The sequence below is a fragment of the Pseudoxanthomonas spadix genome, from assembly GCF_003703395.1.
Lineage (GTDB): Bacteria > Pseudomonadota > Gammaproteobacteria > Xanthomonadales > Xanthomonadaceae > Pseudoxanthomonas_A > Pseudoxanthomonas_A spadix.
The window spans coordinates 55064-111617 of sequence record NZ_RDQN01000008.1; the positions used below are offsets into that span (position 1 = coordinate 55064).

At 68.7% G+C, this 56554-nt stretch carries 52 protein-coding genes and 1 other annotated feature (2 of these 53 cut by a window edge); of the genes, 32 read left to right on the forward strand and 20 right to left on the reverse strand.

What is annotated here, in order from left to right:
* Positions 1-158, reverse strand: partial view of a porphobilinogen synthase gene (hemB, locus tag D9R12_RS12575; protein ID WP_122230965.1) — the 5' end (the start) only. The gene continues 841 nt to the left of window position 1, outside the view; 158 of the gene's 999 nt are visible here — the first part of the coding sequence; it begins with the start codon at positions 156-158; the stop codon falls past the left edge of the window.
* 187 nt (positions 159-345) lie between these two features.
* Between hemB and D9R12_RS12580 the strand changes: the two genes are divergently transcribed.
* Positions 346-816: a hypothetical protein gene (locus D9R12_RS12580; protein ID WP_014159196.1), complete on the forward strand. Its 471-nt coding sequence runs from the start codon at positions 346-348 to the stop codon at positions 814-816.
* A gap of 41 nt (positions 817-857) precedes the next feature.
* Here D9R12_RS12580 and D9R12_RS12585 read toward each other — a convergent pair whose 3' ends face one another.
* Genes D9R12_RS12585 through D9R12_RS12605 form a run of 5 tightly spaced genes read right to left on the reverse strand, consistent with a single transcriptional unit; the run spans position 858 to position 6907 of the window.
* On the reverse strand, positions 858-3068 hold the full coding sequence (locus D9R12_RS12585) for a S9 family peptidase (RefSeq protein ID WP_122230967.1): 2211 nt from the start codon (positions 3066-3068) through the stop codon (positions 858-860).
* Between the two features lie 6 nt (positions 3069-3074).
* On the reverse strand, positions 3075-3767 hold the full coding sequence (locus D9R12_RS12590; RefSeq protein ID WP_014159198.1) for a glutathione binding-like protein: 693 nt from the start codon (positions 3765-3767) through the stop codon (positions 3075-3077).
* Positions 3768-3804: 37 nt separating this feature from the next.
* Positions 3805-4839, reverse strand: coding sequence for a putative bifunctional lysylphosphatidylglycerol flippase/synthetase (locus D9R12_RS12595; RefSeq protein ID WP_014159199.1), 1035 nt, complete (start codon positions 4837-4839; stop codon positions 3805-3807).
* Complete coding sequence (gene clsB, locus D9R12_RS12600) at positions 4836-6098, reverse strand: cardiolipin synthase ClsB (protein WP_014159200.1); 1263 nt, start codon at positions 6096-6098, stop codon at positions 4836-4838. Before clsB ends, D9R12_RS12595 begins: the two co-directional genes overlap by 4 nt.
* Positions 6095-6907, reverse strand: coding sequence for an endonuclease/exonuclease/phosphatase family protein (locus D9R12_RS12605; RefSeq protein ID WP_052299832.1), 813 nt, complete (start codon positions 6905-6907; stop codon positions 6095-6097). The genes clsB and D9R12_RS12605 overlap by 4 nt, the downstream gene beginning before the upstream one ends.
* Positions 6908-7234: 327 nt before the next feature.
* Between D9R12_RS12605 and uvrD the strand changes: the two genes are divergently transcribed.
* Together uvrD and D9R12_RS12615 are read left to right on the forward strand one after the other, a co-directional pair.
* On the forward strand, positions 7235-9442 hold the full coding sequence (gene uvrD, locus D9R12_RS12610; protein ID WP_122230969.1) for a DNA helicase II: 2208 nt from the start codon (positions 7235-7237) through the stop codon (positions 9440-9442).
* Positions 9443-9623: 181 nt separating this feature from the next.
* Positions 9624-10070: a universal stress protein gene (locus tag D9R12_RS12615; protein ID WP_122230971.1), complete on the forward strand. Its 447-nt coding sequence runs from the start codon at positions 9624-9626 to the stop codon at positions 10068-10070.
* A 68-nt stretch (positions 10071-10138) separates the two neighbouring features.
* Here D9R12_RS12615 and mgtA read toward each other — a convergent pair whose 3' ends face one another.
* The 7 genes from mgtA to D9R12_RS12650 form a co-directional block, all read right to left on the reverse strand.
* Positions 10139-12748, reverse strand: coding sequence for a magnesium-translocating P-type ATPase (gene mgtA, locus D9R12_RS12620; protein ID WP_122230973.1), 2610 nt, complete (start codon positions 12746-12748; stop codon positions 10139-10141).
* A 249-nt stretch (positions 12749-12997) separates the two neighbouring features.
* Positions 12998-14302 carry an NAD(P)H-dependent oxidoreductase gene (locus D9R12_RS12625; RefSeq protein WP_122230975.1) on the reverse strand — a complete coding sequence of 435 codons (1305 nt, stop codon included), beginning with the start codon at positions 14300-14302 and terminating at the stop codon, positions 12998-13000.
* 22 nt (positions 14303-14324) lie between these two features.
* Positions 14325-14888, reverse strand: coding sequence for a dTDP-4-dehydrorhamnose 3,5-epimerase (gene rfbC, locus D9R12_RS12630; RefSeq protein WP_014159206.1), 564 nt, complete (start codon positions 14886-14888; stop codon positions 14325-14327).
* The gene (locus D9R12_RS12635; protein WP_043290818.1) at positions 14885-15946 is read right to left on the reverse strand and encodes an NAD-dependent epimerase/dehydratase family protein; all 1062 of its coding nucleotides are present in this window, start codon (positions 15944-15946) and stop codon (positions 14885-14887) included. The genes rfbC and D9R12_RS12635 overlap by 4 nt, the downstream gene beginning before the upstream one ends.
* Before the next feature lie 5 nt (positions 15947-15951).
* Positions 15952-16725, reverse strand: a complete 774-nt coding sequence (gene rfbF, locus D9R12_RS12640) for a glucose-1-phosphate cytidylyltransferase (protein ID WP_014159208.1) — start codon at positions 16723-16725, stop codon at positions 15952-15954.
* Between the two features lie 136 nt (positions 16726-16861).
* Entirely contained in the window at positions 16862-18046 is a 1185-nt protein-coding gene (locus D9R12_RS12645) for a glycosyltransferase family protein (RefSeq protein WP_244671930.1), read from the reverse strand.
* 339 nt (positions 18047-18385) lie between these two features.
* A complete protein-coding gene (locus D9R12_RS12650; RefSeq protein WP_014159210.1) occupies positions 18386-19999 on the reverse strand; it encodes an OpgD/OpgG family glucan biosynthesis protein in 1614 nt (537 codons plus the stop codon).
* 292 nt (positions 20000-20291) lie between these two features.
* Between D9R12_RS12650 and D9R12_RS12655 the strand changes: the two genes are divergently transcribed.
* The 11 genes from D9R12_RS12655 to D9R12_RS12705 all read left to right on the forward strand — a co-directional run bounded on the left by D9R12_RS12655 (position 20292) and on the right by D9R12_RS12705 (position 30908).
* Positions 20292-22118 (forward strand): sensor histidine kinase, encoded by a 1827-nt coding sequence (locus D9R12_RS12655; protein WP_043290273.1) that lies wholly within the window; start codon positions 20292-20294, stop codon positions 22116-22118.
* Complete coding sequence (locus tag D9R12_RS12660) at positions 22115-22555, forward strand: response regulator (protein ID WP_014159212.1); 441 nt, start codon at positions 22115-22117, stop codon at positions 22553-22555. The genes D9R12_RS12655 and D9R12_RS12660 overlap by 4 nt, the downstream gene beginning before the upstream one ends.
* A 4-nt stretch (positions 22556-22559) precedes the next feature.
* Positions 22560-24068: an ATP-binding response regulator gene (locus tag D9R12_RS12665; RefSeq protein WP_014159213.1), complete on the forward strand. Its 1509-nt coding sequence runs from the start codon at positions 22560-22562 to the stop codon at positions 24066-24068.
* 177 nt (positions 24069-24245) lie between these two features.
* Complete coding sequence (locus tag D9R12_RS12670) at positions 24246-24620, forward strand: hypothetical protein (RefSeq protein WP_014159214.1); 375 nt, start codon at positions 24246-24248, stop codon at positions 24618-24620.
* Positions 24614-25285: a hypothetical protein gene (locus tag D9R12_RS12675; protein ID WP_122230977.1), complete on the forward strand. Its 672-nt coding sequence runs from the start codon at positions 24614-24616 to the stop codon at positions 25283-25285. The genes D9R12_RS12670 and D9R12_RS12675 overlap by 7 nt, the downstream gene beginning before the upstream one ends.
* Entirely contained in the window at positions 25282-26721 is a 1440-nt protein-coding gene (locus D9R12_RS12680) for an XVIPCD domain-containing protein (protein ID WP_014159216.1), read from the forward strand. Before D9R12_RS12675 ends, D9R12_RS12680 begins: the two co-directional genes overlap by 4 nt.
* Before the next feature lie 97 nt (positions 26722-26818).
* A complete protein-coding gene (locus D9R12_RS12685; protein WP_122230979.1) occupies positions 26819-28045 on the forward strand; it encodes a lytic murein transglycosylase in 1227 nt (408 codons plus the stop codon).
* 42 nt (positions 28046-28087) lie between these two features.
* A complete protein-coding gene (locus D9R12_RS12690) occupies positions 28088-28831 on the forward strand; it encodes an ATP-binding cassette domain-containing protein (RefSeq protein ID WP_014159218.1) in 744 nt (247 codons plus the stop codon).
* Positions 28828-30312 carry an ABC transporter permease/substrate-binding protein gene (locus D9R12_RS12695; protein WP_244671931.1) on the forward strand — a complete coding sequence of 495 codons (1485 nt, stop codon included), beginning with the start codon at positions 28828-28830 and terminating at the stop codon, positions 30310-30312. Before D9R12_RS12690 ends, D9R12_RS12695 begins: the two co-directional genes overlap by 4 nt.
* A 2-nt stretch (positions 30313-30314) precedes the next feature.
* Positions 30315-30608 (forward strand): hypothetical protein, encoded by a 294-nt coding sequence (locus D9R12_RS12700; RefSeq protein WP_147475098.1) that lies wholly within the window; start codon positions 30315-30317, stop codon positions 30606-30608.
* A 75-nt stretch (positions 30609-30683) separates the two neighbouring features.
* Positions 30684-30908 carry a hypothetical protein gene (locus D9R12_RS12705; protein ID WP_210538929.1) on the forward strand — a complete coding sequence of 75 codons (225 nt, stop codon included), beginning with the start codon at positions 30684-30686 and terminating at the stop codon, positions 30906-30908.
* 87 nt (positions 30909-30995) lie between these two features.
* Here D9R12_RS12705 and D9R12_RS12710 read toward each other — a convergent pair whose 3' ends face one another.
* From D9R12_RS12710 to D9R12_RS12720, 3 genes are all read right to left on the reverse strand, one after another.
* Complete coding sequence (locus D9R12_RS12710) at positions 30996-31481, reverse strand: hypothetical protein (RefSeq protein ID WP_122230983.1); 486 nt, start codon at positions 31479-31481, stop codon at positions 30996-30998.
* 51 nt (positions 31482-31532) lie between these two features.
* A protein-coding gene (locus D9R12_RS12715) for an IS3 family transposase (protein ID WP_122230985.1) occupies positions 31533-32764 on the reverse strand; the annotation gives its coding sequence in 2 pieces (ribosomal slippage) (positions 31533-32476 and positions 32476-32764; 1233 coding nt in all).
* Positions 32370-32486: a sequence feature (AL1L pseudoknot), on the reverse strand. Its footprint overlaps the gene before it by 117 nt.
* A 79-nt stretch (positions 32765-32843) precedes the next feature.
* Entirely contained in the window at positions 32844-34019 is a 1176-nt protein-coding gene (locus tag D9R12_RS12720) for an aminotransferase class V-fold PLP-dependent enzyme (protein WP_122230988.1), read from the reverse strand.
* A gap of 71 nt (positions 34020-34090) precedes the next feature.
* Between D9R12_RS12720 and egtB the strand changes: the two genes are divergently transcribed.
* Positions 34091-35386 carry an ergothioneine biosynthesis protein EgtB gene (egtB, locus tag D9R12_RS12725; RefSeq protein WP_170159256.1) on the forward strand — a complete coding sequence of 432 codons (1296 nt, stop codon included), beginning with the start codon at positions 34091-34093 and terminating at the stop codon, positions 35384-35386.
* The gene (egtD, locus tag D9R12_RS12730; protein WP_122230990.1) at positions 35383-36369 is read left to right on the forward strand and encodes an L-histidine N(alpha)-methyltransferase; all 987 of its coding nucleotides are present in this window, start codon (positions 35383-35385) and stop codon (positions 36367-36369) included. Before egtB ends, egtD begins: the two co-directional genes overlap by 4 nt.
* 40 nt (positions 36370-36409) lie before the next feature.
* Here the strand turns inward: egtD and ilvA are convergent, their stop codons facing one another.
* On the reverse strand, positions 36410-37984 hold the full coding sequence (gene ilvA, locus D9R12_RS12735) for a threonine ammonia-lyase, biosynthetic (protein ID WP_122230992.1): 1575 nt from the start codon (positions 37982-37984) through the stop codon (positions 36410-36412).
* 312 nt (positions 37985-38296) lie between these two features.
* Between ilvA and D9R12_RS12745 the strand changes: the two genes are divergently transcribed.
* Positions 38297-39214, forward strand: a complete 918-nt coding sequence (locus D9R12_RS12745) for an AEC family transporter (RefSeq protein WP_122230996.1) — start codon at positions 38297-38299, stop codon at positions 39212-39214.
* A 90-nt stretch (positions 39215-39304) separates the two neighbouring features.
* On the opposite strand, the gene D9R12_RS12750 is transcribed toward D9R12_RS12745, so the two are convergent.
* Positions 39305-40180: a hypothetical protein gene (locus tag D9R12_RS12750; protein ID WP_147475099.1), complete on the reverse strand. Its 876-nt coding sequence runs from the start codon at positions 40178-40180 to the stop codon at positions 39305-39307.
* 524 nt (positions 40181-40704) lie between these two features.
* On the opposite strand from D9R12_RS12750, the gene D9R12_RS12755 reads away from it, so the two are divergent.
* The 8 genes from D9R12_RS12755 to D9R12_RS12790 all read left to right on the forward strand — a co-directional run bounded on the left by D9R12_RS12755 (position 40705) and on the right by D9R12_RS12790 (position 47681).
* Entirely contained in the window at positions 40705-41334 is a 630-nt protein-coding gene (locus D9R12_RS12755) for a ParA family protein (protein WP_014159232.1), read from the forward strand.
* Between the two features lie 20 nt (positions 41335-41354).
* Positions 41355-41831, forward strand: coding sequence for a SixA phosphatase family protein (locus D9R12_RS12760; RefSeq protein WP_014159233.1), 477 nt, complete (start codon positions 41355-41357; stop codon positions 41829-41831).
* Positions 41822-42409 (forward strand): YceI family protein, encoded by a 588-nt coding sequence (locus tag D9R12_RS12765; RefSeq protein ID WP_014159234.1) that lies wholly within the window; start codon positions 41822-41824, stop codon positions 42407-42409. Before D9R12_RS12760 ends, D9R12_RS12765 begins: the two co-directional genes overlap by 10 nt.
* Entirely contained in the window at positions 42406-44409 is a 2004-nt protein-coding gene (locus tag D9R12_RS12770; RefSeq protein WP_244671932.1) for a phospholipase D family protein, read from the forward strand. The genes D9R12_RS12765 and D9R12_RS12770 overlap by 4 nt, the downstream gene beginning before the upstream one ends.
* A gap of 25 nt (positions 44410-44434) precedes the next feature.
* Positions 44435-44863: a hotdog fold thioesterase gene (locus tag D9R12_RS12775; RefSeq protein ID WP_014159236.1), complete on the forward strand. Its 429-nt coding sequence runs from the start codon at positions 44435-44437 to the stop codon at positions 44861-44863.
* Positions 44864-44987: 124 nt separating this feature from the next.
* Positions 44988-45782, forward strand: a complete 795-nt coding sequence (locus D9R12_RS12780) for a lysophospholipid acyltransferase family protein (RefSeq protein ID WP_014159237.1) — start codon at positions 44988-44990, stop codon at positions 45780-45782.
* A gap of 115 nt (positions 45783-45897) precedes the next feature.
* Complete coding sequence (locus D9R12_RS12785) at positions 45898-46860, forward strand: YheT family hydrolase (RefSeq protein ID WP_122231080.1); 963 nt, start codon at positions 45898-45900, stop codon at positions 46858-46860.
* Between the two features lie 203 nt (positions 46861-47063).
* Complete coding sequence (locus D9R12_RS12790; protein ID WP_122231002.1) at positions 47064-47681, forward strand: YbhB/YbcL family Raf kinase inhibitor-like protein; 618 nt, start codon at positions 47064-47066, stop codon at positions 47679-47681.
* A 67-nt stretch (positions 47682-47748) separates the two neighbouring features.
* Here D9R12_RS12790 and D9R12_RS12795 read toward each other — a convergent pair whose 3' ends face one another.
* Positions 47749-48588: an undecaprenyl-diphosphate phosphatase gene (locus D9R12_RS12795; RefSeq protein ID WP_122231004.1), complete on the reverse strand. Its 840-nt coding sequence runs from the start codon at positions 48586-48588 to the stop codon at positions 47749-47751.
* Positions 48589-48809: 221 nt separating this feature from the next.
* Between D9R12_RS12795 and glnA the strand changes: the two genes are divergently transcribed.
* From glnA to D9R12_RS12830, 7 genes are all read left to right on the forward strand, one after another.
* Positions 48810-50219 carry a type I glutamate--ammonia ligase gene (glnA, locus tag D9R12_RS12800; RefSeq protein ID WP_122231006.1) on the forward strand — a complete coding sequence of 470 codons (1410 nt, stop codon included), beginning with the start codon at positions 48810-48812 and terminating at the stop codon, positions 50217-50219.
* 335 nt (positions 50220-50554) lie between these two features.
* Positions 50555-50893 (forward strand): P-II family nitrogen regulator, encoded by a 339-nt coding sequence (locus tag D9R12_RS12805; protein WP_014159242.1) that lies wholly within the window; start codon positions 50555-50557, stop codon positions 50891-50893.
* A gap of 21 nt (positions 50894-50914) precedes the next feature.
* Positions 50915-52435 (forward strand): ammonium transporter, encoded by a 1521-nt coding sequence (locus D9R12_RS12810; protein ID WP_043290279.1) that lies wholly within the window; start codon positions 50915-50917, stop codon positions 52433-52435.
* 88 nt (positions 52436-52523) lie between these two features.
* A complete protein-coding gene (locus tag D9R12_RS12815; RefSeq protein WP_043290830.1) occupies positions 52524-53576 on the forward strand; it encodes a two-component system sensor histidine kinase NtrB in 1053 nt (350 codons plus the stop codon).
* Positions 53566-54990, forward strand: coding sequence for a nitrogen regulation protein NR(I) (gene ntrC / locus D9R12_RS12820; RefSeq protein WP_122231008.1), 1425 nt, complete (start codon positions 53566-53568; stop codon positions 54988-54990). The genes D9R12_RS12815 and ntrC overlap by 11 nt, the downstream gene beginning before the upstream one ends.
* Positions 54991-55098: 108 nt before the next feature.
* Positions 55099-55683: a superoxide dismutase family protein gene (locus D9R12_RS12825; RefSeq protein ID WP_122231010.1), complete on the forward strand. Its 585-nt coding sequence runs from the start codon at positions 55099-55101 to the stop codon at positions 55681-55683.
* A gap of 51 nt (positions 55684-55734) precedes the next feature.
* On the forward strand, positions 55735-56373 hold the full coding sequence (locus D9R12_RS12830) for a superoxide dismutase family protein (RefSeq protein ID WP_122231012.1): 639 nt from the start codon (positions 55735-55737) through the stop codon (positions 56371-56373).
* 114 nt (positions 56374-56487) lie between these two features.
* On the opposite strand, the gene D9R12_RS12835 is transcribed toward D9R12_RS12830, so the two are convergent.
* A protein-coding gene (locus D9R12_RS12835) for a hypothetical protein (RefSeq protein WP_244671933.1) crosses the window boundary here: on the reverse strand, positions 56488-56554 show its final stretch. 818 nt of this gene lie beyond the right edge of the window; the window shows 67 of its 885 coding nt (coding positions 819-885); its start codon lies off the right edge, out of view; its stop codon occupies positions 56488-56490.

Sequence of the window (56554 nt, forward strand, 5' to 3'; positions counted from 1 at the left end):
TCCACCCCCGGCATCGAGGCCACCGGCGCACGTCCGGCCAGCTCGTGGACGAACACCGGGTAGATCAGGTCGTCGGTGGTCAGCACGTGCTCGCGCATCAGCCGGCGGGAGAACTCGTCGCGGCGCATGCGGCGCGGGCGATGGGCGGGATAGGGCATGGCAAGGATTCCGACGAAAGCGCGGGCATGATACGCCGCAGGGCATGGCGGGCCGGGTCATGATCCTGGTGCGTTGCCGGCGCGGTGCAGACCGCCGCGGCGTCGGGCCGGATTCAGTGGCACGGGCCGATGATCGGGCGCGCTGCATCCCTCTTTCCGTCCTTGTTTTTCGTCTGACAGGTGTGCCATGACCCTGCGTTCCGTCCTTGCCACTGCCCTGCTGTTGTCGCTGGCCGCCTGCGCCGGCACCTCCAGGGTCATGCTGTCCGATGCGCGCCCGCCGGTGGATCCGGCCACGGTGCGCATCTACACGGCAGTGCCGCCCGGCGCGATCCAGATCGCCCAGCTCGATGCCCGCAGTGCGGTCGGCTTCGGCACCCAGGGCCAGACCGACGCGGTGGTCCGGCGGCTGAAGAACGAAGCGGCCAGGCTGGGCGCCAACGGCGTGGTCCTGATCGGCGTGGGCGGCGATGGCGGCCGCTCGCCGGTGGGGGTGTCGGTGGGCGGCGGCAGCTACGGCGGCCATGTCGGCGGCGGGATCGGCATCGGCATCCCGACCCAGCAGAAACAGGGCGCCGGGATCGCGATCTACGTCCCGCCCGGGGCGCAGGACCCCTCCGGCCCGCGCCCGCCGATGCCACCGCCGCCCACCCGCTGAAAGCCGCGGCAGCTGGCGTCGATGCGCCTGCAAGGCGCGGCTCAGGGCCGCAGGTGGCGGGCGAAGAAGGCGTCCATCAGCCGATAGCGGAACGCCAGGTCCGTGCCCTGCAGGCCATGCCTGGCGCCGGGGAAGGCCATCAGCTCGAACGGCGTGCCGGCCGCCTGCAGCGCGCTCATCAGCCGGGTGCTGTTGGAGAACAGCACGTTGTCGTCGGCCATGCCGTGCATGAGCAACAGGGCGCCGGGCGCGATCGCGCTGGCGTGGGTGAATACGCTGGCCTGCGCGTAGCCGGCGGCGTTGGCCTGCGGATGGCCCATGTAGCGCTCGGTGTAGTGGGTGTCGTACAGCGCCCAGTCGGTCACCGGCGCGCCGGCCACGCCGCAGGCATACACCTGCGGCGCCTGGCCCAGCAGCATCAGGGTCATGTAGCCGCCGTTGGACCAGCCATGCACGCCGATCCGCGCCGGATCCACCCACGGCAGGGTCTTGAGGAAGTCGATGCCGGCCAGCTGGTCGGCCACTTCCACCGTGCCCTGGCGGCCATGCAGCGCACCGCCGAACGCGCGCCCGCGTCGCGGCGTGCCGCGGTTGTCCACGCTGAAGACCACATAGCCGCGCTGGGCCAGGAACTGGTTGAACAGCGCGTCGCTGCGCGCAGCCCAGGCATCGGTGACGGTCTGCGCGGCCGGCCCGCCGTACACGTGCACCACCACCGGATAGCGCCTGGCCGGATCGAAACCGGCCGGCCTGATCAGGCTGTAATGCAGCGGCGTGCTGCCGTCGGCGGCGCCGAGCGTGCCGAACTCCAGCGGACGATGCGCCTGCAGGTACGGCGCATACGGATGGGCCGGGTCATGCAGGTCGTTGGCGACCAGCGTGGCGAGCTGCTCGCCGTCGGCCCGGTGCAGGGTCAGCTGCGGCGGCACGCTCGTGCTCGACCAGCTGTCCACGTACACCCTTGCATCGGCTGAGAAGCTGGCCGCGTGCATGCCCGGCGTGCGCGAGAGCTGCCGTGGCGGGCCGCCGTCCAGCGGCACGCACCACAGCTGGGACTGGGTCGGTGCCGGCGCGCCGTGGTCCAGGCCCGCGCTGAAATAGACCAGGCCGGCCTGGGCGTCGATGGCCAGCAGCGCATCGACCGGCCACGGGCCGCTGGTCAGCGCGCTCAGCGTGCTGCCGTCCTCGTTGCCCAGGTACAGGTGCAGGAAACCGCTGCGCTCGGAGGCCCAGAGCAGACGGCCATCGTCCAGGAACCGCAGCGCATCGTGCAGCGGCACCCAGGTCGGCGAGGTTTCGGTCAGCAGCGTGCGCTGTGCGCCGGTGGCCAGGGTGTGCTCGATCAGCTCCAGGGTCTGCTGGTCGCGCGACTGGCGCTGGAAGGTCAGCCGGGCGGCGTCGCGCCAGTCCACGCGCGCCAGGTAGATGTCCGGATCCTCGCCCAGCTCCACCCATTGCGGGCGCGCGCCTGCAGCCGGCGCGACCACGCCCAGCTGCACACGCACGTTGGCCTGGCCCGCGGCCGGATAGCGCTGGGCGATGACCTCGGTCCGGTCGGCATGGACCTCGTGGCGCTGCTTGACCGGCACCGGCGATTCGTCGATGCGCGCGAACGCAATCGCGCTGTCGTCCGGGGCCCACCAATAGCCGGTATGGCGGCCCATTTCCTCGTCGGCGACGAACTCGGCCACGCCGTTGCCGATCACTTCGCTGCCATCGAAGGTCAGCTGCACCTGGGCGCCGTCGGCCAGGTCGATCAGCCACAGGTTGCGCGCGCGGATGAAGCTCACGTATCGGCCCTGCGGCGATAGCTTGGGGTCGGTGGCAAAGCCTTGGCCATGGGTGAGCTGGCGCACCGCGCTGTCGCTGTCTGCCTGCAGGTCCAACAGGTACAGCGCGCCGCCCAGGGCGAACAGCAGCCGCCGGCCATCGGCTGCGCACTGGTAATCGACGATGCCGCGGTAGGCCGCCAGCCGCTGGCGCTCGCGGCGGGCCTGTTCTTCATCGCTGAGGGTTTCGCTGCCCGGCAGCAGCCGCGTGGCATCGATCAGCAGCCGGTGCCGCGCGCTGGCGATGTCGTATTCCCACAGGTCCAGCCGATGCCGGTCCAGCTGGCTGCCGCGCAGGTAGATCACGCGCGTGCCGTCGGCGGCGAGCCCGGGCTTGAGCAGGCTGGGGCCGCTGAGCGGCGCATCGCCGGTGATGGCCGCGATGGTCAGCGGCGTCGGGGGTGCGGCGCGGCCCTGGGTCATCGGCGCTTACCTGGCCGGCTGCCCGAACATGTGCCGGCGCTGGTCCTCGGTCAACGGCGCGCCCAGCGCCGGATTGACCTGCGGGCCCAATGCGTAGGCCTTGGCCGTGGCCGGACGCGCGCCGATCGCCTCGAACCAGCGCTGCACGTTGGGGAAGTCCAGCAGGTCCATCTTCTGCAGGGCGTGCGGCACGATCCACGGATAGGCCGCCATGTCGGCGATGGAGTAGTCGCCGGCGATGAAGTCCCGGCCGGCCAGGCGCTTGTCCAGCACCCCGTACAGGCGCCGGGTCTCGTTGGTGTAGCGGTCGATCGCGTAGGGGATCCGTTCCGGCGCGTACTGGTTGAAGTGGTGGTTCTGGCCCAGCATCGGCCCCAGGCCGCCCACCTGCCAGAACAGCCATTCCAGCGTCTGCACCCGCCCGCGCAGGTCCGCGGGCAGGAACCGGCCGGTCTTCTCGGCCAGGTACAGCAGGATCGCGCCGGACTCGAACACGCTGACCGGTGCGCCGCCATCGGCCGGGGCATGGTCGACGATGGCCGGCATCCGGTTGTTGGGCGAGATGGCCAGGAAGTCGGCGGCGAACTGTTCGCCGGCGCCGATGTTCACCGGCTTGATCGTGTAGGCCAGCCCGGTTTCTTCCAGGAACAGGGTGATCTTGTGCCCGTTGGGCGTGGGCCAGTAGTACAGGTCGATCATCGGGCGCTTTTCCTGAAGTTGCTTGAAGAGCGCGATGTTACCTGCGGGCATCGGGGTCGGTTCGCGTCTCTCCGCCGGGTGCGCCGGTCCGCCGCGCGACGGAGTGTTCCGCGCTGGCCCGCGGCGGTGCCTTGCGTGGGGCTTGCGAGCGCGGGCGCGCAGCCTCGAGCAGCGCATGAACCAGCAGCGCCACGCCCAGCGGCACCAGGTAGTACAGGCCGCGGTAGGCCAGCAGCGCGGCCACCACCGCAGACTGGCCCAGTTCCCTGCCCAGCGTGAACATGAAGGCCGATTCCCAGGCGCCCAGACCGGCCGGGGTGTGCAGGATGATCCCGATCAGCGCCGCCACCAGGACCACGGCCAGTACCCGCGGGTAGCCCACCCCGTCCGGCAGCAGCAGGAACATCAGGGCCCCCAGGATGGCCCAGTTCAGCGACGACAGCAGCAGCTGCAGGGCCGCCATGCGCAGGCGCGGCACCTCGAACGTGCGCCCTCGCACCTGCAGCCGGACTCCACTCCACCGTGCGCACACCAACAGGTAGGCCAGCGCCAGCGCGACCATGACCGCCCCCAGCACACGCCACAGCACCGGGCTGCCGGCGCGGGCGGGCAGTGGCACCACGCCGGCCGCCAGGGCGGCGCCGGCCAGCACGCAATAGCCCAGCCAGTTGGTCGCCACCGCGAACAGCGCCAGCCGCACCACCTGGCCGGCGGCCACGCCCTCGCGCCCGTACAGCCGCAGGCGCAGGCCGCCGCCGCCGACCAGCGCGCCGAGGTTGAGGCTGACCGCGTAGCTGACCAGGCCGATGGCCGCGGTGCGCAGCGGCGGCAGCGCAAGCCCGACCTGCCAGCGCGAGAGCAGTTCGTAACCGCAGTACAGCAGGTAGCTCAGCGCCACCAGGCCCAGGCAGGCGGCGATGCGGGCCGGGCCGTAGCCGCGCAGGGCCTGGCCCACTTCGGCCCAGTCGGTGGAGCGTGCGTAGCGCACCAGCAGCACCACAACCACCGCCAGCACCGCCAGCATCAGCCCCCTGGCCAGGCGCGCGCGCCACTTCGGCGGCGTCCGCTTCATCCTTCCGTGCCCGCCGTCAGCTGGCGGTCGCCGGCCTCGGTGGCGCCCGGCTCTGGCGGCGTCACCGGCTCCGGCGCCACCACCGTCTCGGGCGGCGTCAGGGTGACCACGCGCTGGGTATGCGCCGGCAGCAGCCCGGCCCAGTAGGGGAAACGCCGCAGCACGTGGTACAGCAGCGGCGCCGGTAGCCTGGCCGCCAGCCGCCAGTCCGGGTTCCGTGCCAGCATGCCGATGTCCACCTGCCGGCAGTGATCGCGCCACAACCGTTCCAGGCACGCGCTCAGCTGACGGTTGAAGGCGCGATCGCGCACGACCAGATTGGCTTCCAGGTTCAGCGACAGGCTCAACGGGTCCAGGTTGCTCGAGCCCACCGTGGCCCAGTCCTGGTCGACCAGGGCGACCTTGCCGTGGAACGGCCGCACGTTGTATTCGTGGATCAACACGCCGTCCTGCAGCAGATGCCGGTACAGCGAACGCGCCGCCAGCGTCGCCGCCGGCATGTCCGGTTCGCCCTGCAGGATCAGTCGCACCACGACCCCGCGTCGCGCGGCCCGGCGCAGCTCGCGCAGGAAGCCGTAGCTGGGAAAGAAATACGCATTGGCGATCACGATCTCCGAGCGCGCCGAACGGATCGCGATGCGGTAGATCCGTTCGATGTCGTTGGTGTGGCGCGTGTTGTCACGCAGCACGAAGGCGGCATCGGCATCGCCGGCCTGGGCGACGGCTGGCGCCGGCGATGCCCCGTCCTGACCGAGCACGAAGCGGTGGATGTCCGCGACCACCGGCCCCTCCACCTCCACCGCATAGTCCTGCTTGGCCTTGGGGCCGAAGCCGGACAGATGATCGGCCGAATAGTTGATGCCGCCGACAAAGGCCACCTGCCCGTCCACCACCAGCAGCTTGCGGTGCATGCGCCGGAAGATGTGCAGACGCACGCCGAGCAGGGTCGGGTGGGGGTCGAAGGTGCGCAGCACCACCCCGGCCTCGGCCAGCGCCTGGAGGAAACCGGCGGAGAATGCCGGCGAGCCGTAGCCATCGACCAGGACCTGGACCCGCACCCCACGCCGGCCGGCCGCCACCAGCCGCGCATGCAGCTCCATGCCGACTTGGTCCTCGAACAGGATGAAGGTCTCCAGCTGGATCTCGCGCTGGGCCGCGTCGATGGCCGCAAACGCACGCGCGTAGAAGGCCTCGCCATTCTCGAGCAGGCGCAGCCGGTTGCCCGGGCGCCAGCGCAAGCGCCGATCGGCGGCGCTCACGCGGCCGCCCCCGGCCAGGACAGGTGCGCCGACAGCGGCAGGTGGTCGGACAGGCGCGACCACGGCGCTGCGCCATGCACGGCCACCTCGTGGACCGCCAGGCCGCGCACGTAGAGCCGGTCCAGCGGCAGCAGCGGCCAGCGCGCCGGAAAGCTGCGCGCCAGCCGCCCGCGCTTGAGCTCGAAGGCTTCCACCAGGCCGCAGCCGCGCAGGCGCCGATGGCCGGTGGCGCGCCAATCATTGAAATCGCCGGCCACCACCACCGGTGCCGCGGACGGCACCCGCTCCGCCAGTTCCTCGCACAGCAGGTCCAGCTGGCGGCGGCGATGGGCCTCGCGCAGTCCCAGGTGCACGCAGATCGCATGCAGGGTCTGGGGATGACCGGGCAGCTCCAGCTCGCAATGCAGCAGGCCGCGGCTCTCATGCCCGGCCACCGAGACGTCGTGGTTCTGGTGGCGCACGATCGGCAGCTTGGACAGCAATGCGTTGCCGTGGTGGCCGTCCGGATAGACCGCATTGCGTCCGTAGGCGAACTGCGGCCACAGGCTGTCGGCGAGGAACTCGTAGTGCGGCGCATCCGGCCAGGCGCGCCAGCGTCGCGCATGGCGGCTGTGGCTGCCGAGCACTTCCTGGAGGAACACGATGTCGGCCCCGACCGTGCGGATGGCCTCGCGCAGCTGCGGCAGCACGAAGCGCCGGTTCAGCATGTCAAAGCCCATGTGGATGTTCGCGGTCAGCACCCGGAACGCCGGCAGTGACGGCGTGCGCGGCACTGCGACCGGCGTGACCGGCAGGGAAGTCGCGTCCATCGGCATCAGGGCCTGCCGCGCCAAGGCGTGGCCAGGGGCCGGTGCCGCAGTTGCGGCGGTACCTGCGCCGACGCGGTCGGCGCGCCGGCGCGCGTCTGGCAAATGGAGCGTACCGAAGGTGGCATGGGATCACCGGCGCGTGGGCGCATGGACCAATCCTTGAACCTAGCGGCACCTTTGCGAACTGGCGATGAAGCCGCCTCGTCAGGACCGTGGCGCCCATCGCGGCAGCCATCGTTCTTCGCCGCCTGCCGGTGTGGTGGCCACGGCGCTGCGCGGCCGGGCTGAGCGGCTCATTGTGAGCCGGCCCGGTAGAATGGCCGGGCGATGGATGTCTCCCACCTGCTCGATGATCTGAACCCGGCCCAGCGTCAGGCCGTGTCCGCCCCTGCCGGGCATTACCTGGTCCTGGCCGGTGCCGGCTCGGGCAAGACCCGGGTGCTCACCCACCGCATCGCCTGGCTCAACGAGGTCCATGCGGTGCCCACCCACGGCATCCTGGCGGTGACCTTCACCAACAAGGCCGCCGCCGAAATGCGCCAGCGCGCCGATGCGCAGCTGCGCAACGGCGGCCGCGGGATGTGGATCGGCACCTTCCACGGCCTGGCCCACCGCCTGCTGCGCCTGCACTGGCAGGACGCGAAGCTGCCCGAAGGCTTCCAGGTGCTGGATGCCGACGACCAGCAGCGCCTGGTCAAGCGCGTGGCCCAGACCCTGGAACTGGACGAGGCCAAGGTCCCGCCGCGCCAGATCGCCTGGTGGATCAACCAGCAGAAGGACGAAGGCAGGCGCCCGCAGCACATCCAGCCCGAAGGCCGCGATGCGTGGCTCAGCGCGATGGTGGCCGCCTACACCGAATACCAGGCCCGCTGCGACCGCGCCGGGCTGGTGGATTTCGCCGAACTGCTGCTGCGCGCCCATGAGCTGCTGCGCGACACCCCGGCGCTGCTGGCCCATTACCGGCACCGCTTCGGCGAGCTGCTGGTGGACGAATTCCAGGACACCAACGCGATCCAGTACGGCTTCATCCGGCTGCTGGCCGGCGACACCGGGCACGTGTTCGTGGTCGGCGATGACGACCAGGCCATCTACGGCTGGCGCGGGGCCAAGGTCGAGAACGTGCAGCGCTTCCTGAAGGATTTCCCCGGCGCCCAGACCATCCGCCTGGAGCAGAACTACCGTTCCACCGCCAACATCCTGGGCGCGGCCAATGCGGTCATCGCCCACAATCCGGACCGGATCGGCAAGCAGCTGTGGACCGATGCCGGCCAGGGCGACCCGATCGACCTGTATGCCGCCTACAACGAGATGGACGAGGCACGCTACGTGGTCGAGCGCGCCTATCAGTGGGTGCGCGACGGCGGCAGCTATGGCGATGTGGCCGTGCTCTACCGCAGCAACGCGCAGTCGCGGGCGCTGGAAGAGGCGCTGCTCGCCCAGCAGGTGCCGTACCGGGTCTATGGCGGGGTGCGCTTCTTCGAACGTGCCGAAATCAAGGACGCGCTGGCCTACCTGCGCCTGATCGCCAACCGCGCCGACGATGCGGCCTTCGAGCGTGCAGTCAACACCCCGCCACGTGGCATCGGCGAGCGCACCCTGGATGAAGTGCGCCGGCAGGCGCGCGCCGATTCGGTATCGCTGTGGGAGGCCGCGCGCCAGTGCGCGCAGGGCGGCCAGATGGCCGGGCGCGCGCGCAATGCGCTGGCCGCGTTCGTGCAGCTGATCGACCTGCTGGAAGAGCAAACCGCCGCGCTGGACCTGAAGGAGAAGATCGACCACGTGCTGCTGCGCTCGGCGCTGCGCGAGCACTGGGCCCGGGAGAGCAAGGGCGGGCTGGATGCCGATTCGCGCACCGAGAACCTGGACGAACTGGTCTCGGTGGCCTCGCGCTTTGCCCGCGCCGACCACGATCCGCTGGCGCTGGACGATGCGCCCGAGGCCGAGCGCATGAGCGAGCTGGTCGCCTTTTTGTCCTACGCGGCGCTGGAGGCCGGCGAAGGCCAGGCCCAGGCCGGCGAGGATGGGGTGCAGCTGATGACCCTGCATTCGGCCAAGGGGCTGGAGTTTGCGCTGGTGTTCCTGGTCGGACTGGAAGAAGGCCTGTTCCCCAGCGCGCGCTCGGTCGAGGAAGCCGGCAAGCTGGAAGAGGAGCGCCGCCTGGCCTACGTGGGCATTACCCGCGCCCGCCAGAAGCTGGTCCTGACCTACGCCGAGTCGCGCCGGATCCACGGCATGGACAACTACAACGTGCCCTCGCGCTTCCTGCGCGAGATCCCGCGCGAACTGCTCCACGAGGTGCGGCCCAAGGTGCAGGTCTCGCGGCCGGCCTCGCTGGGCGCTGCGCGCGGCGGCTTCGGCCATGCGCCGCTGGAAACACCGGCGCTCAAGCTCGGGTCCAACGTGTCGCACCCCAAGTTCGGCGTCGGGGTGGTCGTCGATTATGAAGGCGCCGGCGCGCATGCACGGGTGCAGGTGCAGTTCGACGAAGGCGCCAAGTGGCTGGTGCTGGCCTACGCCAACCTGTCCCCCGCGTAGGGCGGGTCTTGACCCGCCATTGCCATGCCCGACGAACCGGTAACGGCGGGTCGAGACCCGCCCTACGGAAACGGGTGTTGCCCGCCACACGGCGAGCGATAGATCCGGCCTTGATCACGATCAAGGCGCGCTCGCGCCGGCAGGCGTCCAATGGACGGCACCACACACGCTGGAGCGCCCCATGTACGCACGCATCCTGATCGCCATCGATGGCTCGGACCTGTCCCTGCGCGGCCTGGAGCATGGACTTGAGCTGGCGGCCAAGCTGGGATCCAAGGTCGACATCCTCACCGTGTCCGAACCCTGGGCCGGCGGCATGACCGATGTCCAGGGCTGGACGGTGGGCTACGAGTCCGGCCCGGAATATCGTGCCGAACGCGAGGCTTCGGCCAACCTCATCCTGCAGCCGGCGCTGGACCGGGCGGCGCAGATGGAGGTCGATGCCACGCCGGTGCACGTGCTGGACCGTTATGCCGCCGAAGGCATCCTGGAGACCATCGCCGAACGCGGCAGCGAGCTGGTGGTGATGACCTCGCACGGGCGCCGCGGCCTGACCCGGGTGCTGCTGGGCAGCCAGACCGTGGAAGTGCTGACCCGCAGCACCGTGCCGGTGCTGGTGGTGCGCTGAGGGTCCAGGGGCTGCCGCCGACGGTGCGGCGGTGATGCGCGCCCGCGGCGGTCATCGCGTCATGGCACTCACGGCGCGTGCGTGGCGCTGTGCCCGGGGGCGCGGCGCTGCTCGTGCCTGAAGAACCAGTGCTTGGTCGCCTCCGATGCAAGCAGGTACAGCGCCGTGATCGTCACGATGCCCGCCATCACCATGGGCGGCAGGGGCACGAAGCCGAGCCGGCCTGCAGCAGGCAGGTAGGGGATGGCCACCGCCAGCGCCAGCACCGCCACGCTGAGCCGGGCCAGCAGCGCGCTCGGCCGGCTGCGCCAGAACGCCCTGCGGGTGCGGATGACCAGGACGATGGTCAGTTCGGTGATCAGCGATTCGACGAACCATGCGGTCTGGAACGTTTCGGCACTGGCCCGCGCGATGCCGAGCAGGAAGCCGAAGGTGATGAAGTCGAACAGCGTGCTGACCAGGCCGAAGCACAGCATGAAGCGGCGGATGTAGCCGATGTCCCAATGCCTGGGCGAGCGGGTCTGGTCCAGGTCGACATTGTCCGAGGCAATGGCCAGCGCGGGCAGGTCGGACAGGAAGTTGTTGAGCAGGATCTGCTTGGCCAGCAACGGCAAAAACGGCAGGAACAGCGAGGCGAAGGCCATGCTGATCATGTTGCCGAAGCTGGCGCTGGTGGTGATCGAAATATATTTCATGGTGTTGGCGAAGGTCTTGCGGCTGTCGTCGATGCCGGCCAGCAGCACGCCCAGGTCGCGTTGCAGCAGGATCATGTCGGCCGCCTCGCGCGCCACTTCCACCGCGCCCTCCACGGAAATGCCGATATCGGCGGTGTGCAGGGCCGGCGCATCGTTGATGCCGTCGCCCAGGTAACCCACCGCATGGCCGTGCTGGCGCAGCGCCGCAATGATCCGTTCCTTCTGGTTGGGGTCGATTTCGACAAACAGGTCGGTGCGCGGGGCAAGCCCGAACAGCGCCTCCTTGGTCATGTGCGAAAGCTGTTCGCCGGTGATCATCGCGTGGGCCTTCAGGCCCACGGCGGCGGCCAGGTGCTGGGCGACATAACGGTTGTCGCCGGTGATGACCTTGACCCCGATCCCGCGCGCGGCCATCGCCGCCAGCGCCTGCGCCACTCCGGGCTTTGGCGGATCAAGGAACAACAGGAAACCGGCGAAGGCCAGCCCGACCTCGTCGGCGCGGCCATAGGACCGCTGCCGGGGCAGATGCCGGATCGCCAGTGCCAGCACCCGGTAGCCTTCGGCGCTCCAGGCCTTGAACCTTTCCTCCAGCGCGGCCCGTCTTTGCGGGTCCAGCGGCACCGGCCCGGTCGCGGTCAGGACCCAGGTGCAGGCGGCGGCGACGTTCAGCACCGCGCCCTTGCAGATCATCAGATCGTCCTGGCTGTGCGCCTCGCGCACCACCACCGAAAGCGACTTGCGCACGAAGTCGTACGGGATTTCGTCGACCTTGGTGCATCGGCCAAGGTCGGCGTTGCCCGGGGAAGCGGCGGCGATGGCCTCGTCGAGCGGGTTCTTCAGCCCGGTCTGGAGCATGGCGTTCAGCCGCGCCCAGCGCATGACCTGGGCCGAGCTGGCGCCCTCGGCATCCAGGCAGCCGTCCAGGTGGATGACGCCTTCGGTCAGCGTGCCGGTCTTGTCGGTGCACAGGATGTCCATGCTGCCGAGGTTCTCGATCGCCTCCAGGCGCCTGACGATGACTCCGTTGCCGGCAAGGGTCCTGGCCCCGCGCGAGAGGGTCACGCTGATGATCGCCGGCAGCAGTTCGGGCGTCAGCCCCACCGCCAGGGCCAGCGAAAACAGCAGCGAGTCGATCAGCGGCCGCTCCAGCAGCAGGTTGGCCACGAACACCAGGACCACGATGACCAGCATGATCTGGGTCATCAGGGAGCCGAACCGCCGGATGCCCGTGCCGAACTCGGTCTGCGGCGGCTTGCGCTGGATGGCGGCGGCGATCCCGGCGAAGACCGTGTGGTTGCCGGTCTGGACCACCAGCACCGTGGCCGTGCCGCTGCGCACCGAGGTGCCGGCGAACACCACGTTGCTGCGCAGCGCCAGTCCCGCCTCCGGTGCGACCTGGCCCGGCGATTTCACCACCGGGAAGGTCTCGCCGGTCAGCGCAGCTTCGCTGACATTGAAGTCGCGGGCTTCCAGGATGACACCGTCGGCCGGGATCAGGCTGCCGGCCGACAAGGTCAGGACATCGCCGGCCACGATCTCCTCGGTGGGGATGCTGACCGGCCGGCCATCACGCAACACGCTCGCCCTGGTGGAGATGCGCCCCTTCAGCGCTTCCATGGCCCTGGAGGCGCTGTACTCCTGGGTGAAGCTCAGGATGCAGCTGGCGAGCACGATCGCGCCGATGATCGCGGCTTCCTGGCCTTCGCCGACGAAGGCGGACACCACCGCGGCGAAGATCAGGATCAGCACCAGCGGGCTGTAGAACTGCCTGGCGAACAGACGCCACGGCGACGCTGCGGCGCTGCGGCCCAGACTGTTGCCACCATCGCGCGCCAGACGCTCCCGGGCCTGGTCGCTGGAAAGGCCGGTGGCCGTGGTCTGCAATTGGCCGATCAGTTCGGCAGCGGGTCGGGACCAGTAGCCGGCCGCGGGGGTGGCACCTGCGGCCGGCGACGAAGGGTTGGCCGGCGCGGCTTGCGGCATGTCGTTCTCCTGCCGCGATTGCAAGGACCCGGGGGATGCCTGGCGCGCGCTGGGCCGCAGCGCGGCGCTACGGTCCGGCCTGCCCACGCCAGCAGGACATGCGAAGCAAACGCCGCATGTCCCTGCATGGAGACGGCCATTGTCGCGCGGCCAGGATGACAGCTTGACCGGCCTGCCGCGCCGATGGGCAGGGCCCGCGCCGTGTCGTTCCGCCAGGGCCAGCCCGGCCGGCCAAAGTCCGACAGGCTCCTAGGCGGCGACCGCGTCGGCCGTGGTCGCGAACAGCGCGGCCTGTTCGGCGCGCAGGCGGTCGATCAGGCGACCGTGCGGCAGCGTGACGTCGTCGTAGGTCAGCACCGCGTCCCTGGCGATCGCGCGCTTGAGCACGCAGCCTTCGGCCACGCCCATGGGCAGCAACGCCTCGCGCGCGGTGACATCGGCGCGTTCGCACTGGCCGTAGGTGAGGTAGCCGCCGAGCGCGTCGAGGGTTTCGCCCGCCTCCAGGTCGCGCTTGGCCGTGGCCACCACCTCCACCAGCGGCCCGTCCAGCGGCTGCAGCACCGCATCGCGCAGCAGCACCACGCGCGCCACCGACAGCGGCACTTCGAAGTGGCACAGGTGGTAGGGCGTGTAGAAGCTGTACAGCGGGCCCTCGCCGAGCTTGTAGAGGTTGAGGTAATGCCGCTGTTTGGAGTCGTCGTGGGTGGCCAGCACGTACACGCCCGGGCCCGGCTGCGCGCCGACCACGTAATCCACCGCGCCGCCGACGGCCTTGAGCGCATCGATGTCGTAGCTGCGGGTCAGCTCGTCGACATGGCCGCGATGGTCGAGGCCGGTCATGCCGCGCTTGAGGATGGACATGCCGGTGCCGTTGGCCACGATCGCCTGCTCGAAGCTGATCTTGGTGCCGTCGGCGAAGCTGGTGACCATGTACGGGTCCTGGCCCCACTTGGCGGCAAAGCCGGCCTGCGTGGTCGGCGTGCGATACGGGTCCTGCAGGCCCTTGATGTTGCCGCACATCAGTGGGGTCAGGCCGATCGACCTGACGAAGCGGAACAGGTTCATCTGCACCCCTGGCTGGTCGCCATCGCATGCAGTGAAGATCACCCCGGCGGCGTCGGCCTTCTTCTTGAGCAGCGGGCCGACGGTGCCATCCAGCTCGGCATTCATCGTCACCATGTCGCGGCCGTAGGAGATGGCCGCCAGGCTGATGTGGGCGCCGTACTCCACCGCGCCGGTGGCATCGACCAGGCAGTCCAGCTCGTTGCATTCGTACAGCAGCGCCGGGTCGTCGGTGATCGCGGCGGCGCCGCTGGCGATCGCTGCGGACAGCGCACGGCCGGTGTCGACGATCCGCGCCTCCACGCCCGCCTGGGCGAACGCCGCCAGCGCCTTGTCCAGGTTGCGGTTGCAGATCACCGACAACACCATGCCCGGGACCGAATGCACGATCTGGTTGACGATGCCCTTGGCCATGAAGCCGGCGCCGTAGAGTCCGACGCGGATGGGCATGCCAGCGGCCTGGCGTTCACGCAGCAGTCGATCGTTCACCATGTCTTGCTCCTCGTTGCGCCGCCTACAGGCCGCGCAGGTGTTCGACGCCGTGGTAGCCCGGATCGAAATCCGGCCACGCGGCGTCCTTGTCGGAAATGATCGTGCCCACGGCCGGCCATTGCACGCCGATCGCAGGGTCGTTCCAGCGCAGGCCACGTTCGGCGCTGGGTTCGTAGAAGGCACTGGCCAGGTACAACGCCTCGGTATCCGGCTCCAGGGTCACAAAGCCATGGGCAAAACCGCGCGGCACGTAATAGGCCAGGCGGTTCTCCGCGGTCAGTTCCACACCGTGCCATTTCAGGTAGGTGGGCGAATCCGGGCGCAGGTCGACGATGGCATCCCACAGCGCGCCGCGCACGCAGCGCACGATCTTGACCTCCGGCGCCGGCGGCAGCTGGTAGTGCATGCCACGCAGCGTGCCGGCCTGCGCGTTGTAGGAGTTGTTGACCTGGACGAAGCGCTCGACCAGGCCGGCGGCAGCCATCTCCTTCTCGCAGAATATGCGCGCGAACCAGCCCCGCTCGTCGCCGCGTTTTTCCGGCTCGATCACATAGGCGCCCTTGAGCGGGGTCTGGTGGAACTTCATGCGGCCGCCCGCAGCTCGGGCGCGCGCAAGTCCGGCAGCAGCTGGCCGCTGTCGACCAGGCCTTCCAGGATGCGCAGGCGGATGAAGCCGGACTGGCGGAAATTGCGGTCGGAGAACGCGGTGCGCTGCAGTTCGTCGCGCAGTTCGGCGATGGTGCCCTCCAGCGTCTCGATCGGCTGGTGGTCGGGCGCGAGTTTTTCGAACAGCGAAAAGTCCACCCGGTACGAGCGACTGTCGGCCGGGGCGTTGGTGGAAATGGTCACTTCCGCGGTGGGAATGGCCGCGCCCACGGCATGGGCCAGATCGCGGACCTGCACGTTCCAGCGCTCCGATCCGGCATTGACGAACAGATAGCGGCCGCCGGTGTCGGCCGGGCGCTGGATCGCCCATTCGATGGCGCGCGACATGTCGCGCACATGGATCAGCGGGCGCCACGGCGTGCCGTCGGACAGCACCTCGACCTTGCCGCTGGCCACTGCGCCGGCAACGAAGTCGTTGAGCACCAGGTCCAGGCGCAGCCGCGGCGAGGCGCCGCAGGCGGTGGCAAAGCGCAGCGCGGTGATGACCATGTCGGTGTCCATCGCCGCCAGGCCGGTTTCGGTGTCGATCTTGGAGCGAGCGTAGGCGGTGAGCGGGGCGATGGCGCTGGTTTCCGAACGCGGCGTGCCGTCAGCCGCCGCGCCATACACGCTGCAGCTGGAGGCGAACACGAAGTGCTTCACGCCCGCCTCGGCCGCAGCCCGGGCCACCGACAGGCTGGCCTGGCAGTTGATCTGGTCGGTGACGGTCTCGAAGCGCTTGCCCATCGCATCGTTGGACACCGCGGCCAGGTGGACCACCGCGTCGAAGCCGGTCAGGTCCTGCGCGGTCAGGTCGCGCACGTCGCGAAACCATTGCTCGTCCAGCACCACTTCGGGCAGGCCGCGCTTGTCGGACAGGCAATGGGCGAACCAGCCGCGATCCACGCCGACCAGCCAGGCCTGCGGGAAGCGCTGGCGCAGGTGGCGGGCCAGGACCGGGCCGATGTAGCCCATGTTGCCGGTGATCAGGATACGCATCGTCTTCACTCCCACACGCGCCACGGCGCCTTGTTGTTGGTCCACAGGTCGTTGAGGTAGTTCTTGTCGCGCAAGGTGTCCATCGGCTGCCAGAAGCCGGCGTGCCGGTAGACGCTCAGCTGGCCCTGGGCGACCAGGGTTTCCAGCGGCGCGTTCTCCCACACGCTGCTGTCGCCTTCGATGAAGTCGGCCACCTTGGGAGACAACACGAAGAAACCGCCGTTGATCAGGCCATCGCCATCGGCGGGCTTCTCGCGGAAGCCGGTGACCTGGTCGGCCTGCACGTGCAGCGCGCCGAAGCGGCCCGGCGGCTGCACCGCGGTGACCGTGGCCAGGCGGCCCTCGCGCCGGTGCAGTTCGATGCCGGCGGCGATGTCCACGTCGGACACGCCGTCGCCATAGGTCAGGCAGAAGGCTTCCTCATCCTGCAGGTAGGGCATGACCCGCTTGAGGCGGCCCCCGGTCATGGTCGCCGCGCCCGTGTCCACCAGGGTCACCCGCCACGGCTCGGCGCGGGTGTTGTGCAGGGTGGTGGTGTTGGTGGACAGGTCGCAGGTCACGTCCGATTCCATCAGGTGGTAGTTGATGAAGAAATCCTTGATGACCTCGCCCCGGTAGCCCAGGCACACCACGAAGTCGTTGATGCCGTAATGGCTGTAGATCTTCATGATGTGCCACAGCACCGGCTTGCCGCCGATTTCCACCATGGGCTTGGGGCGGATCGCGGTTTCCTCGGAAATGCGGGTGCCCAGGCCGCCGGCCAGGATGACAGCCTTCATTGATGCTCCTTTCGATTCATTGCTGGGTCCTTGGCCGATCAATCGGCTGGATGGTTGCTGGCGCGCGGTACGGTGGCCGTGTGCGCAGGTGTGAGTGGCGGTGGCGCCGCCGGATGTGTCCCAATCCCTAGAAACGTCATGCGGTCACGTCGTGCCGTCGCACCCGCGGTGCGCCATGGGCGACTTCCACCATGCCGGCCATGCTGGCAAGCTGCTCGATGCGTTGCTGCAGCCGCGCACTGCGTGGCAGGCCAACCGTATCCAGCAGCTGATCCCAGCGATGCGCCCAGTCGTGGCGCAGCAGCGCCTGGCTGACATTGGTGGCGCGTGCGCGTTCAAGACGTTCGGTCTGGCTGCCCAGGTCGCGGAAGAATGCGCCCAGGTCCGGTGTGCCCGGCGGTAGTTCGATCACCGCATCGGGCCAGTCGAAATGATCGGCAAACTCCGGGCATTGCTGGCGCGAGCCCAGCACGATGGCGCCGCCGGCGGTGCCTTCGAAATAGCGCGTGGCCAACGCGTTCTTGCGCACGCCCTTGAACACCCCGACCGTGTCCACGGTGAAGTCGTAGGCGATGAAGTACTTGGCACGCTTGATCATGGCCGCCGACTGGCTGCGGTGTTCGGCCCAGTCCACCACCGCGCCGGCCTTGAGCACGTCGTGCACGTAGAAGAAGTTGCCGTCGCGCGCGGCCAGGGCAGCCAGCTTGGTGTGCAGCTCGGGGATGCGCCGGCCCAGGCTGAGCACATCGATGCTGCGCGCCGGCGTGTCCGGATACGGGCAGGCCAACAGCGTGTCGCAGGCGCTGGGCAGGAACGAGATCGGGGTGGAGGTGTACTGGCGCAGCGCCGGGATGCTCTCGGCATTGAGCACGAAGACGTGGTCGAATGCGTCCAGCATGCGCAGCTCCTGTGCCTGGTGCGGGAAGCGCTCGGGCCAGCCTTCCAGCAGGTAGGCGTAGGCCTTGCCGCAGCGCTTGCGCCAGTTCTTCATGCGCCGCAGCGCGGTCAGCTCTAGCGGGAACTGGCACACGAACAGGAACACGTCGTAATCGCGCGTCACCGTGACCGGCGTGGCATTGGACAGGCCTGGCCGGCCAAGCCGGCGCCAGGCCTGGGACATCACCCGATGGCTGAGCTCATGCCACAGGTAGCCCAGGCTGGGATTCACGCCGCGGCCGGCGCTGTGCGGGGCGGGGCCGGGCATGAGGAAGTCCGCGTCCTCGACCTGGGCGATCACGTTGAGGAAGGCATATGCCTGGCCGTTGAAAGGCTCCGGCCACGCGTTGTAGTTGGATGACAGCAAGACAGACCGGTCGGCCATATCCATTTCCTCGCCAAGCTGGGGGATTTCCTGACGCACCTCGCGGTTGCCGTGACCGGGCATGGCTGCTGCACGGGTGCGTGCGGGGCAGCCTTAGGATCCCGTTGATCTGAAAACCGCCGACATCACGCTGTGCCGAACATGCACCCATGCCACCGACCTCAGCGCCTGGGGAACCCCGCCTTGCACACCCCTGGCAGCACCGCGTCGTGTGCACAGGAGGTCGCAGGCGCCGTCCCCGGGCGGCCACATGAAAGGTCCAACGCAGGAACGCGGTGAAATCGGCCGCGCCGGTCGTGGGGCGGGAAAGGTTTTTCCGAATGCGCCGCGCCGGCCGGGTCAGTAGAGCCTGCGTTCGGCCAGCGGCGGCGGGCTGAACTGGTAGAGCCAGGTTTCGCTCAGGGTCGCGTCGGCGTGCCTGAGGTACAGGCGCAGGTCGATCTGGCTGCTGTCGTCCTTGGCCGGGACCACGTCGAACATCACCCGGTAGCCCTTGATCTCGCGCAGCGGGCGGCAGGACACCGTTTCCAGCGTGCCGCCGGTGATCTGTAGGACCGGTTCGAGCACGGCATCGGCCGCTTCCAGCGCGGCCAGCGAGCCGCCGGCGAAATCCACCGCAAAGCGCTGCGACCAATACCTGCGCTTGTGGCCGACCACGCCACCCAAGCCGGTGCGGGTGGCCACGCAGATCGCCTGGCTGGGTCCGGCCGGCGCGGCCGAGCCCCAGGACAGCCTGTAGCCGAACAGCAGCTCCTGGCCGGCTTGCGGTTTGTCCTTCGGGTTCCAGAACGCGACGATGTTGTCGAAGGTTTCATCGACGGTCGGGATCTCGATCAGCTGCACCGCCCCTTGGCCCCAGCCGGACTTGGGCTCCACCCACAGGCAGGGGCGCTTGTCGTAGAACACCCCGTCGTCCTGGTAATGGTCGAAGTTGCGGTCGCGCTGGAGCAGGCCGAAGCCCTTGGGATCGGTGTCGCCGAAGGCATTGAAGCGCAACTGCGCCGGGTTGGTCAGCGGCCGCCAGATCCACTCGCCGCTGCCGGTGTGCAGGGCCAGGCCGTCGCTGTCATGAATTTCCGGGCGCCAGTCCCAGGCCATGCGGCGGTCGTTTTCGCCGGTCTGGTACATGCTGGTGCACGGGCCGATGCCCATCCGCTCGATGGTGGTGCGCGGGTACAGTGCGCAGTCGATGTCCATGGTCAGCGGCTCGCCCGGGGTCAGGGCGAAGCGGTAGGCGCCGGCCACGCTGGGCGAATCCAGCAGCCCGTAGACCAGCAGCGTGTCCGAACCCTCGGCCGGCCTCTCCAGGTAGTAGGCGACGAAGTCCGGGAATTCCTCGGGCCCGCCGGTGCCGGTATCGATCGCCAGACCGCGCGCGGACAGGCCGTACTGGCCTTCCCTGCCGACCGCGCGGAAATAGCTGGCGCCCAGGAACGCGGCGAAATCGCGATTGGGGTCGGCCTTGGTGTTGAGGCGGAAACCGGCAAAGCCCAGGTTGTCAGCCAACCTGGCCTTGCCCAGGCCGCTGCTGCCGTAATCGAACATGTCGGCGTTGTACTTGATCTCGCGCGCCTGGCCGTCGGCGACCTCGTGCATGGTCACCGGTTTCTTGAAATACAGGCCCATGTGGAAGAACTGGGCCAGGAATGGGTTGTCCTGCCCGCTCCACAGCGCATGGTCGCGGCGATAGCCGATGGCCTGGTACTGGTCCCAGGTCAGGCCTTCCAGCGCCGCCGGCAGCGGGCCGCCGTGCACCTTGTAGGGCTTGCCGGCCAGCGCGCGCGCCTGGCCCTTGAGGCTGGCGTAGTCGAACGGCTGGGCGGGTCCGAACACCAGGTTGGAGGCGCCGGCCCGGGCTGCGGCAAAGGCCGACCCGGACAGCAGCAGGCCCGGTGGCAGGCCCAGGGCGGCAAGCGTGCCGGCGGCACGGGTCAGGAACTGGCGTCGGATCATGGGCGGCGGTTCGGTTCGGTCAAGGCATCAAGCCACGCATCGTAGCCAAGGCCGATGCCTGGCAGGGTGACCCCGACGATATTGGCCCATCGGGGCGGTGCGATCTGCGATAATGAAACCGGTTACATGGCACTGCCTGCGCGGCGCCGGGTGCGGGCACCTGACCCACGCACGGCGGCCTCGCGAAAATGAACAGGCACTGGCGGAAGGCGGCAATTTTAACGATGTTTTCACGCTCGGTCGGATGCGATAGCGTTTGGTTTTGTGTGTGTCCTGTCATCACGGGGTTTGAATGCGGCAACGGTTGGCCCGCGTCGAGTGGGATCGGTGGCGACTGCCCTTCATCGGGGTGGCCGTGCTGCTGATCGTGGTTGCCCCGGCGCTGCTGCGCCAGCGGTTGCAGGATGAAAGCCTGGCCGCGGCCGATCGGGTGGCCCATACCCGCCTGATCCAGGCCGAGGTGAACGCCCTGAACGTGGAAGTGCGCGAGGTCGAGCAGTCCGCGCTGCTGGTCAGCCTGGGCGCGGACCTGCCGCGCCTGCGCGCCCGGGTCCAGGATGCACGCCAGCACTTGCCCGTGCTGTTGGCGCGGGTGATGGAACTGACCCGCGATTCGCCCGAACAGCAGGTCAGGCTGGGCCAGCTGAAGGAACTGCTGGAACGGCGCGTGGGCATCGCTGAGCAATTGCTGGTGGCCGGGCCCGGGCAGCGCCAGGCGCTGGCGGCCGACCTGGCGGCCAGGTATCCGGTGCGGCCATTGATGCTGGAGATCCAGCGCGCCGAGCAGGCGCTCTCGGCGCGCCGGGTCGAGCGTGCGCTGCAGGCGCGCAAACTGGCCGACTGGGTCGGCTGGGGGGCGATGCTGGTCCAGCTGGCGCTGCTGACCGCGGTCACCGCGGTGCTGGGCCGGCAGATCGCCAGCCGCCTGCGCGCCGAGGCCGACGCCAGCCGCGCCCTGGCGCGCTCGGACGCGGTGCTGCAGACCGTGCGCGAGCCCATCGTCCTGCTCGATGGCCAGCAGCGCGTGCTGATGCACAACCCCGCCTTCGCCGAGCTTTATCAGCTGCAGGGCGAGCTGCAGGATCATCCGCCGCTGCACCAGATCAGCCCGAGCTGGCGCGACGAAGTGGTGCGCCAGCGCCTGACCGATGTGCTCACCCGCGGCCGCGAGCTGTGGGACTACGAGGTGCACCAGGAAACCGCCGGTGGCGTGCCGCGGGTGTTGCTGCTCAATGCCCGGCGCATGTCGCTGCCCGATCGCAGCGACGATGCGGTGCTGATGACCATCAGCGATGTGACCACCCAGAGGGTCAGCCAGCAGCGCATCATCGAGCTCAACCGCCAGCTGGAAGGCAAGGTGGAGCAGGTCTCGGACGTCAACCGCGAACTGGAGGCCTTCAGCTATTCGGTCTCCCACGACCTGCGCGCGCCGCTGCGGCACATCTCCGGCTTCTCCGACAAGCTCGCCCGCCACCTGGGCGAGAGCGCCGACGAGCGCAGCCGCCACTACCTGCAGGTGATCGGCGACTCGGCCCGGCGCATGTCCTCGCTGATCGACGACCTGCTGGTGTACTCGCGCCTGGGCCGCAGCGCGCTGCGCCTGCAGGCGGTGGACATGCAGTCGCTGGTGGCCGAGACCCGGGCCATGCTCGATGCCAACGTCAGCGCCGAAAAGCACACCCTGCCGCTGCGCGTGGACTGGACCATCCAGCCCATGCCGATCCTGGTGGGCGATGAGAACATGCTGCGCCAGGTCTGGCAGAACCTGCTGGGCAACGCGGTCAAGTACAGCGGCAAGCGCGAGGTCGCGCGGATCGAGGTGGGCTACGCGCTGGAAGGCGAGGGGCACCATTTCTGGGTCAGGGACAACGGCGCCGGCTTCGACATGACCTACGCCGGCAAGCTGTTCGGCGTGTTCCAGCGGCTGCACAAGGCCAGCGACTACCCCGGTACCGGCATTGGCCTGGCCAGCGTGCGCCGGGTGGTGTCGCGCCACGGCGGCCGGGTCTGGGCCGAGGCCGAGCCGGAGCGGGGCGCCACCTTCCATTTCGTCATTCCCAGTGCCCACGACACCGGCCTGGTCACCGGCTACCTTTCACCTTCAGAGTTCAACGCATGAGCGCCATCCGCATCATCCTGCTGGCCGAAGACAGCGCCGCCGACGCCGAAATGGCGATCGACGCCCTGCGCGAGGCCAACCTGGCCAATCCCATCGTGCATGTCGAGGACGGGGTGGAAGTGATGGATTACCTGCTGCGCCGCGGCGCCCATGCCGACCGCGCCGAAGGCCTGCCGGCGGTGCTGCTGCTGGACATCAAGATGCCGCGCATGGATGGCATGGAAGTGCTGCGCAGCATCCGCGCCGACGACGCGCTCAAGACCATGCCGGTGGTGATCCTGTCCTCCTCGCGCGAGGAAAGCGACATGGTGCGCAGCTGGGACCTGGGCGCCAATGCCTATGTGGTCAAGCCGGTGGACATCGACCAGTTCTTCACCGCGGTCAAGACCCTGGGCACCTTCTGGGCACTGTTGAACGAAGCACCGGGGCTGGATTGATCCGATGCCACTGACTGCCGCCCCGATCGGACCGGTCCGCATCCTGCTGGTGGAGGATTCGCCGGAGGATGCCGAGCTGACCTGCGAACAGCTGCTCGAGGCCGGGCTGGAGGCCGAGTTTCAACGGGTGGATTCGGAGCCCGGGCTGCGCCTGGCGCTGGAGCGGTTCAAGCCGGACCTGGTGCTGTCGGACCTGTCGATGCCGGGCTTTTCCGGGCACGATGCGCTCAAGGCGGTGCTGGCGCTGGACCCGCCGGTGCCGTTCATCTTCGTCTCTGGGACCATGGGTGAGGAGACCGCGGTCCAGGCGCTGCGCGATGGCGCAGCCGACTACATCCTCAAGGACAAGACCGCGCGCCTGCCTTCGGCGGCGGCGCGCGCGATCCGCGAATCACGCAGCCAGCGCGAGCGCGAACGGGTGGAGAAGGAGCTGCTGCGCTCGCAGCGCCTGGATTCGATCGCGATGCTGGCCGCCGGCCTGAGCCACGACCTGCGCAACATCCTGCAGCCGCTGCTGATCGTGCCGGAGCTGCTGGCCCTCCACAGTGACAATCCGAAGATCCACAAGCTCGGCGAGGTGATCGCCGAGTCCGGTCGGCGCGGTCACGAGATGGCCGAATCGATGCTGTCCTTCGTGCGCGGCGCGCGCAAGGCGCGCGAGGCGGTGCCGGTGGCCGAGCTGTTCCAGGCCGTCCAGGTGCTGCTGCAGGGCAGCCTGCCGGACGGGGTCAAGCTGCGCCTGCAGCCGCCGGCCACGCCGATGGAGATCGACGCCAACTACGTCGAGCTCCAGCAGGTGCTGATCAACCTGTGCCTCAACGGCATTCAGGCCATGCCCCGCGGTGGCACGCTGACCCTGGCCGCGCAACCGGCCGACGGCGGTGGCGCGGTGTCCCTGTCGGTGTCCGACGAGGGCGTCGGCATGGACGAGAAGACCCGCGGGCAGCTGTTCACCCCGTTCTTCACCACCAAGCCCGACGGCACCGGCCTGGGACTGATGTCGTGCCTGCGCATCGTCGAGCAGTACCAGGGCCGGATCGAGGTGGACAGCACGCCGGGGGTGGGCACCACCTTTGCCATCACCCTGCCGCTGCTGGACCCCAACGCCGCCCGGGCTTCGCCGGCGCCGGCGCCGGGCCAGGGCCAGCGCATCCTGCTGGTCGATGGCGATGCCACCCGCCAGTCGCTGCTGAGCACGGCCCTGGAAAGCCAGGGCTACGCCCCCGGCCGCGCCCCGGACGGTGCCTACGCGCTGCACGCGGCGGCGGTGGACGGCATGCCGGAGCTGTTCATCATCGACAGCGAGCTGGTCCTGCTGCCAGCGGTGGCGCTGGTGCGGGCGCTGGCCCAGCGTGGCTATCGTGGCCCGGTGATCCTGCTGCAGGACCCGGCCAAGCCGTTCGACCAGACCGAGCTGCCGCCAGGCCTGCCGGTGTACCTGCTCGACAAGCCCTTGGCGATGGACCAGGTGTTCGAGGCGGTGGCCGAAGCACTGGCCACCGGCACGCTCTGATTGCGCGACGTGAGCGGTTCCACCGCGGGCACCAATTGCCACCTGATGGCGGATTGACAGGCTTGGAAACCGCAGCCTAGATTGCTCGCGGTCCTGATGCCATGGAGGTAGCGATGCAATGTGGAAGCGTTCGTTCTTCACCCTGAGCCTGTTCCCGCTGCTGTGGGGGGGTGTTCGATGAACACCGCACCTGACCCGGCCGACCTCATCAAGCGCTACAAGAACCCGCACCCGCAGCAGGGCTACCGGGTGACGTTGGCCATCGCCGATGGCCGCTACGAAGATATTGTCCGCCATGGCGTGACTTACAAAGTGTTGGGGCACGTGGACCTGGTTAGTGGCGACCAGGGCACGATCTACCGGCGTGCCGATACCGGTGAGGTCGTCGCGGCCCACCGCGGTACCGAGTTCGATCGCCAGAAGCTGCAGGATCTGGTGCATACCGATGGCAGCATGGTGTTGGGTCGCCTCAATCCGCAGGCCGATGACGCCATCGCATGGCGGCGGTCCGTGGCGGACGATCGAATCAGAGCGGCTAACGCGGCATGTTGATAAAGAAGTTCACGGCCAGCGCAGTCATCGCCGCATTTGCGGTGTGGGTGCTGATCGCGGCCGCAGCGGGCTGCGCGCCTGTCTCGCAGGGCCCAGTGAGCACACCCGCTCAAAAGGAGAAGTCCAAGATGGAATACAGACAGAACCCCAATCCCACGAAGGCGCATCAGCTGATAATGCGCATCGACAATGCGCCGGGCGAGTTCGGCTGGATGCATGGATTCATGCAATACGACGTGACCAACCGGGAGTGCCTGCCGCCGCCGGACGAGAACCACGGACACCTCTCGCCGATTCCGACCCGATCGGTCGAGTTCGATCTGACGCAGGAGTCGCCGGGCGAATACAGCGGGATCGTCTATACCGACGGCATGATCGATGAGGATTACCACGGGCGCGGCGTCTGTCGATGGAAACTCATGAATGTGCAAGTACAGCTGAAAGCTACCGGTACCGAGGGCGAGACCTTGTTCATGGCTGACATTTTCGGCGAAGAACTATTGGCCGGTAAGACAAAAACGCTTTATTTCTGGAAAGGTGGTTACCCGCATTCCAGCGTAAGAGACTTTCCCGACTCCGGCGAGACCGATCAGGATAAATTCAAACTGGAGCTGCGTGATGACCTGTTCACCATCACCCTGGCGTCGAAGGAGTTGACGCCATGAGCCTGACGTCTCAGCAATACGCCGATCTGGCGGAATACACCTATGACCGGCAGGGTGATCTGACGCGTGTGGCCAGATCGCAGGAGGCCTTCAGGCTCGACGGGGTGCCATACAAGGTGCTCGAGTACGTCGACAACCCGCGCAATGGCTATCAAGGGGCGATCTATCAGCGGACGGATACGGGCGAGGTTGTGGTGGCGCACCGCGGCACCGAGTTCGGGCGCGAGCCGTTGCAAGATGGTGCACTGACCGATGGCGGCATGGTGTTCGCTCGTGTCAATGCACAGGCGGATGACGCCATCGCGCTGACTGAGCGTGCCAAGGAGATCGCTTGGGGAATTGGGCATCGTATAGGGCACGCCCCCGAAGTCACCGTCACCGGCCACTCCCTGGGCGGCGCGCTGGCCCAGATCACCGCGCATTATTTCGATCTGCGCGGCGAAACCTTCAACGCCTATGGCGCAGCCAGCCTCGATCGACGTATTCCCGAAGGCGGCGATCGGGTCGTCAACCATGTGACGGCCGCCGATATGGTCAGCTCGGCCAGCCCGCACTACGGACGGGTGCAGGTGTACGCCATGCCGCAGGAGGTCGCCCGGATGGAGGGCCTGGGCGGATACGCGAACAACGACAGCCGCCTGTTCGACGTCCGTCGTTCGATCCAGGTTGCCGCCGGTTCGCTGGGCTCGCATGACATGCACCACTTCCTGAAGGTGGATGGCCAGGGGCGCCCGGACGTGTCGGTGCTGGGGGATCCCAGGACCCGGGAGCTGGCCGCGCAGTACGCCCCGATGATCGACAAGTACCGGGACGACGTGCAGGGCATTCGCGCCGGCATGACCGGGGTCGTCCGTGCGGCCACCCCGCTCGGACAGGTGCGAGACGGCATCAACGAGCTGCGCGGCGACCTGGAGCCCGGCGAGCCTGTGCGGCGCGAGGCGGACAGCTGGGGTCAGCAGCAGGCCACGACCCGCAAGGTGATGGGGCGCAGTGAAATGTTGGGGCCGGATCACTGGCGCACGCCGCTGGTGGTGCCGGCACGACCGGCGGATACAGCGCTGCACCGACAGTTGCTGGAGGGCGTCTCGAAGCTGGGCTTCGCCGGCGCCCAGGACACTTCGCCCGACGGACCGGGCAGTCGCGTCGCGGCGGAACTGCTGCGCCAGTCCAGGGAAGCAGGACTGACCGGTGCCGACCACGTGCTGATGGGCACGGGGGAGCAGCCGCGGGTGTTCGCGGTGCAGGGCGCACTGGGCGATCCGGCCCACCTGCGGACTCATGTCGAACTCTCCGCGGCGTTGCAATCGCCGGTGACCGAATCGCTCGGGAAGGTGGAACAACTGAGCCGGCAGCAGGCCGAGCAGCAGGCCTTGAGCGCGGTCCAGGCGCAGCAGATGCCGCAGCCGGAACCGAGTGGGCCTTCGCTTTCCCGCTGAATCGGGGAGGGCCGCGATGGGGTGCTTTGCGTTGAAGCGAGCCGGCCCGGGGCCTGACCTACAATCGCCGGGTCGTTTCCGCTGCAGAGTCTTCCATATGCCCTGTATCGCTGCGCGCTGCTTCTCAGCGGCGCTGGGACTGCTCGCATTCTCCGGCCAGGCCCAGCAGGCACCGGCGCTGCCGAGCCCGGACCAGCAGCGCGCCTTCGCCAGCTGCCGTGTGCAACTGCGTGGCCTGACCGCGGACAGTGGCGTGGCCGGCGATGCGTTCGACCGCTTCATGGCCGGCATCGTCCCGGACATGAGCGTGCTGCCGCTGCTGGACGCGCAGCCGGAGTTCTCCACCCCGATCTGGGACTACCTGGCGCCGCTGGTCGATGACGCACGCATCGAAGACGGCAAGGCGATGCTGGCGCAGTACTCCGACACCTTCGCGCAGGTGGCCCAATCGCGTGGCGTCGATGCCGCCACCGTGGCGGCGGTGTGGGGCGTGGAAAGCGACTATGGCCGCGTCCAGGGCACGCGCCCGCTGCTGGTGTCGCTGTCCACGCTGAGCTGTTTCGGTCGGCGCCAGGGGTTCTTCCGCGGCGAGCTGATGGCCACCCTGGCGCTGCTGCAGGCCGGCGACCTCAGCCCCGATGGCCTGACCGGTTCCTGGGCCGGTGCGTTCGGGCAGACCCAGTTCATGCCCAGCACCTACCGCCGCATCGCGGTGGACGGCGATGGCGATGGCCGCCGCGACCTGGTCCACAGCGTGCCCGATGCGTTGGCCTCCACCGCCAACTACCTGGTGCGCGCCGGCTGGCAGCCCGGCCAGCCGTGGGGATACGAGATCAAGCTGCCGGCCGGTTTCGACGCGGCCCTGGCCGGACGCACGGCCAAACGGCCGCTGCGCCAGTGGCTGGCGCGCGGGATCACACGTGCAGATGGCAGCGCGATTGCAGCCAGCGAGGTGCCGGCCGCGGTGCTGCTGCCGGCCGGCGTGGCCGGGCCGGCGTTCCTGGTGTTCTCCAACTTCGATGCGATCTATCGCTACAACGCGGCCGAAAGCTATGCCCTGGCCATCGCGCTGCTGTCCGACCGGCTGCGCGGCGGCGGCCCGCTGATGGCGCGCTGGCCGACCGACGATCCACCACTGGATCGCGCCGGGCGCAAGCGGCTGCAGACCCTGCTGCTGGCCCGCGGCCATGCGATCGGCCCGGCCGATGGCCTGCTCGGCACCCGGACCCGGCGCGCGATCGCGCAGGAGCAGCAGCGCCTGGGCTTGGTGCCGGCCGATGGCCGCGCCGGGCAGAAGATCCTGCAGGCGCTGGCCGCGCCCTGAGGATTGGCAACACGGCGCTGCGACCTGTGCCAGCATCGGCGCATGCCGACCTTCTCCCTGCAACAGGTCACCCACCGCCACGGCCAGGCCATTGCCCTGGACCAGCTGGACCTGGACATCGCCCGCGGCCGCACCACCGCCTTGATCGGGCCCAGCGGCGCCGGCAAGTCCAGCGTGCTGCGCCTGCTGCTGGGGCTGGAGTGGCCCGAGCGCGGCCAGGTGCGGTTCGAAGGGGTGCCGCTGCAGCGGGCGACCCTGCTGCAACAGCGCCGCCGGATCGGCTACGTGATCCAGGAAGGCGGGCTGTTCCCGCACTTGAGCGCGGGCGAAAACGCCGCGCTGCTGGCGCGCTCGCTGGACTGGCCGCGCGCGCGCATCGGCGCACGCCTGGCCGAGCTGGCGCAGCTGTGCCAGCTGCCGATGGAGCTGCTGGCGCGCTTCCCGGCCGAACTCTCCGGCGGCCAGCGCCAGCGGGTCGGCCTGATCCGCGCGCTGATGCTCGACCCGCCGGTGCTGCTGCTGGACGAACCGCTGGGCGCGCTGGACCCGGTCGTGCGCCATGACCTGCAGACCCAGATGCGCGAACTGTTCGGCCAGCTGCACAAGACCGTGGTGCTGGTCACCCACGATGTGGCCGAAGCGGCCTACCTGGCCGATACGCTGGTGCTGATGCGTGCCGGCCGCGTGCTGCAGCAGGGCAGCGCGCGCGAGCTGCTGGAGCATCCGGTCGATGACTTCGTGACCCGCTTCCTCACCGCCCAGCGCACCCTGGAAGAGGCGGCATGAGGCCGCCGGTCGGCTGGGTCTACATCCTGCTGCTCGCCCTGCTGTGCCTGCCATCGGCCGCCCGAGGCGCCGAGCAGGCCGCGGTGGGCTCGAAGAACTTCACCGAAGCGGTGATCCTGGGCGAGCTGGCCGTGGCCGCAGGCCGCAGGGCCGGCGTGGAGGTGACCCACAAGCGCCAGCTCGGCGGCACCCGCATCTTGTGGCGCGCGCTGGAAGAAGGCGACATCGATGCCTACGCCGAATACACCGGCACCCTCAAGCAGGAGCTGCTGCAGCAGCCCGATGCCGATGCCGCGCAGGTCAGGGCGGCGCTGGCCCGGCGCGGCCTGGCCATGACCCAGTCGCTGGGCTTCGAGAACACCTACGCCCTGGGCATGCGCAGGCAGCGCGCCCGGCAGCTGGGCATCGGCGCGGTCAGCGACCTGGCCCGGCATCCGGCGCTGAAGCTCGGCCTGAGCAACGAGTTCCTGCAGCGCGCCGACGGCTGGCCCGGGGTGCGCGCCGCCTACCACCTGCCCCAGCAGCCCACTGGCCTGGACCACGACCTGGCCTATCGCGCCCTGCGCAGCGGCGCGATCGATGTGACCGACCTGTACAGCACCGATGCGGAGATCCCGGACTACGACCTGGTGGTGCTGGACGACGACCGCCATTACTTCCCCGATTATCAGGCGGTGTTTGTGTATCGGCAGGACCTGGCCCGGCGCGCGCCAGGATTCGTGCAGGCCTTGCAGTCGCTGCAGGGCCGGATCGATGCGGCGACCATGCAACGCCTCAACGCCCAGGTGAAGCTGCAGCACCAGAGCGAAGCGCAGGCCGCTTCGGCCTGGCTGGGCGTGGAGGCCCCGCAAGGCGGCGGTCGTCCCGCACGGATCGCGCAGCGCACGCTGGAGCATCTGGCGCTGGTCGGCATCTCGCTGGGCTGGGCGCTGGTCGTGGCCGTGCCGCTGGGCATCGTCGCCGCGCGCCGCCCGCGCCTGGGCCAGGGTGTGCTGTCGCTGACCGGCCTGCTGCAGACCCTGCCGTCGCTGGCGGTGTTCGTCTTCATGATCCCGCTGTTCGGCATTGGCGCCAGACCGGCGATCGCGGCGCTGTTTCTGTATTCGCTGCTGCCGATCGTGCGCAATACCCATGCCGGCCTGACCGGCATCCCGCGCGAGCTGCGCGAAACCGCCGCCGCCATCGGCCTGCCGCCGCGCACCCGGCTGTGGCGGGTGGAACTGCCGCTGGCCCTGCGCACGATCCTGGCCGGCGTCAAGACCGCGGCGGTGATCAATGTCGGCACCGCCACGCTGGGCGCGCTGATCGGCGCCGGCGGCTACGGCCAGCCGATCCTGACCGGCATCCGCCTGGACAACCTCGGCCTGATCCTGGAAGGCGCGGTCCCGGCGGCCATGCTGGCGCTGCTGGTCCAGGGCGCCTTCGAGCTGTTCGAACGGCTGATGACGCCCAGGGGACTGCGCCTGGCCGCCAGAACATAGCCTTGCTGTTGCTGTTGCTGTTGCTGTTGCCGTTGCTGTTGCTGTTGCTGTTGCCGTTGCCGTTGCCGTTGCCGTTGCCGTTGCCGTTGCCGTTGCCTTTGATCTTGATCTTGATCCTCAGCGCCTTCAAAGCGAGCCGAGCACCGCAGGCCGAGCGGGTCGAAGAGGCGCCCTGTCTGAGCGAAGCGAGTTTGGCCGCCGTGCCCGCTCGGGCGAGGAGCACAGGGAACCGGGCCGAAGGCCCGGCGAGTGTCAGGCGCCAGCGGTTTTGGCTACTTTTGCCAAGACAAAAGTAGCTCGCGCCGCGAAGCGGCGTGAAAGCTTCTGCTCCTGCCTGATTGCACCTTGTTGCTTTGCTTGATCGTCCTGAAATGCGTCAGCAGAGCAAGGCCACGCCGGAGCAGGTGCGGATACGCTCGTTCGACGGGCGCATGCCGTCCGGCAAGGTGATTGTGGCCATCGCCAACACACATGCACGGCAGATCTGGGCGATGTTGGCGCACGACATCGACCACGACCCACGCGCCTGTCTCAATCATCCGATGCACCAGCAGACCCGCGTGGCCCAACAAGACCGTCCAAAAAAAGCAGTTTGATAATCGCTGCAGCACGTGAAGCCCTGGCACGCGGCAAACAAGACAACACGATCACCAGCAGCGGCCCCAAAGCTCAGGGCAAAAGCATCATTCGCCCGGGGTTGACCGGAAGTCCTCCAAGGAATTGTTAGGCCCGCTACGCGGCGCCTGTCTTATAGCCAAGTAGCGATCGTAGTTCTTCTGCGTAGCCTGCTCTAGGCGCATCGTGTCTTCGCGGAGAGCGGTGAAGTCGTGGAAGAATCTCTCATACAGCTCCAAGCCTTGGTTCACAGGTGTACCTACCAACCTCGAATACATTTGATCGAAGCGCGCCTTCATAGTCGAAATCTTGGACCGGCTTACCAGTTCGCTCCCAATGTCGTCGCCGATGGTGTTTGCATGGAGCAGCATGCGCTCGTTGAGGTCATGGACATTGTTGAGCTGCCCAAGCACTTCTGCTGCTCTAGCGAGCACGTTTGCCCTGAGTTCGGCCACCTTGACTCGCCGATTGAAAACGAAGGTGCGAATGGAAAACGCTAGGCTGACGAGTGAAATGGCCAATGCAGCCGTTGCAAGGTAGTCACGTAGTTCCATTGCGGGGCCTAGTGAACCGCCCCGGGATTTGAGGAGGCTGTTTGGTTTAAGTCAGGCATCCGTCATGGCTGCCTGACTGGCGAGTTGCCGGTAGTAGTTTGCCTCGGCCTCGGCCGGCGGGATATAGCCGATAGGTTCGAGCAGTCGGTGGTGGTTGAACCAGGCTACCCATTCCAGCGTGGCAAGCTCCACCGCCTCCTTGGTTTTCCAAGGTGCTCGGCGGTGGATCAGCTCGGCTTTGTAGAGGCCGTTGATGGTCTCCGCGAGCGCGTTGTCGTAGCTGTCGCCTTTGCTGCCCACCGACGGTTCGATGCCGGCTTCGGCCAGACGCTCGCTGTAGCGAATGGAGACATATTGCGACCCGCGGTCGCTATGGTGAATCAGGCTGCTGTCACGCTCAGGCTGACATGCGTAGAGCGCCTGCTCCAACGCGTCGAGCACGAAGTCCGTGTGCATCGAACGGCTGACACGCCAGCCCACGATGCGCCTGGCAAACACATCAATGACGAAGGCCACATAGAGCCAGCCCTGCCAGGTTGAGACGTGGGTGAAATCCGAGACCCAGAGCTGGTTCGGTGGCTCGGCACGGAACTGCCGATTGACCCGGTCCAGTGGGCACGGCGCCTTGCCATCGCTGACCGTCGTGCGCACCACCTTGCCGCGCCTCACACCGCGCAAGCCTTGTCGCCGCATCAAGCGCTCGACCGTGCACCGCGCTACAGCCATCCCCTCGCGTGCCAGCTGCCGCCAGACCTTGTCCGCACCGTAGACCTGCATGTTGCCTCTCCAGACACGTTCGATCTCCGGCACCAGCATCGCGTCGCGCTTGGCTCGGGCACAGCGTCGTTGCGGGTCGTGCTGAAGCGCCACATGACGTCGATATCCCGACGGGGCGACCTGCAGGACCTTGCAGATCGGCTCGACCCCGAAGGTGCGTCGATGTTCGTCGATGAAGTCCCTTAGGACTTGAGTCGGCGGTCGAGCTCCGCCTGGGCAAAAAACGCGCTGGCCAGCTTCAGGATCTCGTTGGCCCGACGCAGCTCCTTGACCTCACGCTCGAGCTCTTTCACGCGCTGCGCTTCGGCGGTGGTCACGCCGCCGCGAACACCGGTGTCGACCTCGTGCCGCTGGACCCAGCCCAGCAACGTCTGCGGCACACAGCCGATCTTCGGCGCTATCGACTCCACCGCGGCCCACAGCGATGGATACTCTCCGCGGTGCTCCTGCACCATGCGCACCGCACGCTCACGGACTTCGGGGGAAAACTTGATGGACTTGTTCATGGCTCCATTCTCTCAAGAGTTAGAGCCTCCTCAAATCCCGGGGCGGTTCAGAACATTCAACGCGGTAGCTGATGTGGAGCTAAGCACCGGCCGCGATCTCCACCACCCGCACCATCTGCTCGACCGACACGCTCAGGCACGGTGCCAAGCGCAATCCGCTGCCGCGCCGAATGCAGATGACCTGGCGTGCCGCCAACGCCGCGGCCACCGCGTCCAGGCGATCTGCCGGCACGCGCAAGCCGGTGATGTGCGGCGCATGCCCCGGCGTCTTCCATGCCGGCAGAGCGTGCGCGTCCAGCGCAGCATCCAGCGCCGAAGTCAGCTCGCCCAGCGCGCCGGCCACGCGCGACAGGCCCCAGTGCCGCAGCTGGGCCAGGCCGCCGGCGGCCATCACCAGGCGCAGCGGATCGACGATGCCCCCGGCATCGAAGCGGCGCGCACCGGGCATGAATGGCGCCAGCGCGTCACTGGCGAAGGTCCAGACCCGGCCGGGGTCGCGGGCGCCCCAGTGGTGTTCGATCGGGACGCCCTCGCGGCGCCAGCGCGGCGAGGCCCACAGCCAGGCCAGGCCCTTGGGCCCGAGCAGCCACTTGTAGCCCACGCTGATCACGAAGTCCGGCTGCCAGCGCGCCAGCGCCACCGGCAGCACGCCCAGGCTCTGGCTCAGGTCCAGCACCAGGGCTGCGCCTGCGGCATGGGCCGCCGGCGCGATGCGGTCCAGGTCCAGCAGGCGGCCGTCATGCCAGTGGCAGTGCGGCAGCGTCACCACCGCCAGGCGCGGGGTGTCCTGGATCCGCGCCAGCACCGCCTCGGTCAACGACTGGCCTGAAGCGGGCCTGGCGGCGATCACCCGCGCGCCGACCTGTGCGCAGCGCTGCTGCCAGACCAGCAGGTTGGAGGGGAACTGATCGGCCAGTACCAGCACCGCCGCGCCGCGTTGCAGCGGCAGGTTGTGCGCGGCGGTGGCCAGTCCATAGGCCGCCGAAGGCACCATTGCCAGCCCATCCACGTCGCCGCCGAACAGCAGCCCGGCGGCCAACCTGCGGGTCTGCTCGACCCGCTCCAGCAGCGCGGCATGCGGCAATTGCCAGGGCGCCGCCTCGGCCTCGATGGCCGCGTGCGCGGCGGCCTGGACACCGCTCAGGCGCGGCCCATCCGAGGCGCCATCGAGGTAGCAGGTGCCCGGCGGCAGGGCGAATGCGGTCTGCCGCCGGGCCCAGTCCACCGGCGTGGGGATGAAGTCATCAGGGCGCATGCCGTGAGCTTAGCGCGAGGTGAAACCGTGCTCTAACGGCAATTTCACCCGCGCTGGCCAAGCATGGGCCGATGCATGCCAAGACACCGGCGGCCGTTGCAGGCCACGACCGCACATCCCGGACCGAAGATCTGCGCGCGCGCTTTGCCGCGATGCGTGCGACCACGCGCGCGTTGGCCGCCCCGCTCAGTGCCGAAGACGCGATGGTCCAGAGCATGGACGATGCCAGCCCGGCCAAGTGGCACCTGGCCCATACCACCTGGTTCTTCGAGCGCTTCATCCTGGCTGGCGATGCGCAGTACCGCCCGTTCGATCCGGCCTGGGACTACCTGTTCAACAGCTACTACAACAGCGTCGGGCCGATGCATGCGCGGCCCCGGCGCGGGCTGCTGTCGCGGCCGTCGCTGGAGCAGGTGCGCGCCTATCGCGAGCACGTCGAAGCGCGCCTGCAGCAACGCCTGCGGGCGCACGCGCTGGACCATGCCGCGCTGGACATCCTGGAGCTGGGGATCCAGCACGAACAGCAGCACCAGGAGCTGCTGCTGACCGACATCAGGCACGCACTGTGGAGCAATCCGCTGCAGCCGGCCTACCGGGAGGATCTGCCCGGCACCCGGGCCGGTGCCAGCCCGCTGCGCTGGATCGCGCGCGAAGAGCAGATCGTGGAGATCGGCGCAGCTTCGTGGCCGGCGGTGAAGGATTTTGCCTACGACAACGAATCGCCGCGCCATCGCGCGCTGGTGCCGGCACATGCGCTGGCCAGCCGGCCGGTGAGCAACGCCGAGTTCCAGGCCTTCATCGACGATGGCGGCTACCGCACGCCCGCGCCGTGGCTCAGCGATGGCTGGGCCACCGTGCAGGCGCGCGGCTGGCAGCGGCCGCTGTACTGGCACCAGGATGGGGTGCGCGAATTCACCCTGGGCGGCTGGCGCGAGCGCGACCCCGATGCGCCGGCCTGCGGGCTGAGCCTGTTCGAGGCCGACGCCTTCGCGCGCTGGGCCGGTGCACGCCTGCCGACCGAAGCCGAATGGGAGCAGGCCGCCACCGGCCTCGCCGTGGACGGCAACTTCATCGAAACCGATGCGCTGCATCCGCAGTCGGTGCCAGCGGCTGAAACCGGCTTTGCCCAGCTGTTCGGTGATGTCTGGGAATGGACCGGCAGCGCCTACCTGCCGTATCCGGGCTTTGCCCCGTGGCCGGGCGCCCTGGGCGAGTACAACGGCAAGTTCATGAACGCGCAGTGGGTCTTGCGCGGCGGCAGCTGCGCCACCGCGCGCAACCACATCCGCGCCAGCTATCGCAATTTCTTTCCCTCCGATGCACGCTGGCAGTTCGCCGGTGTCCGACTTGCCAAGGATCTGACGTGAACGTCGCCGCCCATGCCCTGCAGCGCGCCCGCGATGCGCTGACCGACCTGCGCCCGCAGCCCGATGACATCGCCGCCGATGTCATTGCCGGCCTGTCCAGGAGCCCCAGGACGCTGCCGTCCAAGTATTTCTATGACGCCCAGGGCTCGCATCTGTTCGAAGAGATTACCCAGCAGCCGGAGTACTACCTGACCGGCACCGAGCTGGCGCTGCTGGAAGCGCGGCTGCCCTCGATCGCCCAGGCCATCGGCCCCGGCGCGCACGTGGTCGAATACGGCAGCGGCAGCGGGCGCAAGACCGAGCTGCTGCTCGAACACCTGCGCGAACCGGTCGCCTACACCCCGGTGGAGATCTCGCGCACCGCGGTGCTGGAGGCCACCGCGCGGCTGTCCCAGCAGTTTCCACAGATCCAGATGCTGCCGGTCTGCGCCGACTTCACCAAGCCGCTGGAGCTGCCCACCAGTACCGTGCCGGCGCAGCGCACGGTGATGTTCTTCCCCGGCTCCACCCTGGGCAACTTCACCGACGAGGACGCCGTGCGCCTGCTGGACGCGATGCGCCAGACCATGGGCGCCCACGGCTGCGCCCTGATCGGCATCGACCTGGACAAGGATCCGGCGCTGATCGAGGCGGCCTACAACGATGCCGCCGGGGTCACCGCCGAGTTCACCCTGAACCTGCTGGCGCGGCTCAACCGCGAGATCGGCAGCGATTTCGACCTCGATGGCTTCCGTCATCACGCGGTGTATGCCCGCCAGCGCGGCCGCATCGAGACCTTCCTGGTCAGCCAGCGGGCCCAGTCGGTGCATGTTGCCGGCAGGACCTTTGCCTTCGAGGCCGGCGAGTCGATCCAGGTCGAATACAGCTACAAGTACACCGATGCCGGCTTTGCCGCACTGGTCGCACGCGCCGGGTTGAAGGTCACCCACGGCTGGAACGATGCGCGCGACTGGTTCGGCCTGCGCCTGCTGCAGCCGGCATGAAGCCCCGGATGCACCTGCCGCCCACGCTGCTGACCCGAGATCAGGCGCGGCAGCCCACAGGCGATGCCGCCTGATTGCGCAGGAACAGGCGGTAGACCGGATTGTCGGTTTCTTCCACGTACGGATAGCCCAGGGTGTCCAGGAAGCGCTGGAATGTCGCATCGTCCTTGCTCGGCACCTGCAGGCCGACCAGGGTGCGGCCATAGTCGGCGCCCTGGTTGCGGTAGTGGAACAGGCTGATGTTCCAGGTCGGCTTGAGCAGATTGAGGAACTTGAGCAGGGCGCCGGGCCGTTCCGGGAAGACGAAGCGCAGCAGGCGCTCGTCCTGGGCCAGCGGCGAATGCCCGCCGACCATGTGGCGCACGTGCTCCTTGGCCAGCTCGTCGTGGGTCAGGTCCAGCGCGGCAAAGCCGTGGCGCACGAAGTTGGCGGTGATCCGGGCCGACTCGCCCTTGCCCTGGGTGGTCAGGCCGACGAACACGTGCGCCTGCTGCGCATCGCTGATGCGGTAGTTGAACTCGGTGACGTTGCGCGGCCCGCCGGGCAGGTCTTCGACCAGCTCGCAGAAGCGGCGAAAGGAACCGCGCTCCTCGGGGATGGTCACCGCAAACAGCGCCTCGCGTTCCTCGCCCACCTCGGCGCGCTCGGCCACGAAGCGCAGGCGGTCGAAGTTCATGTTGGCCCCGCACAGGATCGCCGCGTAGGTCGCACCCTTGGTCTTGTGCGTGGCCACGTACTGCTTGATCGCGGCCACCGCCATCGCCCCGGACGGTTCGACGATGCTGCGCGTGTCGACGAACACATCCTTGATCGCCGCGCACACCGCGTCGGTATCGACGATCACGAATTCGTCCACCAGCCCACGCGCGATGCGGAAGGTTTCCTTGCCGACCCGCTTGACCGCGGTGCCGTCGGCGAACAGGCCGACATCGGACAGGGTCACACGCCTGCCTGCGGCGATCGAGCGGAACATCGCGTCCGAATCGGCCATCTGCACGCCGATGACCTTGATCTCCGGGCGCACGGCCTTGATGTAGTTGGCCACCCCCGAGATCAGCCCGCCGCCGCCGACCGCGACGAAGACCGCATCCAGCGGTCCCTGGTGCTGGCGCAGGATCTCCATCGCGATGGTGCCCTGGCCGGCGATGACGTCGGGATCGTCGAAGGGATGGACGAAGGTCAGGCCCTGCGCCTGCTGCAGGATCAGCGCGTGCTCGTGGGCGTCGGAATAGCTGTCGCCGTGCAGCACCACCTCACCGCCCAGCGCCTTGACCGCATCAATCTTCAGGCGCGGGGTGGTCACCGGCATCACCACCACCGCGCGGGTCCCCAGCTTGTGCGCGCCCAGCGCCACGCCCTGCGCATGGTTGCCGGCAGAGGCACAGATCACGCCGCGCTGCAGCTGTTCGGGCGTCAGGTGCGCCATCTTGTTGTAGGCGCCGCGCAGCTTGAAGCTGAAGACCGCCTGCTGGTCCTCGCGCTTGAGCAGGATCTTGTTGTGCAGGCGCTGGCTGAGCGTGCGCGCAGGTTCCAGCGGCGATTCCACTGCCACGTCGTAGACCCGGGCGGTGAGGATCTTCTGGAGGTAATCGGCGGGTTTGAGGAGCTTGGACATAGCCGCCCATGCTACCGCGCGACCGGCCTGTGCATGTGCCATGGTTGCCAATGAAAGTGGCGTGCGGTGCGGTGCGGTGCGGTGCGGGTGCGGTCGGCACGTGCGCGGTGCGTCTGCCAGTGTTCCCGCGTGTGGTCGTTGTCTGGTGGGCCGCTGGGCGGCGCGTTGGCGGACGCGGCCAAGGTCAGGGCGGCGGTGCTGGTCATGGCCCGGCCAGGCTGAGGCGGCGTGGCCATTTGCCCGTGCCGCTGCGCACGCGGACAATGCCGCGACGCGGCGCAAGTGCGTCCTTATCTTCAGCGGGAACCTGCCGTGGCCTTTGATGCCTTCGCCCTGATCCTGGCCATGCTCGCGCTGGGGATGCTGTTTACCCGGTTGAAGGTGTTCCCGGAGGGCGCGGCCAACGTGCTCAACCTGGTGGTGACCTACGTGTGCCTGCCGGCGGCGGTGCTGACCTTCGTCCCGCGCCTGCACCTGGATCGGTCGCTGCTGGGCCTGGTCGCCACGCCGTGGCTGCTGATGGGGGCGGCCGTCGTGCTGGTCGGCCTGGTCACGCGGGCGCTGAAGCTCTCGCGCGGGGAACATGCCGGCCTGCTGCTGTGCGTGGGATTTTCCAACTCCGGCTTCGTCGGCTACCCGATGGTGCGCGCCCTGCTGGGTGAGCACGCACTGCCCCATGCCGTGGTCTATGACCAGTTCGGTACGTTCCTGATGATGTCCACGCTGGGCATCTACATCCTGGCGCGCTACTCGGGCCAGGCCACCCCGAGCACGCGCCAGATCGTGCTGCGCATGGCCAGGTTCCCGCCGCTGTGGGCGCTGCTGTTTGCGCTGACGCTGATGCCCGAAACGCCGCCGCACTGGATCGGCAGTGGACTGCAGCGGCTGTCCGACACAATGCTGCCGCTGGTGATGCTCGCGGTGGGCATGTCGATCCGGCTCAGGCTGCCGCGTCGCGAGCTCAAGCCGCTGGCCCTGGGTGTGGTCCTGCGGCTGGTGGTGATGCCGCTGATCGCGCTGCCGATCAGCTATGCGTTCGGCCTGCGTGGCGAGCTGTTCCAGGTGAACATGCTGGAGTCGGCCATGCCCACCATGATCACCGCCGCGGCGCTGGCGATCTCCCACAACCTGGCCCCGCGCCTGTGCGCCGCCCTCACCGGCTATTCGATCGTACTGTCGATGCTGACCCTGCCGCTGTTGACGTGGCTGCTGCCGCATCTGGCGCGTTGAGCCGCCGCTGGCCGTGCGGCGCGCCGGGCCTCGGCGCAGGGGCGACAGGCGTGGCTGCATGCTGGGGTGACCCCCCCCAGGCATCGCCCGCTACAGGATCGACCGGGTGGGCTTGCTCCCGACGCCCTGGTCGGCGCCAGCGGTAGGCACGCGGACTCCATCCGGCTCCATCGCCAATGCCGTCGGCGCGCGGTCTTCCTGCAGGTCTGCTCGGTCTGCCTCCATCAGCGCGCGGATCTGGGTGGTCACCGCATCGAACACCGTGGCTGGAATGGCCAGCATCACCAGTTCGGCGCCGAGCTGGTGATCGGCCCGTGCCGCTTCCGCCTGCGCGCTGGCGTGCCAGGCGGCCAGGTCGGACAGGGCGACCATGTTCAGGCGCTGCCCGGTGCCGGAAGGGTTGCCCAGTTCCGGCGCGGCCGCGGCACGGACCAGCCGCACGGCGCGATCGCGGAAGCCGGCGTCCCGGGCGAAGCAATGGGCGAAGCAGTGCAGGTTCACCACCTCGGCGAACCGGGCGATGGCCGCCTCGGTGGCCCGCTCGACGACGGTGAAGGCTTCCAGGCCGAGGCGATCGGCGGCGCGCTGGCGCACCCAGGCGTAGCGTGAACGGCCCAGCCGATAGCGCGACCAGCGCAGCGGCGCCAGCGCGTCCAGGGCGCGGAACACCCGGCTCTTGTGCGTCCAGGGCGCGCGCAGCGTCAGCCCGGCCGGCAGCGCATTGATGAGCCGGCACGCCGCGGGCGGCGGCAGCCGTGAAATCACCGCGTGCAGCAGCACCGGCGCCTGCACGTTGCAGGCCTGCGCGGCCGCGCCCAGCTGGCGGGCCAGGCCGCGGGTGGCCACGCCGCCGTCCTCGCGCTGGTGGCTCAGGATCAACCGGGCGGCCACGCGCGCGAGCACCTCGCCAGCGTCATCGGGGCCAGCGGCGTCCAGGCTGCCGGGGTACTGCAACGGCCGTTCCATGTCCTCGTCCCAATCCTTCGGTCCGTGCGGGGACGCCGAGCGTACTGCAGCGCAGCGACACGTTGCAAGCGATAAGTCCATGAAAGTACAGGGGTTTGGTGACGATCGGTAGCGGATTTGTCCGCGCTCACGGGTCCTGGCGTGGCGTGCCGCGACCAGCCAATGCATGGCCCGATGTGGGCATGGGATTCCCGCGCGCCGGGCCGCTGGCCGCGCGTACATCCGGGCCCGCTGGATCACGCTGTTGCCGGTGGGGGCTCGGCCATCACCGGCGATCGGCGCTGGCCCGGCCGCGGGCGTGAACCTCCGTGCCGGCATGGGCGAGTCGCCCCGTCGGCGCCGGATGCGCACCAGGCCCAGTCATCGCAGCCCCCGCAGGTGCTGACCTGCGGGGCCGTCACGGTGTGCGGGCGGGACCGGAAACGCAGCTGACCGAAGTCCGCATGGCCGGGCCGGCGTGATCGCATTCACGTGCGCGCCCGGTGTACGCTCCGGCTTCCCGGACGATTGCAAGGCGCGCGCGCATGAAGACGATCCTGGTCGCCAGTTCCAAGGGCGGTGCGGGCAAGACCACGGTGGCCACCAACCTGGCGGCGTGTTTTGCCCTGCAGGGCCAGCACACGGTCCTGGTCGACGCTGACCCGCAGGGGTCTTCGGCCCGCTGGGCCGAGCGTCGGGCCGGGCTGGAAAGCGCGGTGTCGTCGGTCAGCGGGACCGGGCGCAAGTGGGCGTCCAGGCTGCCGCCGGGCACCGCCACGGTGATCGTCGACGGCCGCGCCGGGGCGATGGCTCAGGACCTGGAGTCGTTCCTGGAAGCGGCCGACGCGGTGGTCGTGCCGGTGCTGCCCTCGGGCCTGGACATCGAGGCCACGGTCGGCTTCCTCAACACCCTGGCCAAGGTGCCGCGCGTGCGCAAGCGCAAGTTGCCGGTGGGCCTGGTGCTCAATCGCGCCAAACCGTGGACCAACACCGCCCAGCAGGCGCTGGAAATGCTGGGCCAGTGGCCGTATCCGGTGGTGGCCACCCTGCGCGACACCCAGGGCTACGTGGTCATGGCTGGCTTGGGCCGCAGCCTGTTCGACTACCACTCGGCCCATGTGCGTGATCATCAGCAGGACTGGCAGCCACTGCTCAAGTGGCTCGCCCAGGCCTGAAGCCCGAGGCGGCCGTCCCCATGCGTGAACTGATCCTGCTGCGCCACGCCCATGCCGAACCGGCCCTGCCGGGGCAGTCGGACTTCGATCGCCCGCTGGCCCCGCACGGGGTGCTCGAGGCCGAGGCCGCCGGCCGTTGGCTGGTCCAACACCGGCTGGTACCCGACCGGGTGCTGTATTCGCCGGCCCGGCGCACCCGCGAGACTCTCGAAGCGGTCGTGGGCGTCACCGGCTACGTCGAGCAGTGCCTGGAGGAAAGCATTTACGAGGCCACCGCCGGCACCCTGATCGGGCTGGCCGATGCGCACCGCGATGTCGACCGCCTGCTGCTGCTGGGCCACAACCCGGGCCTGGAGCGGCTGGCCGCGCTGCTGCACAGCGGCAGCAGCAGTCAATACCGCGGCATGCCGCCCGGCTCCATCGCGGTGCTGGCCTTCGCCAGCGAAGGTCCGGTTGAACCCGGTGCAGCCACCCTGTCGGCGTTCTGGTGGCCCTGAAGCTTGACCGCGTGGCCCGTGTCTGCGCGTGGATCGGGCTGACACTGTGTGTGGCGGCCGCGGCGCAGTCGCCGGCCATGCCCCTGGACAAGCAGCACACCCGGCTGGGCTTCGCGCTGTCCACCCGCTGGGGCCAGACCCTGGAAGGCCGGTTCCCCCATTACCAAGGCGTGGTCACGGTGCTGCCCGACGGGCGCCACCAGGTGACGTTGCGGATGTATACGGCGGACGTGCAGATCAACGATCATGAGCGCTATGCGCGATGGGCGCGTGGCAGTGCGTTCTTTGACGCGGACAAGTGGCCTGAAGTGGTTTTCATCTCCGATCCCTACGACACCGCGGTCCTGCGCGACGGCGGCCAGATCACCGGTGACCTGGTGATCCGTGGCATCCGCCGCCCGGAAACGCTGACCGTGCAGCCGGCCGCCTGCAGCCGGCCGGCGCTGGATTGCGACGTGGTCCTGTCCGGCGCGGTGCGCCGCAGCGACTACGAGATGGACAGCCTGAAGCTGGCCATCAATGACCGGGTGGTGTTCCTTCTGCACGCGCGGGTCGAGCCGCCGGAGAGCACGCCTTGAGGCAATCGTTGGGGGCCCTGGCCCTGCTGCTGTCCCTGCTGGGCAGTGGCTGCGCCAGCCTGTCCCAGGCCGAGCACGCGCGGGCCGTGGCCATCGCCCAGGCCGCGCGTTCACAGGTGGTGGCATGCGACCAGGCCAATGCCTGCGCCGAGGCCTCGCCGCTGCGTGCGCTGGCCGATACGGCCATGGCCCAGTCCACCCCGACCGCGCCGCACCACTATGCGCTGCTGCTGGACCGCGGCGAAGACGCGCTGCTGGCCCGGCTCAACCTGATCCGCGCCGCCCGCCGCACCGTCGACCTGCAGACCTACATCTTCGACACTGACGACAGCGCGCGCATGGTGCTCGATGCGCTGCTCGCCGCCGCCCGGCGTGGGGTGCGGGTGCGGCTGTTGATCGACCAGCTCTCGGCGATCTCCAACCTGGACATGCTGGCGGCGCTGTCCGGCGCCCATCGCAACTTCGCCCTGCGCATCTACAACCCGACCTTCAACCAGGCCGTGCCGGGCTATCTGGACTACGCGGCCAGCGTGCTGTGCTGCTTCCGCCGTTTCAACCAGCGCATGCACACCAAGCTGCTGCTGGTCGACGGCGTGGTCGGCATCGTCGGCGGGCGCAACTACCAGGACGACTATTACGACTGGGATGCCGAGTACAACTTCCGCGACCGCGATGTGCTGATCGCCGGCCCGGAGGGTGCGGACATGGCGCGCAGTTTCGCGCAGTTCTGGAACGCGCCGCGCAGCATCGTCGCCGAGCGCCTGGACGATGTCGGCAGGGTGCTGCTGGACAAGGGCGTGCCGACAATGCCGGCCGAACCCTTCAGGCGCCCGGACCGGGTCGAGGACATGGACGCCGACGCCAGTGATCCGGAGGTGATCGACGGACGCCTGGTGGCCCATGCGTTGCCGGTGGGCAAGGTCAGCTACATCGCCGACACCCCGCGCAAGCACCGCGCCGACGATCCGGAAACGGCCGCGCCCTCCGACAGCGAGCTGGGGACGCTGCTGCGCAACGCGCAGGACCAGATCCTGATGCAGACCCCGTACCTGATCATGTCCGATCGCGCCCGGGCATTCTTCAAGGACCTGCGCAAGCGGCCTGATCCACCGCAGGTGGTGGTGTCCACCAACAGCCTGGCGGCCACCGACAACCCGATCGTGTATTCGGTCTCGGCCAAGTACAAGCGCCTGTACCTGCGCACGCTGGGCTTCCGCCTGTATGAATACAAGCCGTTCCCGCAGGATCCGCCGGTGAACTACGCGACCATGCTGCCGCCGGGGACCTTGCCTGATGGCAGCACACCCACCGCATCGCCGGCGCAGGATGTCCGCGACACCCTCATCCGCACCTCGATGCCGGGCAGCCGGCCGTTCGGCATGGTCGATCGCGACGAACAGGCCGACCGCGCCAGCCGCCGCGCGCGTCAGAAGAACCGCGTGGACCGGCGCCTGCAGCGCACCGAGAACCGGCCCTCGTTCCTGAGCAAGGGACCGGCCAGCGACCCACTGCCGCTCAAGCGCGCCGGCGTGCGCATGGGTCTGCATGCCAAGTCGATTGTGATCGACGATGACATCGCGGTGATCGGCACCCACAACTTCGATCCGCGCTCGGTCGACTACAACACCGAGGCGGTGGTGGTCATCCCCGACCGCGCCTTCGCCCAGCAGCTGGAAGCCAGCATCCGGCGTGACATCGCGCCGGAGAATTCATGGGTGATCGCCCCGCGCGAAAAGCCGCCGATCGTGTCCGGCCTCAACTACAGTCTGGACAAGGTCTCTTCGGCGTTGCCGCTGTTCGACATCTGGCCCTGGCGTTACGCCACCAGCTACGAGTTCATGCCCAGCGAGCAGTGTCCGCAGCCGCTGCAGGTCAATGACCCGATGTTCAACACCTGCTACAGATCGGTGGGCGATTTCCCGGAAGTGAGCATCGGCCCCAAGCGGCTGTACGCGCGTATCCTGATCGCCTTCGGCGCCGGTCTGGCGCCCATCCTGTAACCGGCAAGGACAGAAGGAAGGTCTCATGGTGTTTCGCGCCCCGATCGATCTTGACGCCATCAATGCAATGTCCGCCGGCAACCTGGTCGGGCACCTGGGCATCGTCATCACCGAGGCCGGCGAGGACTGGCTGCGCGGGACCATGCCGGTCGAGCCGCGCACCCACCAGCCGTTCGGCCTGTTGCACGGCGGCGCCTCGGTGGTCCTGGCTGAAACCCTGGGCAGTCTGGCCGGTGGCCTGAGCGTGCCGGACCCCGAGCGCCAGGGCGTGGTCGGTCTGGAGATCAACGCCAACCACATCCGCAGCGAGAAGACCGGCCTGGTGACCGGCACCGCGCGCGCCGTGCACATCGGCCGCAGCACCCAGGTGTGGGACATCCGCATCGAGAACGCGCGCGGCAAGCTGGTGTGCGTTTCGCGCCTGACCCTGGCCGTGGTGACCAGGCCGGCCTGAGGCGGGCGCTGGGTGGCTTCGACACCGGTCAGGTGCAGATGAGGTCAAGCCTGCAGGCCGGACCGAACGCTGCCTTCGGTCGTTCCGGTAGCAGGACGCCGAGGCGTTCCGGTATTGTGCCCTCATGATTTCCACCCCCACCTCGGTGCCCGCGGCAGGCGGCGCCGGCCGCGCGTTCCGGTACCTGCTGCGCACGCCGCTGTTGCTGGTGCATGTGTTGGTCATGCTGCCGCTGCTGATGTTGATGATGGTGCCGCTGTGGGCGGACCTGCCGGTGGCCGGACGCACGCTCAAGCAGTTCTCGGTGGAACACTGGTCGGCGACGTTGCTGCGGATCTTCGGCTTTCGCCTGCGCCGCCGCGGCACGCCGCTCAAGGGCGCGGTGCTGTTGGTCTGCAACCACGTCAGCTGGGTGGACATCGAGATGGTGCACAGCCAGCGCATGGTCGGCTTCGTGGCCAAGCAGGAAATCCGCGGCTGGCCGTTGGTGGGCTGGCTGGCCGCGCGCGGTGAGACCATCTTCCACCAGCGCGGCAGTACCGAGTCGCTGGGCGGGGTGATGGAGGCCATGACCGAACGCCTGAAGGAAGGCCGCCCGGTGGCAGTGTTCCCCGAAGGTCGCACCCGCGATGGCCACGAAGTCGGGCCGTTCCATGCGCGCATCTTCCAGCCGGCGGTCGAGGCAGGGGTGCCGGTGCAGCCGGTGGCGCTGCGCTACGGCGCGCATGGCCAGGCGCAGACGGTGGTGGCCTTTGCTCCGGGCGAAAGCTTCTTCGGCAACTTCCTGCGGCTGTTGGGCGAGCCCTCGCGCCAAGCCGAAGTGTGCTTCCTGGAGCCGATCTACCCGGACCAGGTGCAGGGGCGTCGCCAGATCGCCGAAACCGCGCGCGCGCGCATCATCGCAGCGATGGGCGCCTGAGGTGTTCGGCTTGAGCGGCCGGCCCGAACTGTCCACGGCGCACCACGTGCCGCCGGCGCAGACCAGCACCAGCAGCCAGGGCCAGGAGCGCGACCCAGCCTCGCCCGATGACTACCTGCCACCGCGCTGGCTGCGCAACGCGCACCTGCAGTCGATCCTCAGTTCCAGTGACCTGCGCCGGCGACGCGGCCTGCGCCGGCTGCAGGCGCTGGGCGCGCAGAGCACCGAGCACATCTTCGATGGCGGCGCCGGGGTGCGCCTGCAGGGCTGGCACACGCTGATCCCGGGCATGGAAGTGCGCGGCCTGGCGCTGCTGCTGCATGGCTGGGAAGGCAGTGCCGAATCCAGCTACATGCGCATGACCGCCGCCAGCCTGCTGGAGGCGGGCTATGAAGTGGTGCGGCTGAACTTCCGCGACCACGGCGACACCCATCATCTCAACGAAGAGATTTTCCACTCCTGCCTGCTGCCCGAAGTGCTGCACGCGGCCTGCGACGTGGCCCAGCGCTTCCCGCAGCGGCCGATGGTGGCCGCCGGCTATTCGCTGGGCGGCAACTTCGTCCTGCGCCTGGCGCTGCGCGCGCCGCAGGCCGGCCTGCCGCTCAAGCACGTGGCCGCGGTGTGTCCGGTGCTGGACCCGCATTCGGCACTGCTCGGCATGGAACGTGGGCTGCCGCTGTACCACTGGTATTTCCAGCGCAGGTGGCGCCGTTCGCTGGAGCGCAAGCGCGCGCTGTTCCCCGAGCGCCATCTCTATGACGACCAGACCCTGTCGCTGAGCGTGCGCGAACTGACCCGCTGGATGGTCGAGCACGAAACCGACTTCGGCACCCTGGAAAACTATCTGGACGGGTATTCGGTGGCCGGCAACCGGCTCGCCAACTTGGCCGTGCCGGCCAACATCCTGATGGCCCAGGACGATCCGGTGATCCCCTTCGCCGACTTCGCCCGCTGGCAGCTGCCGCCGATCGCCAGGCTGGAAGTGGCGCGCTGGGGCGGGCATTGCGGCTTCATCGAGAACGCGCAGTGCGACGGCTTCGGCGAACGCTGGGTCACCGACCGGCTGACCCGCTGCTGACCGGCCATCCTCGGACCGCCGGGTGAAGGGGGCCCGTGTCGATTGCCGCACCTGCCCCAGGTGCTGGTGATCGGCCTGCATGATCCACGCGTGGTGCGGCTGGACGGCCGGCCCTGGAGTGCGACCAGCACGTTCGCCCCGCCCTCACCGCAGGCCGCGGCACACTGGCGTGCAAGCCCTCTTCTTCCAAGCAGGAGACCTGCATGCGCATCCACAGTGACAGCTTCGCCAATGGCGCCCTGATCCCGGCCGAATTTGCCGGCGGCCACGCCCACGGCTTCGCCCCCGACCGCAACCCGCACCTGGCCTGGGACCAGGTGCCCGAGGGGACGCGCTCGTTCGCCCTGCTGTGCGTGGACCCGGATGTGCCGACCGTGCCGGACACCACCAACCGCGACGACATGGAGGTACCGGTCGAGCAGCCGCGTGCGGACTTCTTCCACTGGGTGATGGTGGACATTCCGGCCGAGGTGCGAGAAATCCCTGCGGGCAGCTGCAGCGATGGCTTCGTGGCCAAGGGCAAGCGCAATCCATCCGGCCCGGCCGGATCGCGCCAGGGCCTGAACGACTACACCGGCTACTTTGCGGGCAACGCCGATCTGGACGGCCAGTACTTTGGCTACGACGGCCCGTACCCGCCGTACAACGACCTGCGCCTGCACCACTACCATTTTCGCCTGTACGCGCTGGATGCGCAGACGCTGCCGCTCAAGCCCGGTTTCACCGGCAAGGACGTGCGGGCGGCGATCGAAGGCCACGTGCTGGCGCAGGCCGAATGGGTCGGCACCTACACCCTCAACGGCAAGGTCCTGGCCGGCTGACGCATCATTTTGGTGCGAAGAGGGAGGCCCGCACCATGCGGGCCTTTTCGTCGCGCAGCCCGGTGGCTCAGGCGCCGCTGGGCAGGAACAGCAGCAAGGCCGCGCCCAGGAGCATGCGGTATACCGCGAACACGGTGAAGCGGTGGCTCTGGATGTAGCCCAGCAGCCACTTGACCGCGATGAAGGCGGTCACCGCGCTGGCGATGAACGCCGCCGCGAACAGGCCCCAGTCCTCCTGCGCGGCCTGGCCCGAGCGCACCACTTCCATCAGCTGGTAGCCGCTGGCGGCGAACATCGTCGGGATCCCGACCAGGAAGGCGAACTCGGTCGCCGAGGCGCGCTTGGTGGTACCGGCCAGCAGCGCCATGAAGATCGTCGCCGCCGAGCGCGAGGTGCCCGGGAAGACCCCGGCCACCACCTGGGCGATGCCCACCAGGATCGCCACGGTCCAGGTGATGCGCGCCCGTTCACCCAGCGTCAGCGCGCGCCGCTCGGCGAAGTACTCGGCCGCGATCATCCACACCCCACCGATGATCAGCGCCCAGGCGATCGGCGTGACCGTCTCGGGCAGCGCGAACCCGAGCTTCTTGACCACCAGTCCCAGCACGGCGGTGACCAGGAAGGCCAGCGCCAGCTTCAGCGAATAGCCGCGCGGGCTATCGCCGTCGATGCTCGGCAGCGCGGCCTGGTCGGGCTTGAGGAAGCCTGCGAGCAGCTGCCACAGCCGCTGCCGGTAGATCAGTACCACGGCCAGGATCGCGCCGGCCTGGATGCCGATGTTGAACAGGTCGCTGCGGTGCCCCAGCCAGCGCTCGGCGATCAGCAGGTGGCCGGTGCTGGAGATGGGCAGGAATTCGGTGAGGCCTTCAAGGATGCCAAGCAACAGCGCGGCGAGCAGTTCGGACATGGGACCAGGCACGACAGGGGGGTACCAAGAATACGAGGATTTCTGGATGCACGTCCATGGTGCTAAAAAACACGATATGCACCAGAAAAGCGCAAATCCCTGATGCGGCGTGTGAAGGGGTTGTATACAAAACAGTCACTTACGAGCCAAACGACTTGGCACGCGCCTTGCGATACACCCGTCACACAATTCCACCACACCAAAGATCCTCAGGAGCAAAGATGTCCGTCGACAAAGTCGAAAAGCTGATCAAGGAAACCAAGGCCGAGTTCGTCGACCTGCGCTTCGTTGACCTGCGTGGCGTGCAGCAGCACGTGACCTTCCCGATCAACATCGTCGAGCCGGGCCTGTTTGAAGAAGGCAAGATGTTCGACGGCAGCTCCATCAGCGGCTGGAAGGGCATCAACGAATCGGACATGGTCCTGATGCCCGACGCCGACACCGCCTACCTGGATCCGTTCTACGCCGATCCGACCATCAACCTCACCTGCGACGTGCTGGACCCGGCCACCATGACTGCGTACTCGCGCTGCCCGCGTGGGGTGGCCAAGCGCGCCGAGGCGTACCTGCAGTCCTCGGGCATCGCCGACCAGGCCTTCTTCGGCCCGGAGCCGGAGTTCTTCATCTTCGACTCGGTGCGCTTTGCCAACGACATGGGCAACACCTTCTTCAAAGTCGACTCGGAAGAGGCGGCCTGGAATTCCGGCGCCAAGTACGAAGGCGGCAACAGCGGCTACCGGCCGGGCGTCAAGGGCGGCTACTTCCCGGTCCCGCCGACCGACTCGCTGCACGACATCCGCGCCGAGATGGTCAAGACCCTCGAACTGGTCGGCATCTCCACCGAGGTCCACCACCACGAAGTGGCCACCGCCGGCCAGTGCGAGATCGGCACCCGCTTCAACTCGCTGGTCAAGAAGGCCGACGAGCTGCTGGCGATGAAGTACATCGTCAAGAACGTGGCCTTCCGCAACGGCAAGACCGCCACCTTCATGCCCAAGCCGATCGTCGGCGACAACGGCAGTGGCATGCACGTGCACCAGTCGCTGGCCAAGGGTGGCACCAACCTGTTCACCGGCGACGGCTACGGCGGCCTGTCGCAGCTGGCGCTGTGGTACATCGGCGGCATCTTCAAGCACGCCAAGGCGATCAATGCCTTCGCCAACTCCGGCACCAACAGCTACAAGCGCCTGGTCCCGGGCTTCGAAGCGCCGGTGATGCTGGCCTACTCGGCGCGCAACCGCTCGGCCTCGTGCCGCATTCCGTGGGTGGCCAATCCCAAGGCCCGGCGCATCGAAGTGCGCTTCCCCGATCCGCTGCAGTCCGGCTACCTGACCTTCACCGCGCTGATGATGGCCGGCCTGGACGGCATCAAGAACCAGATCGACCCGGGCGCGCCTTCGGACAAGGACCTGTACGACCTGCCGCCGGAAGAAGAAAAGCTGATCCCGCAGGTCTGCTCCTCGCTGGACCAGGCCCTGGCCGCGCTGGACGGCGACCGCGAGTTCCTCAAGGCCGGCGGCGTGTTCTCCGATGACCTGATCGATGGCTACATCGACCTGAAGATGCAGGAAGTCACCAAGTTCCGGGCAGCGACCCACCCGCTGGAGTACCAGCTGTACTACGCCAACTGAGCAAACGCGGCGCTGGCGGTGGACCTCCCCTCCCACCCACCGCCAGCGCTGCACCTTTTCTCCGCACCTGGCCTCGGCGATCGGCCAGGTGCAATGGACAGGGGTGATCGCGCACTGGAATTGCAGTACCGGGGAAAGGCAAACGTGGGCGCCCATGGGTCGCATCGTCCCTCCCTCCCACGCCGAACCCGACCGGTCCTTGTCCTGTCGGTCCGGCGCGGCCCATGGGTCGTTCCATCATCACCCGTCGGCGCGGGATGCGCCGGGGCTGAGCACGCAGTACACCAACGTCGGCCGGCTGCGCCGGTCGTTCCATCCACCATCGGGGAATGCGCATGAAACTGATCACCGCCATCATCCGCCCGTTCAAGCTGGACGAAGTCCGGGAGGCGCTGTCGCAGACAGGCGTCTCGGGCATCACCGTTACCGAAGTCAAGGGCTTCGGACGCCAGAAGGGCCACACCGAGTTGTATCGCGGCGCCGAGTACGTCGTCGACTTCCTGCCCAAGATCAAGATCGAAACGGTCGTCACCGACGAGCGCCTGGAGGCGGTGATCGAAGCCATCCAGCAGGCCGCCGGCACCGGCAAGATCGGCGACGGCAAGATCTTCGTGACCTCGATCGACCAGGTCATCCGCATCCGCACCGGCGAAGTCGGCGCCGACGCGCTCTAGCCCCCACTCGGAGATCCCCACATGAAAATGCATTTGTTCTCCGGGTGGAAAACCCGCCTCCAGGTCCTGGCCCTCGCGGCGATGTGCAGCCTGACCTTCGCCACCGTCGCCTACGCCGCACAGGACCCGGCCGCGCCAGCGACCGAAGCGGCCACGACCGAGGCCGCGCCGGCCGCGGCAGCCGAGGCCGCCCCTGCAGAAGCGGCACCGGCCGAAGCCGCGCCGGCCCCTTCGGTCAGCAAGGCCGACAACGTCTGGGTGCTGGTCAGTGCGGCGCTGGTGATCTTCATGACCCTGCCCGGTCTGGCCCTGTTCTACGGCGGTCTGGTGCGCAGCAAGAACGTGCTGTCGATCCTGATCCAGAACCTGGTGGTGTTCTCGCTGGTGGCGGTGCTGTGGTCCTTGTATGGCTACAGCCTGGCCTTCACCGAAGGCAATTCGTTCATCGGCGGCTGGGACCGGTTGTGGGCCAGCGGCCTGACCTCCAGTGGCGTCGGGGCCACCTTCACCAAGGGCGTGTACATCTCTGAATTGACCTTCTTCGTGTTCCAGGGCGCGTTCGCCTGCATCACCTGCGCGCTGATCCTGGGCGCGTTCGCCGAGCGGGTGAAGTTTGCCGGCGTGCTGCTGTTCACCGTGCTGTGGTTCACCTTTGCCTATACCCCGATGGCGCACATGGTGTGGTTCTTCCCGGGTCCGGACGCCTTCACCGACGCCGATGCGGCCACCGCCGCGCTGGGCAAGTCCGGCAGGCTGTTCGCCCTGGGCGCGCTGGATTTCGCCGGCGGTACCGTGGTCCACATCAATGCCGCAGTCGCCGGCCTGGTCGGTGCCTTCGTCATCGGTAAGCGCACCGGCTACGGGCGCGATGCGATCAAGCCGCACAACCTGACCATGACCATGGTCGGCGCCTCCATCCTGTGGGTGGGCTGGTTCGGCTTCAATGCCGGCTCGGCGCTGGAAGGCAGCGGCACCGCCGCGATCGCCTTCGTCAACACCTTCCTGGCCACGGCCGCGGCGGTGCTGGCCTGGACCTTCGTGGAATGGATCACCAAGGGCAAGCCCTCGTTGCTGGGTGCAGCTTCGGGTGCGGTGGCCGGTCTGGTGGCGATCACCCCGGCGGCAGGCTTCGTCGGCCTCAATGGTGCGCTGGCCATCGGCGCCATTGCCGGGGTGCTGTGCCTGTGGGGCGTGACCGGGCTGAAGAAGCTGCTCGGCGCCGATGACAGCCTGGACGTGTTTGGTGTCCACGGTGTGGGCGGCATCACCGGGGCACTGCTGACCGGCGTGTTCGCGGCGCCCTCGCTGGGCGGGTCGGGCATCTGGGACTACGTCACCGAGACCGCGCTGCCGGAGTACTCGATCGGCAGCCAGGTCTGGATCCAGGCCCAGGGCGTGCTGACCACGGTGATCCTGTCCGGCGTGGTGTCGCTGGTGGCCTTCATGATCGTCAAGTTCACCGTCGGCCTGCGCGTGAGCGAGGAAGCCGAACGCGAGGGTCTGGACATCACCTCGCACGGTGAATCGGCCTACGAGGCCTGAGTCACCCCGGACGGCGGCATTGCACTAAGATGGTGCAATGCCGCTCCCGCACGCCGAACATCCCGAATCCGAAGATTCCGCAGCACCGATGACCGACGCACCCGCCCCGGATGCCCTGAGCACACCGGTGGCCTGGGCAGATGCACAAGGAAAGGTCCTTGGCGCCAATGCCGCATTTGCACGCTGGCTGGGCATCAGCCCCCGGCGCCTGCTGGGGCGTCCCCTGGCCGCATTGGAAATGGATGGCGATGCCATGGCCCGATTCATGGACAACACCGACCGCGACCTGCTGCGCCTGCACCGGGTCGCCATCGGCTTTCCCGGCGAGACGCCACGCTTTGCCGAAGGCTGGCTGTCACGCACCGACACCGGCGGCTGGCTGCTGGAAGCCCATCCGCTCGACGATTTTCCCGCGCTGGACCCGGCCCAGGCGCTGCCCAGCGCGCTGGCGGCGGCCCTGCGTGGCCTGGCCCATGAACTGCGCAACCCGCTGGCCGGCCTGAAAGGCGCTGCCCAGCTGCTGTCGCGGCGCGCCCGGCAGCGCAACGACAACGACGACGAGCGCGAGCTGATCGGTCTGATCCAGGCCGAGGCCGAGCGCCTGAACAACCTGCTGGATCGGCTGCTGTCGCCGGCCTCGCAGCGTCCGCACGCGCCCTTGAACATCCATGCCGTGCTGGAACGGGTGCTGCGCCTGGCCGAGAACGAAAGCCACGGCCAGGTGCGCCTGCAGCGCGACTACGACCCCAGCCTGCCCGAGCTGCACGGCGATGCCGACCGCCTGACCCAGGCGGTGTGGAACCTGGTCGGCAACGCCATGCAGGCCGGCGCCAGCCTGATCACCCTGCGCACCCGGGTCGAGCACGGCCTGCGCATCCATGACCAGCTGCACGCGCGTGCGCTGCGCCTGGAGATCATCGACGACGGTCGCGGCGTGCCGGAGGAACTGGCCGAGCACCTGTTCCTGCCGCTGGTGTCCGGGCGCGCCGAAGGCAGCGGCCTGGGCCTGGCCCTGGCCCAGCAGGTGGCCCGCGAGCACCGCGGTTCGCTGGCCTTCCGTTCGCGCCCGGGCCACACCGTGTTCACCCTGCTGCTGCCGCAGTCGCGCGACGCCGGCCAGGAGCCACACCATGCCCACTGAAGACAACCAGCGCATCTGGGTGGTCGACGACGACCGCTCGGTGCGCTTTGTCCTGGCCACCGCGCTGCGCGATGCCGGCTACGACGTGGATGGCTTCGACAGTGCGGCCTCGGCGCTGCAGGCGCTGGGCACCCGCGGGGTGCCCGACCTGCTGTTCACCGACGTGCGCATGCCGGGCGAAGACGGGCTCAAGCTGCTCGACCGGCTCAAGCATGCCCATCCGCAGCTGCCGGTGATCGTCATGTCGGCCTATACCGATGTGGCCAGCACCGCCGGTGCATTCCGCGGCGGCGCCCAGGAATTCCTGTCCAAGCCGTTCAACCTGGACGATGCGGTCGCGCTGGCCGCACGCGCCCTGCCCAGCGTGGAAGCGCACGAGGCCGAGTTGCCCCAGGCAGTTCCCGCCACCGGTGGCGGCACGTCCGAACTGATCGGTGATACGCCGGCCATGCGCGCGCTGTTCCGCGCAATCGGCCGGCTGGCACAGGCGCCGCTGTCGGTGCTGATCACCGGCGAGACCGGCACCGGCAAGGAGCTGGTGGCGCGTGCGCTGCACAACGAGTCGCCGCGCGCGCGCAAGCCGTTCGTGGCCCTCAACACCGCGGCCATCCCGGCCGAACTGCTGGAAAGCGAGCTGTTCGGCCACGAGGCGGGCGCCTTCACCGGCGCCCAGCGCCGGCACATCGGCCGCTTCGAGCAGGCCGACGGCGGGACCTTGTTTCTCGATGAAATCGGCGACATGCCGCTGCCGCTGCAGACCCGCCTGCTGCGCGTGCTGGCGGAGAACGAATTCTTCCGGGTCGGCGGGCGCGAGCTGATCCGGGTGGACGTGCGGGTGGTCGCCGCCACCCACCAGGACCTGGAGGGGCTGGTCCAGCAGGGCCGTTTCCGCGCCGATTTGCTGCATCGCCTGGATGTGGTCCGCCTGCAGCTGCCGCCGCTGCGCGAACGCCGCGGCGACGTGCCGCGGCTGGCCGAGAATTTCCTGGCCCAGGCCTGCCTGAAGCTGGGCACCCCGGCCAAGCGCGTGGCGCCATCGGCGCGCGAGGCACTGCGCGCCCACCACTGGCCCGGCAACGTGCGCGAACTGGAAAACGTCTGCTGGCGCCTGGCCGCGCTGGCGCCATCGGACACCATCACCGTGGGTGATGTCGAGCAATCGCTCACCCACACCACCCAGCCGGACCTGCAGGGCGCTGGCGAGTGGGACGCGCTGCTGGGACAGTGGGCGCGTGCGCGTCTGGCCGAAGGCGCCGAAGGCCTGCATGCCGAAGCGCGCGCGCGGCTGGACCGGATCCTGCTGGAGGCGGCGCTGCAGTTCACCAACGGCCGCCGCGCCGATGCCGCCGCGCGCCTGGGCGTGAGCCGCAACACGGTCACCCGCAAGCTCGGCTCGGGACGCAGGCGCCGCTGATCGCAGCGCGTCCAAGCAGGCCGCGGCGTGCGGCCATTGGCCCCGGTGGTCACCATGGCACAGGTGTTTCATGACGCCTGAACGCCACCACCGCTAGCGTTGCCGGTCATGTCACCACCCTGTCCCCGCCGCCGCCTGCTGCGCGTGCCGACCCTGGCCGGCGCGCTGGCGCTGGCAGCCTGCAGCAGCGCGCCCAAACCGCTGCCGCCCGCGCCGCCATCGGCGACGGCCACGCCGATGGCGCAGGGAGCGCAGGCGATCATGCAGTCGGCCTCGGCCAGCCTGGTCAGCGGCAAGCTTGAGCTGACCCCGGCGGCTGCTGGCGTGCGCATCGCCGGCACCATCGGCGGCTTGCCGGCGCTGGGGCGCTTTGGCTTCCACGTGCACGAGACCGGCGACTGCAGCGCGGTGGACGGGTCCAGCGCGGGCGGTCATTTCAATCCCACGCACCAGCCCCATGGCAATGCCAAGATCGGCGCCCACCACGCAGGCGACATGGACAACCTGGTGGCCGATGCCGAAGGCATGGCCCATGTCGACACCCAACTGGCCGGCGTGACCCTGGGCGGGGGCGCGATGGACATTCTCGGCCGCGCGCTGGTGGTGCACGCCGACCCTGACGACTATGCCACCCAGCCTGCCGGCAAGTCCGGTGCGCGGGTGGCCTGCGGCGTGATCAAGGCGATCCGCTGAACGCATGCATCCTGCATGCATCCGACCCACGCGACAAAGGAGAAACCACCCATGCGACTGACCCGTTCCCTGCTGTGTACCGCCACCCTGCTGGCGCTGACCGCCTGCAGCAAGCCCGAGTCCAACCAGGCGCCTGAAGCGGTCACCGAGCCGGTGGCCTCGACCCCGGCCTCCGCGCCGGCGACCAGCGCCCCAGCCAGCAGCGCTCCGGCCACCAGCGAGGCGGCGATGGCCATGGCCAAGGCCACCCTCAAGCCCACCGCGGGCAACACCGTCGCCGGCGAGCTGAGCTTCACCGCAGTCGATGGCGGCGTGCGAGTCACCGGCACCCTGAGCGGCCTGAGCCCGGGCGAGCACGGCTTCCATATCCACGAGAAGGGCGACTGCAGCGCGCCGGACGGCACCAGTGCCGGCGGCCACTTCAATCCCGACAGCGTGGACCACGGCCAGGTCACCGCCGACCCGCACCATGCCGGCGACAGCAACAACCTCACCGCCAGTGCCGACGGCAACGTCACCGTCGATCAGATGCTGTCGGCCAACGTCGACATCGGCAAGGGCGACAAGTACGACATCGTCGGCAAGGCGGTGATCGTCCACGAGAAGGCCGACGACTACAAAACCCAGCCCACCGGCGACGCCGGCGGCCGCCTGGCCTGTGGCGTGATCGAGGCCGCACCGGCGATGTAAGCTGGCCGCGCATGCCGCGGCCGGCATGGGCCACGTCAGGACATGCTGCAAACGCACAAGGCGCCTTCCGGCGCCTTGTGTCGTGTTCGGGGCGAAGCAACCTCGCTCAGCGCATCAGGTATTCAGATGCGCGCACAGGTCCTGGTCATCGGGGCAATGGGCATGGGTGACCGGAATGCCG

Coding starts and splice junctions, on each gene's coding strand:
- D9R12_RS12580 (WP_014159196.1), top strand. CDS start 346: ATGACCCTGCGTTCCGTCCTTGCCACTGCCCTGCTGTTGTCGCTGGCC.
- D9R12_RS12585 (WP_122230967.1), bottom strand. CDS start 3,068: ATGACCCAGGGCCGCGCCGCACCCCCGACGCCGCTGACCATCGCGGCC.
- D9R12_RS12590 (WP_014159198.1), bottom strand. CDS start 3,767: ATGATCGACCTGTACTACTGGCCCACGCCCAACGGGCACAAGATCACC.
- D9R12_RS12595 (WP_014159199.1), bottom strand. CDS start 4,839: ATGAAGCGGACGCCGCCGAAGTGGCGCGCGCGCCTGGCCAGGGGGCTG.
- D9R12_RS12605 (WP_052299832.1), bottom strand. CDS start 6,907: ATGGACGCGACTTCCCTGCCGGTCACGCCGGTCGCAGTGCCGCGCACG.
- uvrD (WP_122230969.1), top strand. CDS start 7,235: ATGGATGTCTCCCACCTGCTCGATGATCTGAACCCGGCCCAGCGTCAG.
- D9R12_RS12615 (WP_122230971.1), top strand. CDS start 9,624: ATGTACGCACGCATCCTGATCGCCATCGATGGCTCGGACCTGTCCCTG.
- mgtA (WP_122230973.1), bottom strand. CDS start 12,748: ATGCCGCAAGCCGCGCCGGCCAACCCTTCGTCGCCGGCCGCAGGTGCC.
- D9R12_RS12625 (WP_122230975.1), bottom strand. CDS start 14,302: ATGGTGAACGATCGACTGCTGCGTGAACGCCAGGCCGCTGGCATGCCC.
- rfbC (WP_014159206.1), bottom strand. CDS start 14,888: ATGAAGTTCCACCAGACCCCGCTCAAGGGCGCCTATGTGATCGAGCCG.
- D9R12_RS12635 (WP_043290818.1), bottom strand. CDS start 15,946: ATGCGTATCCTGATCACCGGCAACATGGGCTACATCGGCCCGGTCCTG.
- rfbF (WP_014159208.1), bottom strand. CDS start 16,725: ATGAAGGCTGTCATCCTGGCCGGCGGCCTGGGCACCCGCATTTCCGAG.
- D9R12_RS12645 (WP_244671930.1), bottom strand. CDS start 18,046: ATGGCCGACCGGTCTGTCTTGCTGTCATCCAACTACAACGCGTGGCCG.
- D9R12_RS12650 (WP_014159210.1), bottom strand. CDS start 19,999: ATGATCCGACGCCAGTTCCTGACCCGTGCCGCCGGCACGCTTGCCGCC.
- D9R12_RS12655 (WP_043290273.1), top strand. CDS start 20,292: ATGCGGCAACGGTTGGCCCGCGTCGAGTGGGATCGGTGGCGACTGCCC.
- D9R12_RS12660 (WP_014159212.1), top strand. CDS start 22,115: ATGAGCGCCATCCGCATCATCCTGCTGGCCGAAGACAGCGCCGCCGAC.
- D9R12_RS12665 (WP_014159213.1), top strand. CDS start 22,560: ATGCCACTGACTGCCGCCCCGATCGGACCGGTCCGCATCCTGCTGGTG.
- D9R12_RS12670 (WP_014159214.1), top strand. CDS start 24,246: ATGAACACCGCACCTGACCCGGCCGACCTCATCAAGCGCTACAAGAAC.
- D9R12_RS12675 (WP_122230977.1), top strand. CDS start 24,614: ATGTTGATAAAGAAGTTCACGGCCAGCGCAGTCATCGCCGCATTTGCG.
- D9R12_RS12680 (WP_014159216.1), top strand. CDS start 25,282: ATGAGCCTGACGTCTCAGCAATACGCCGATCTGGCGGAATACACCTAT.
- D9R12_RS12685 (WP_122230979.1), top strand. CDS start 26,819: ATGCCCTGTATCGCTGCGCGCTGCTTCTCAGCGGCGCTGGGACTGCTC.
- D9R12_RS12690 (WP_014159218.1), top strand. CDS start 28,088: ATGCCGACCTTCTCCCTGCAACAGGTCACCCACCGCCACGGCCAGGCC.
- D9R12_RS12695 (WP_244671931.1), top strand. CDS start 28,828: ATGAGGCCGCCGGTCGGCTGGGTCTACATCCTGCTGCTCGCCCTGCTG.
- D9R12_RS12705 (WP_210538929.1), top strand. CDS start 30,684: ATGCGTCAGCAGAGCAAGGCCACGCCGGAGCAGGTGCGGATACGCTCG.
- D9R12_RS12710 (WP_122230983.1), bottom strand. CDS start 31,481: ATGGAACTACGTGACTACCTTGCAACGGCTGCATTGGCCATTTCACTC.
- D9R12_RS12720 (WP_122230988.1), bottom strand. CDS start 34,019: ATGCGCCCTGATGACTTCATCCCCACGCCGGTGGACTGGGCCCGGCGG.
- egtB (WP_170159256.1), top strand. CDS start 34,091: ATGCATGCCAAGACACCGGCGGCCGTTGCAGGCCACGACCGCACATCC.
- ilvA (WP_122230992.1), bottom strand. CDS start 37,984: ATGTCCAAGCTCCTCAAACCCGCCGATTACCTCCAGAAGATCCTCACC.
- D9R12_RS12750 (WP_147475099.1), bottom strand. CDS start 40,180: ATGGAACGGCCGTTGCAGTACCCCGGCAGCCTGGACGCCGCTGGCCCC.
- D9R12_RS12755 (WP_014159232.1), top strand. CDS start 40,705: ATGAAGACGATCCTGGTCGCCAGTTCCAAGGGCGGTGCGGGCAAGACC.
- D9R12_RS12760 (WP_014159233.1), top strand. CDS start 41,355: ATGCGTGAACTGATCCTGCTGCGCCACGCCCATGCCGAACCGGCCCTG.
- D9R12_RS12775 (WP_014159236.1), top strand. CDS start 44,435: ATGGTGTTTCGCGCCCCGATCGATCTTGACGCCATCAATGCAATGTCC.
- D9R12_RS12780 (WP_014159237.1), top strand. CDS start 44,988: ATGATTTCCACCCCCACCTCGGTGCCCGCGGCAGGCGGCGCCGGCCGC.
- D9R12_RS12790 (WP_122231002.1), top strand. CDS start 47,064: ATGCGCATCCACAGTGACAGCTTCGCCAATGGCGCCCTGATCCCGGCC.
- D9R12_RS12795 (WP_122231004.1), bottom strand. CDS start 48,588: ATGTCCGAACTGCTCGCCGCGCTGTTGCTTGGCATCCTTGAAGGCCTC.
- glnA (WP_122231006.1), top strand. CDS start 48,810: ATGTCCGTCGACAAAGTCGAAAAGCTGATCAAGGAAACCAAGGCCGAG.
- D9R12_RS12805 (WP_014159242.1), top strand. CDS start 50,555: ATGAAACTGATCACCGCCATCATCCGCCCGTTCAAGCTGGACGAAGTC.
- D9R12_RS12810 (WP_043290279.1), top strand. CDS start 50,915: ATGAAAATGCATTTGTTCTCCGGGTGGAAAACCCGCCTCCAGGTCCTG.
- D9R12_RS12815 (WP_043290830.1), top strand. CDS start 52,524: ATGACCGACGCACCCGCCCCGGATGCCCTGAGCACACCGGTGGCCTGG.
- ntrC (WP_122231008.1), top strand. CDS start 53,566: ATGCCCACTGAAGACAACCAGCGCATCTGGGTGGTCGACGACGACCGC.
- D9R12_RS12825 (WP_122231010.1), top strand. CDS start 55,099: ATGTCACCACCCTGTCCCCGCCGCCGCCTGCTGCGCGTGCCGACCCTG.
- D9R12_RS12830 (WP_122231012.1), top strand. CDS start 55,735: ATGCGACTGACCCGTTCCCTGCTGTGTACCGCCACCCTGCTGGCGCTG.